The sequence below is a fragment of the Nonomuraea helvata genome (assembly GCF_039535785.1).
In the GTDB taxonomy this organism is placed as follows: Bacteria; Actinomycetota; Actinomycetes; order Streptosporangiales; family Streptosporangiaceae; genus Nonomuraea; species Nonomuraea helvata.
In genome coordinates, this window is record NZ_BAAAXV010000001.1 from 627587 (window position 1) to 683255 (window position 55669).

Below are 55669 nucleotides of genomic sequence, written 5' to 3' on the forward strand. Positions count from 1 at the left end.
TGTTCCCACGGGGTGATTAAGTGCTGTGGTTGGACGGTCTGAAGTGGTGTTCTCGCCCTGGCGTGGCTAGGAGGCGAGCGCCTCTTCCTCCTCGGTCTCGACCCGCCGGTTCCAGTCGCGCTTGATCGCGCGCCACTGCTCGTCGTCGGCCCCGGCCCGCCAGTATCCGGAGATCGACAGCCGGTCCATCCCGATCCCCCGCTCGACCCGCAGGTGGTGGCGGAGCTGCTTCACGAACCCCGCCTCGCCGTGCACGAACGCGCACACCTCGCCCTCGGGGAACTCCAGCGCCCGCACCGCCTCCACGAGCCTCTCGCCCACCGGCCGGTCGCCCCGGTAGACCCAGGTGATCCGCGCGTCGGCGGCCGTCTCGATCTTCTGCTCGTCCTCGGGCGCGTCCACCTCGATCAGCACGTGCGCCGTCGCGCCGTCCGCCAGCTCCTCCAGCGAGGCGGCGATGGCGGGCAGCGCGCTCTCGTCGCCCACCAGGAGGTGCCAGTCGGCCGCCGGGTCGGGCGCGTATCCGCCGCCGGGGCCGAGCATGAGCAGGACGTCGCCGGGAACGGCATTGTCGGCCCACGGTCCGGCGAGCCCCTCGTCGCCGTGGACCACGAAGTCGAGGGTCAGCTCGCGGCTGTCGGGGTCCCAGGCGCGCACGGTGTAGGTCCGCAGCCGCGGCCAGTGCTCGCGCGGCATCGTCTCGCGGCAGGTCTTGACGCTGAACGGCTGGGGATACTCCACTCCTTCGTACGGGAAGACCAGCTTGACGTAGTGGTCCGTCAACCCGGAAGTGGCGAAGTCGGCCAGACCGTCGCCCCCGACGACGACGCGGACCATGTTCCGCGTGAGCCGCTCGGTCCGCAGGACGACGCCTCGGTGATGATCCGTGGGCTTCTCAGCCATCAAACAGGCCCCCTGACTTAAAGTTAGGTATACCTAACCTTACACTTCCCTGAAGGTGCCAGCGTACGCCGATCACCTCAAAAGGGGCAGTGCTCAATTTTGGGTGGTCAATTTTCACGCCACGGCGATGTCCCCCGCGGCCGCGCGCCGGGCGGCCACCGCCCGCAGGAAGTGCGACATGTGCCGGAACGCCAGCCGGGCCTCGGGGAGCACGTCCGCGAGGATCGGGAAGACGTGCGGCATGTGTTTCCACTCCTCGTACCGGACCTGGACCCCGTGCTCGCGCGCCCGCTCGGCCACCCTTCTGGCCTCGTCACGCAGCACCTCGGTCGACCCGGTCACGATCATGAGGGGCGGCAGCCCGGTGAAGTCCCCCAGCACCGGCGAGACGAGCGGATCATTGGGGTCGAGACCGGAGGTCCACCGGCGCGCCAGCCACCGCACCCGGCCGGCCGGGAGCATGGGATCCTGCCAGCGGTTCGCGCGGCGCGGGAAATCCGTCAGGTCGGCCCACGGCGACAGGCAGATCGCCGCCCCCGGCAGCGGGAGCTTCCGGTCGCGCAGCGCCAGCAGCGTCGCCAGCGTGAGGTGGCCGCCCGCCGAGTCGCCCGCCAGGATGACGTCCTCGGGGGCGTAGTCACGTCCCAGCAGGCAGTCGTACGCGTCCAGCGCGTCGGACAGCGAGTCCGCCAGCTGGTGCACGGGCCCCTGCCGGTAGTCGAGCGCCAGCACCGGCCGCTTGGCCGCCGCCGACAGCCGCCACGTGATGGACCGATGGGTACGCGGCGAGCACGAGAAGTAGCCGCCGCCATGGAAATAGAGCACCGCCTTGCGCTCGTCGAGCGCCCGGCCGCCCCGCACCCACTCGCCCTCGCACGCCGAGAATGCCTCGGGCGCGATGGTGACGTGCTCGGGCTGCGGCACCCTGACCAGCCGCCCGAGATCACCGAGCCGGGCGGCGCAGACCAGCGCGAGAGGATGGCGCATGAGCAGCGTCGAAGCCGGCTTCAGGGTGCCGTGCATCAGGCCGATCAGCGCGCGGGCCTGCCAGCTCAAGGGATGCTCCGGCATCACGTCCCTGTCGATCCGCATGTTGACCCTCCGACGGATCTCCTTCCCTCAACGAGATCGTTCTACCGGCCAGTAAGTATCTCGTCGCTTATCTGGATATTTCCCAGCTATCACCCGCTTACCAGCCCGTACGACGTCATATTGGTCTTCTGCCCCGACAGCCCGGCACTTCACCAGGCGCTCCCCGCCGCTGAGGTTTATTGCGTTGCGGGGCATGCAGCCCTCGTCGCATAATTCCGTGCTCCCCATGGCAGGCCCGTGCGCGGGCCCGAACACGGTTGGTAACCGTGTCCTCACCCCCCGGAGGTGCAAAACCATACCGCTCTATGCCCGGCTCGTCCGGTACGGCTTCCGCAAACACGCCACCTACGTCTGGGCCGCGATCGCCGGCGCATTCACCAACAGCGTGTTCGGCATCCTGCGCGCCTACATCCTCATCGCGCTCTGGCAGGCCCGCCCCGGCCTGGCCGGCTACGACATGTCCGACGCCATCACGTTCTGCTTCATCACCCAGGCGTTCATCGGCCCGATGCAGCTGTTCGGCGGCGGGCTCGGCCTCCCCGAGCGCATCCGCAGCGGCGACATCGCGCTCGACCTGGTCCGACCGGCCTCGCTCCAGCTCTGGACGCTGGCCGAGGATCTGGGCAGGGCCGCGTACCTGTTCCTGGTCCGCGGCATCCCGCCCATGCTGGTCGGCGCGGCGCTGTTCGGGATCACGACCCCGGACAGCCTCGGTCAGTGGCTGGCCTTCCTGACCGGCTTCGCCATCGCCGTCGTGGTCAGCTTCGGCTGGCGCTACCTGATGGCGCTGTCCGTCTGCTGGCTCGTCGACGACCGCGGCGTCGCCGTGGCGTCGATGGTCCTGACCACGTTCTTCTCCGGGATGATGGTGCCGCTGCACCTGTTTCCCGGCCGGCTCGATGATCTGGCCATGTCGCTGCCCTGGGCGGCCATGGTCCAGCTCCCCACCGACCTCTACCTCGGCAAGGCCCCGGTCCTGGAGACGTTCGCGTTCCAGGCGCTCTGGGCGGTGGTCCTGCTCGGGCTGGGCGCGCTCGCCACCAGGGCGATCCGCCACAAGGTGGTGATCCAGGGTGGTTAGGACGTACTTCCTGCTGCTGTGGACCTGGACCCGCGCCGCGGCGGCGTACCCGGTGTCGTTCGCGCTGATGGTCCTGTTCGGCGTGGTCACCGCCGGCCTCGACGTCGCCGTGATCCTGATCGTCTTCGCCAACACCACCACCCTCGCCGGCTTCTCCCGCGACGAGGTCCTCTTCCTGTACGGCGCCGCCGGCGTGTCGTTCGCCGTCTGCGACACGTTCGTCAGCAACATCGACCGGATCAGCCAGCACATCAAGGCGGGCACGCTCGACACGATCCTGATCAGGCCCGTGAGCGCGTGGGTCCAGCTCACCACCGACCGCTTCGTCCCCGCCCGGATCGGCCGGGTCCTGCAGGCGGTCATCGTGCTCGGCTACGGCATCGCCGCGCTCGACCTCGACTGGCGGCGTGCCTGGATGATCCCGGTCATGGTGGCCACGGGCGTGGTCATCTTCGGGGCCCTGTGGACGCTGGCCGGGGCGATGCAGTTCCTGCTGACCGACGCCCCCGAGGTGTCCAACGCCCTGACCTACGGCAGCGCCCAGCTCAACCAGTACCCGCTCAGCATCTACGCCCGCGACCTGGTCAGGGCCGTGACGTACGTGTTCCCTCTGGCCTTCGTCAACTGGCAGCCCGGCCTGTACGTGCTGGGCCGGGCCGACCCGTTCGGCACGCCCGAGCTCATGAGATTCGCCGGACCGGTCGCCGCGCTGGTCCTCGCCCTGCTGGCCGGGCTGGCCTGGCGGCAGGGCATCAGGCACTACCGATCCACGGGGAGTTGACCATGATCGAACTTGACGGGGCCGGACGCTCGTTCAAGATCAAACGGAGGGTCGTGCACGCCGTGCGCGATCTGTCGTTCACCGTGTCGGCCGGGGAGTTCGTCGGCTACCTCGGACCCAACGGCGCGGGCAAGTCCACCACGATCAAGATGCTGTGCGGCATCCTGACGCCCACGTCGGGCCAGGTCCGGGTGGCCGGGCTCGACCCATCGCGCAGGCGCACGACCCTGGCCCGGCGGATCGGGGTGGTGTTCGGGCAGCGTACGACGCTCTGGTGGGACCTGCCGCTCGCCGACAGCTTCGAGCTGATCCGCCACCTGTACAAGGTGGACCGCGCCACGTTCAGGTCGCGGCTGGGCGAGCTGACCGAGACGCTCGACCTGGGCGGGTTCATGCGTACGCCGGTGCGCCAGCTCAGCCTGGGCCAGCGCATGCGCGGCGACCTGGCGGCGGCGCTGCTGCACGCGCCCGACGTGCTGGTGCTGGACGAGCCGACGATCGGGCTGGACGTGGTGAGCAAGGCCAGCATCAGGGACTTCCTGCAGCGCGTCAACGCCGAGCAGGGCACGACCGTGCTGCTCACCACGCATGACCTGGGCGACATCGAACGCCTGTGCCGCCGGGTCATGCTGATCGACCATGGGCGGCTGGCCTTCGACGGAACGCTCGACGACCTGATGGCCACGGCGCCCGAGCAGTCGAGCCTCGAGGAGGTGGTCACCCGCCTCTACACGGCCGCGCCTCAGTAGTAGCTGCCCTCCGGCGTGGCCTCGTAGTCCTCGTCCAGGTCGTCGTCCCGCCGCGACCAGCGCGACGGCATCAGCACGGGGATGAACAGCGCCACGCCGAGCAGGGCGTACACGCCCGTCGTGAGCAACGTCTTGGCGCCGGAGCCGGCGTCCCTGATGAGCTGGTTGACCGACGGCTCGCTCGGGATGAGGGAGAGCGCCCGGTTCACGTCGAGGGCGTAGACGACCGTCCAGGCCAGCAGGACCATCGACGGCACGAACGTCGCCAGCGGCGATATCCGGCCCGCCACCACCAACCCGTAGACCAGCCCGATCGCGGCCATCGCGCCCAGCGCGATCCACATCTTCTGGTTGTCCGGCGGGTTCGCCGCCGCATTGCCGACGGCCTGCTGAACGGCCCAGCCGCCGCCTCCCAGCAAGGCCGCCGTCACGACAAGCCCGATGAAGAATCCACCTAAGTGCCGCAACGTTCTCACCTCTATGTCAACGCGGTCGGCACGACCCTAGCGACAAATGCCCATTTCGGACAGTTATTGCTGACTTCGCACTCTGGGTCTCATGAGTGACTGCCCCGTGAGAGCATGAGGCACACCCATGCATGCGCAACTCCCTCTCCGACTCGCGCGGACGGCCGCCTTCTCCGCCGTCTGCGTGGCTCTCGCCGCGTTCGCCCACATGCTGGGCGGCGGCTCGGCGCCCGCGCCGTGGGCCGCCGGTCTGGGGCTCGCGGGCGTGTCCGCGCTGGGGCTGGCGCTGTGCGGCAGGGAACGCTCGACGACGACGGTCACCATCGTGCTGATGGGTGCTCAGCTGGGTCTGCACGAGCTGTTCGCGGGCGACGGCGGGACCTACTTCTCGCTGCGCGGGCTGTTCTCGACGGACGTCGTCGGGCACAGCCATGCTCAGGGCGGCCTGAGCGTGACCACCGGGATGCTGCTCACGCACGTGACGGCCACGCTGATCACGGGCCTGTGGCTGGCGCGCGGCGAGGCCGCGCTCTGGACGCTGCTGCGCCTCGTCGGCCGCCGCCTCATGCTGTTCCCGGCGATCGCCGTGCCTGCCGTACGGGCTGCCGCGCCGATCGTGCTGACCAGGGTCGTCCCGCTCCAGCCGGAGTTCCGGCACTGCGTGGCCAGGCGAGGTCCTCCACTTCCCGCCTGACCATCTGACACCCCTTTTGCTTTCCCATTCACCAAGTGGAGTTCTCCGCATGTCCTTCGTACGTCGTACGGCGACCGTGTTCGCCGCCGCCACCGCCCTCACCGTCGGGCTCGCCATCCCGGCGCTGGCCCACGTCACCATCCAGCCGGGCACCGCCGAGCAGGGCGGGTTCACCAAGGTCGCGTTCCGGGTGCCGAACGAACGCGACGACGCCTCGACCGTCAAGATCGAGGTCGACTTCCCGACCGACCATCCGCTGGCGTTCGTGTCGGTCAAGCCCCTGCCGGGCTGGGACGTCAAGGTCACGCAGGGCAAGCTGCCCAAGCCGGTCAAGACCGAGTACGGCGACCTCAAGGAGGCCGTGACCAAGATCGTGTGGTCGGGCGGCAAGATCAACTCTGGGGAGTTCCAGGAGTTCGAGGTGTCCATGGGGCAGCTGCCCAAGGACACGGAGTCGCTGACGTTCCCGACCAAGCAGACGTACTCGGGGGGTGAGGTCGTGACCTGGGCAGACCCGCCCAAGGCTGACGGCACCGAGGCCGAGCACCCTGCCCCGACGCTCAAGCTGGTTCCTGCCAGTGGGGATGACGATCACCACGGCATGGCCTCCGCCTCTGCCGCTCCGGCCGGCGCCGCCCCTTCGGTGACTCCCGTGGCGGCCTCCTCGGCGTCCACCTCTGACGGGACGGCCCGCCTCCTGGGCGGGGCCGGGCTGGTGGTGGGCGTCATCGGCATCGTGATCGGCGCCCTCGGCCTCCGCCGCCGCCCCACCTCCTGACGCTCCCGGTGCCCCGCCTCCCCGGGCTCCCACCCCATCCGAGGGTCCCGAGCGGGCGGGGTGCTTCCCACCGCCTCCCCAGGGGCTGAGCACCCGGCGAACGCTTCTCACCGCCTCGCCAGAGGGCCAGGCACTGCACACATCGCGCCGGGCGCCGTTTGCATGCGGGGGCGCCGTCACGCAAGCCGAGCGCCGTGGCGCGGGGCGGCCGCATCCACGTGGTCGTGGGGGCGCGCAGGCGTCGTCGCGTGCGGGTAGCGCTCAGGGCAGTCGCCGGACCGGGCGGCAGCCGGGTCGGCGGTGCGGGGTCAGGAGGTGATGTCCTTGCCGGAGAAGCGCGCCCACGCGATCGAGCCGAACAGCACGATGTACGCCCCGAACGTCACCAGCCCGTCTCTCAGCGCCCCCATGTCGATCGGGCTGCGCAGCACCGCGTCGAAGTTCGTGAACCTGGTCGGCAGCAGGTACGGCGTGATCGAGTTCAGCTCCGGGATCGCCCGGAGCACCTGGCAGACGATGACCAGCACCAGGGTGGCCGCGATGGCCCCGATGGAGACCTCGGTGAACGTCGACAGCGCCACCCCGATGGCGGCCAGGGCGGCCATCCCGGCGCCGACGTACCCGACGGCGATGAGGATGCGCAGCAGGCCGTCCGTCATCGAGATCGTGGTGCCCGACAGCAGCGTCACAGGACCGGCGGGGAAGAGGATCAGGCCCGTCAGCAGGGCCGTCAGCGCCACCACCGCGGTCACCGCGTACGCGAAGACGACCGCGTTGAGGTATTTGACGAGCAGCAGCCGGGTGCGTCCCGCCGGAGCGGCCAGCAGGTAGCGGAGCGTCCCCGCCCCGGCCTCGCCCGCGATCGAGTCGCCCGCCACCACGCTGACGGCGACCGGCATCAGCAGCAGCACGAGGAACGAGAACGAGGCGAACGTCAGCATCAGGCTGTTGCCCGCGACGTCCGCGATGATCCCGCCCATGCCCTCCTCGGAGCTGACGATGCGCAGCGCCACGCCGATGACGACCGGCACGACGCCGAGCACGGCCAGCATCACCAGGTTGCGCGGGCGGCGGAACGTCAGGCCCAGCTCCGAGCCGAGCAGGCGCCAGAACGGCCACGTCCTTCCCGTGAGGGCGGGGGCGGCGCCGGGTGGCTCCGGCGGCCGGCGGCGTTCCGTGGTGCGCATGGTCTCCGTGACGGGTACGAGGCCGGGCGTGCGGCGGGCGGTCTGCGTCCCGGTCGCCGACGTTGAAGCCGAGGCCCCCACCGACGTCGCCGCAGCCGACGTGGCCGGTCCCAAGGGTCCCGCCGTTTCAGCCGTCGACATCGAAGCCCTCCCCTGTCAGTCCGACGAACACGTCCTCCAGGCTCGGCCGCAGCACGGCCAGCCCGCGTACGGCCACGCCCTCCTCCACCAGCGCGGCGTTGATCCGCTCCGGCGCGTGCCCGCCCAGTTCAGCCGTCGCTTCCCCGGACGCGGACCGCACGTCGGCGAGGCCGAGCCGGCCGAGCACCCGGGCGGCGTCCGCCACGTCGGGAGTCTCCACCCGGACGCGTGCCACGATCCCGCCGCTGAGGGAGGCGATCGTGCCCTGGGCCACGAGCTTGCCGGTACGCATGATCGCCGCGTGCGTGCACATCTGCTCCACCTCCGCGAGCAGGTGCGAGGAGACGAAGACGGTGGTGCCGTCTGCGGCGATCTCCTTGACCAGCGTGCGGACCTCGCGCGTGCCCTGCGGGTCGAGGCCGTTGGTCGGCTCGTCCAGGATGAGCAGCTCGCGCGGCCCCAGCAGGGCGGCGGCGATGGCCAGGCGCTGGCGCATGCCGAGGGAGTAGTTGCGGTAGCGCTTGCCGGCCGCGGCCGACAGGCCCACGCGCTCGAGCGCCTCGGCGATCCGCCGCCTGGCGGTGCCACGCGGGGCGGTGGGGTCGGCGGCGTCGAAGCGCGTCAGGTTGGCCGAGCCCGACAGGTACGGGTAGAAGGCCGGCCCCTCGACCAGCGCCCCCACCTTGGGCAGGGCCTGGACCTGCGGCAGGCCGAGCACGGAGTACTCCCCCGACGTCGGCGCGACCAGGCCGAGCAGCATGCGGATCGTGGTGGTCTTGCCCGAGCCGTTCGGCCCCAGGAAGCCGAACACCGAGCCGCGCGGGACGGCCAGGTCCAGCGCGTCCACGGCGACCTGGCCGTCGCGGAAGCGCTTGGTCAGCCCCTCCGTGACGATGGCGAACTCCCCGGCCTCCGCCCCCGGGGGCGGGGCCGCCCCGAAGGGCGCCCCCGCTTCCTGCGTGACGGCGGTCACTTGATGCCCGCCGCCTTGGTGATCTCCTCCGGGGTGACCGCGCCGACCAGCAGGCGGCCGTCGTCGGTCAGAAGGGCGGTGACGAGCTTGGTCTTGATCAGCTTGCCGGAGCCCCACGCGCCGCTCACCGGGGTGGCGGACTTCAGCACGCTGTCGACCAGCACGCTCGGGTCGGCGTCGCCGCCGCCGAAGCGCTTGCCGTCACCCGTGTCCGAAGGCGTCCCAGTGGCCGACGGCGTCCCAGTGGCCGCGGACGTCCCGGCCTTCAGGTCCGCCAGCGAGAACGGCACGACCGCCACGGTCGTCCAGCCCTGCCCCACGACCTTCGCCCGGTCCGCGACGTCCTTGGCGTGCTCGGCGCGCTGCTCCGCGCCCTGCTCGATCTCCGTGCCGAGAGTCTGCTCCTTCACCTTGGCGCCCGCGGGCGGGGTGAAGGTGAAGTTCTCGTCCGCCGGCGGCGTGAACGTCACCTGCGTGAACCCGACCTGGAACGCCGGCTCGGCCGACTCCTTGGCGTAGACCTGCACCTGCAGCGGGACGTACGTCTCGCCGTCGAGCGCGATGCGGATCTCCTGCACCAGGGAGCCCGCGTCCTTGGGCGCCAGCACGAGCTGGTAGGCCGACCGGCCCGCCACCTCGGCCGTGTTGATCACGCGGACCGCGGTGTGCTGGTCGACGTTGGCCAGCAGCCGCTCGGCCACCTGCTGCGGGGTCAGGTCGGTCGGCTTGGGCGTGGCCAGGTTGTGCTCCTGCTCCGTGCCCGCCTTGACGGTCACCTTGGTGGCCGTGTTGGTGGCGCTCTCCCAGTACCAGGCCTGGTCGCCGTTGACGATCAGGTTGGTCTCGTTCAGCTGGGTCGGCATGGCCACCCGTAGCTTGTCCTTGGCGCCGTACCAGACCTTCACCTCGTGCGAGCCCGACAGCAGGCTCAGCGGCGACTCCGCGCCGGTCTGCGGCAGCGCCGGCAGGCCGAGCGAGGCCGTCTGCTGCACGGTGCCGGACATCGGCGGGATGCCGCCCTGCTTGCTGGTCGCCGCCACGGCGTCGGCCAGCAGCTGCTGCGCCGAACGCTCCGGCAGCACGGGGTCACCGCTCACCGCGGCTATCACGGGGCCGGCGCCGATCGCGGCTCCGATCACCGCCGCGGCGGCGATCGGGACTCCCCACCTCACGAACGTGCCTCTGCGCATCTCACTCCTTAACGGTATGTCGATGCTCAGAGCCTGCGTGATGCATCCTTAGGCAAACCTGAGACTGTCTGAGACGGCTCTCAGTCTTCTCAGCGTCATCTCAGGGCAGGAACGGGAGAATCGCCACATGAGAGTACTTGTCGTCGAGGACGAACGGCGGATGGCCGCCGCGCTTCAGCGGGGGCTCCAAGCTGAGGGGTTCGCGGTGGACCTCGCCCACGACGGCGAGGAAGGGCTCCACGCGGCCAGGCAGGGCGACTACGACATCGTGGTGCTCGACATCATGCTGCCCAGGCTGTCGGGCTACAACGTGTGCAAGCAGCTGCGCGCCGAGGAGAACTGGGTGCCGATCCTCATGCTCTCCGCCAAGGACGGCGAATACGACATGGCCGACGGGCTGGACCTGGGGGCCGACGACTACCTGACCAAGCCGTTCTCGTACGTGGTGCTGGTGGCGAGGCTGCGGGCGCTGCTGCGGCGCGACTCGGGGCGGCGGCCGTCGGTGCTGGTGGCGGGCGATCTGTCGCTGGACCCGGCGCGGCGCAGGGTCGAGCGGGGCGAGAGCGTGATCGAGCTGACGCCGAGGGAGTTCTCGCTGCTGGAGTACCTGATCCGGCGGCGGGACGAGGTCGTGTCCAAGGCGGAGATCCTCGAGCACGTCTGGGACACCTTCGACACCGACCCGAACGTCGTCGAGGTGTACGTCGGCTACCTGCGTCGCAAGATCGACGCCCCCTTCGGCAGGAACGCGCTCCAGACCGTGCGCGGCGCGGGCTACCGCCTGGCGGGCGACGGTGGCTGACTCCCCGCTCCTGTGGTGGCGGCGGCAGGGGCTGCGGTTCAGGCTCACGGCGGCGGCCGCCGCGGTGCTCGCACTGGCGCTGGCCGTGTCGGCGTCGGTGCTGCTCAGCGTGCTGGAGCGGGCGCTCATGGACACGGTGGACGAGTCCATCAGGCAGCAGGCCCAGTCCGTGCGCGTGGCGGCCGACGCGGGCACGCTGACCAGCCCCATCACCACGCACGACGGCACGATCGTGCAGGTCATCGACGCCCAGGGGCGGATCACACACGTCACGTACGGCACCGACCGGCTCGTTCCGCTACTGGACGCCCAGGCCAGGGCAAAGGTGCTGAAGCACGGGCAGGCCACGCTCCTGGACGGCCGGCCGTACGCGATCCCCGGGCCGCTGTGGGTGATCGTGCTCCGCGCGGACCACGGGCAGACCGTGATCGCGGCCAGGCCCATCAGCGAGATCCAGACCAGCCTGGGCACGGCAGGCAGGGTGCTGCTGGTGGGCACGCCCGCGCTGATCGTGCTGCTCGCGGTGGCGAGCTGGCTCATGATCGGTCGCACGCTGCGCCCGATCGCGGCGCTGCGCAGGGGCGCGGCTGAGATCACGCACACGGCCAGATCGCGCCGGCTGCCGGTGCCGCAGTCACGCGACGAGGTGCACTCGCTGGCCACCACGCTGAACGACATGCTCGCCCGGCTGGAGGAGGCGGAGCAGCGCCAGCGGGCGCTGGTCTCCGACGCCGCGCACGAGCTGCGCAGCCCTCTGGCCAGCATCAGGCTGCAGCTGGAGGTCGCGCTCGGGCATCCCGAGGGTCAGGACTGGCAGGAGACCGCCGAGGGCGTCCTGGAGGACACGATGCGGCTGTCCAGGCTGGCCGAGGACCTGCTGGCGCTGGCCAGGCTGGACGAGCGGGGCGGCGTGCCCGCCAGGCGCGAGCCCGTCGAGCTGGACGAGGTGGTGCGGCAGACCGTCGACAGGTACGCCGAGGCGCGCCTGACGGTGTGCGACCCGGTCGTGGTGCGGGGCGACGCCCTCGACCTGAGCCGGGTGTTGACGAACCTGATGGACAACGCGGTACGTCATACCTCGTCGAAGGTCGAGGTGGCGCTGACCGCGGACGGCGTGCTGACGGTGACCGACGACGGGCCGGGCATTCCCGAGCAGGATCGCGAGCGCGTCTTCAACCGTTTCACCAGGCTGGATTCCGGTCGCAGCCGTGACGAGGGCGGCACCGGGCTGGGGCTGGCCATCGTACGCGAGACCGTGCGGGCGCACGGCGGGACGGTCGTCCTGGAGGACGCCGGGCCCGGGCTGCGGGCTGTGGTGCGGCTGCCCGTCTCCCCCTGACGGGCCTTCGCGTGCGTTCTCTAGTGCGGGTGGTGCGAGGGAGCGCCGCCGCCTGGAGGAGCGGCGGGAGCGTAGCGACCAGAGCGGGGGAAGGCGGCGGTATCAAGAGCGACCGAGCCCGCCTCTGCGGAGCAGAGGCCATAAGCATGGAGCGTTCCTAATCTGGTCAGGCTGCTGTCCCCTTTTCTGCCGTCGCCAGGAAGTCCTGGGCGATCAGCGGGAGGCGGCGGCGGGCGTGCACGACGGCGATGACGCGACGCACGGCGGGCTCGAGCGAGCGCACGATCAAGCCTGCGCGGGCGGCCTGTTCGGCCATGCCGCGGTACCAGAGCAACGACGCCTGGCCGGCGCGTACGGCGTTGAGCCAGCCGTTGCGCTCGTCGGTTTCGAGCACGACCACGGGGCTCACCGCGTACTTGCCGAACATCGCGTCCAGCTCCCTGCGCCGCATGCTGCCGCGGGCCGGGAGTGCCAGGCGCATGCCGTGCAGCTTGCCCATCGGCACCGGATTGGGGAGTTCGAGCCCGGGCGGGGAGATCAGCACGATCTCCTGGCGCTCGAGCGGGTGGGTGATGAGGTCGGTGGGGACGGGCAGATCGGTGAGCCCGAGGTCGGCCCGCTGGTCCCTGATGGCGCTGACCACGGCGTCTCTGCCGTCGCAGCGGACGATGTGCACGCGTACTCCCGGGTGCTCGGCCGCGTAGGCCGGGAGCAGCCGTCCGGCGAGGCCGGGTTCGAGGCTGGGCGTGGAGGCGATGCGGAGCTCGGCGTCCGTGACTCCGCTGGTGTTGGCCAGGCTCTCGATCTCGTGAACGGCATCGAGCGCCTCCCTCGCCAGCTTGACCACCCGACGACCTTGGGCGGTGACGACCACGCCGCGGCCGGAACGAGCGAAGAGCGTCATGCCTAGCTCTCGCTCAAGATCGCGGATCGCGCGTGACAGCGCAGGCTGCGCGATGTAAAGCGATCTGGCCGCGTCGGTCATGGTGCGGTGCTCCGCAGTCGCGACCACATAGCGGAGCTGCTGGAGATTCATGCCAACGAAGCTAGGGCAACGCCCGCCGCGGAGACCGGGAGATAACCGAGATCACCTCGAATGATTTCGGACCGTAACCGAGCACTGCTACATCCGTGACGGGTGATAAATCAGTATGCTTTTGCCCCAAATTTGGCAAGGGTCCGGCAAGTCGCACCCCAGAGCCATCCATTCCAGACAACCGGGTGAACGGGGAGACACGGTGACAGGGAACGGACACTATCCACCCCCGCCACAGGGGCCAGGGCAGCCACAGAGGCCACCGTCATTGCCGTGGCCGCCGCCGAACTACGGCCAGCCGCAGCAGGGCGGCAGGCAACCGTACCCGCCACCGCCACCGCCCCCAGCTCCCCCGCAGGGCCCTGCCCAACCGCAGTGGCCACAGCAGGCGCCTCAGCGGCCGGCGTACCCGCCGCAGGGCAGCCCGCAGTACCCGCCGCCACCGCAGCCGCCGTACGGACAGCAGCCGTACCGGCAGCCGCCGCCACCCCCTCCCCCTCCGCCGCCCTTGCCGCCGGCGCAGTGGGGGCCGCCGCAGCGCAAGAAGTCGGGCATGGGCGTCATCGGCGTGATCGGCACCGTGGTCGGTTCGGTCGCGGCGCTGTTCGTGCTGCTCGTCATCGGGGCGGCGTTGCTCAAGAGCTCGTCGAGGTCGGAGACGACGACGCCGGTCGCCATCCCGACGTACGAGCCGTCGGAGAGCAGCACCGACGAGCCCACCCCCGACTGGACGCCGACGCGGTCGCACTCCGAGGAGCCCACCCAGCAGGAGACCAGCGAGCCGGAGACGACGCCCACCCAGCCGCAGCAGCCCAGGGCCACCCTCAACACGAGCCTGAAGAACAACACCATGTACCGGGCCGGCTCACTGCCCAGGTTGAGCTGCCCCGCCGGCAACGCGAACATCTTCAGCCACAGCCAGCTCAAGGCGCTGATCCTGAAGACCGGCAAGTGCATGGACCAGGCATGGGGCCCGATCCTGGAGAAGCAGGGCATCCAGTTCAGCCCGCCCAGCTACGCCATCGCGGCCAAGCGGGGCAGGGGCGCGTGCGGCGACTACCCGTCGGCCGGCAGCATGGTGCCGTACTACTGCCCGCGCAACAACACGATCTACGCCTCCACCTCGGCCATGGCGAGGGGCAACGGCAACGCCCGCGGGTACGGCCAGATCATCTCCTGGCACGGCGGCATCATCAGCATGCTGGCCCATGAGTACGGGCACCACGTCCAGAACATCACGGGCGTGATGAACTCCTGGTGGCAGGCGACCGTCGACTCCTCCGGCCAGAGCGGCAAGCTGGCGCTCAGCAGGCGGCTGGAGCTGCAGGCCACCTGTCTCGGCGGCATGTGGATGCGGTCGGTGGCGTCGTCGTACCCGGTGACCACCTCCCTGCGCTCCCGCCTGTTCTGGTTCTACGGCCAGGTGGGCGACTATCCGGGCTGGCCGCGCGACCACGGCAGGCCCGCGAACAACAACCTCTGGTTCAGGCAGGGCTGGGAGAAGAGCAAGACGTACCAGTGCAACACCTGGCTCGCGCCCGCCTCGACGGTCTCCTGACCTTCGTGCAGGTGAAAGGTAAAAAATCCCCCACAAGGCACGCAATGTTCATCTCAGCTTGGGCACATGTCTCTGATGTCCAGATATGGCAGCTAGAATCCTGGCAATCTTGCCCTCAAAGGGGGACAAACACCAGTTTTACCTGGTAGGCGTGTAAGGAGCCGGGTGTGAGCAACAGCGACGGGGCAGAGACCGCACCCGGAGACACGAAACGGCGGCCCATCCGCCGCCCGCGTCCCGGCTCCTCCGCCCCTCGCTTCGCCAAGCCCCTCACGACCGCCTCCGTACTCGGGTGGACCGCCCTGTCCGCCATCGCGCCCGGCGCCGCCCATCTGCGCGCCGGGCGCCGCCGTGCCGGGCTGGCGCTCCTCAGCGCGTACGTGGTGCTGCTGCTGGCGGCGCTGGCCTTCTGGCTCACGCATCGCAACGCGGAGGACTACGCCTCGTTCGCCGGGGACGGGAAGATGGTCACCGTGGTCGTCGTGGCCTCGGTCGGCGCGCTGGTGTGGTTCGCGGTGCTGGTGACCTCGTACATCGCCCTCGGCCCCAACCGGCTCAACCAGCCCGGCCAGGTGCTGACCGGCATCATGGTCGGGGTGCTGTGCGTGGCGGTGATGTCGCCGTTCGCGCTGACGGCCAACTACGTCCTGACACTGCGGGACACGATCCAGAAGATCTTCCCCTCGCAGCCCGACGACCCCGAGGTCCCGCCTCCTCCGAAGGAGGGCGAGGACCCGTGGGGCGGCAAGGACCGCGTGAACTTCCTGCTCATCGGCGGCGACGCGGCGGGCAACCGCACCGGCGTGCGGACCGACAGCATGAACGTGGCCAGCGTGGACCTCAAGACAGGCAACACCGTGCTGTTCAGCCTGCCGCGCAACCTGCAGCACGTGCGCTTCCCCCCGAGCTCGCCGCTGCACAAGCAGTTCCCGAACGGCTACATGGCCGAGCTCCCGAACGGCGGGCTGCTCAACGAGGTCTGGCAGTACGCCAACGACAACCCGCAGCTCATGGGCGGCAAGGACAAGGGTCCCCGGGCGCTGATGGACGCCATCGGCTACACGCTGAACCTCAAGATCGACTACTACATGCTGATGAACATGTACGGCTTCGCGGACCTCGTCGACGCCATCGGCGGTCTCAAGATCCGCGTCGAGCAGGACGTCAAGTGGGGCGGCCACTACGGCACGGCGGGCACCATCAAGGCGGGCTACCGGAAGCTCTCGGGCGAGCAGGCCCTCTGGTACGGCCGCTCCCGCGTGGACAGCGACGACTTCTCCCGCATGGCCCGCCAGCGCTGCGTCATCGGCGCCTTCGCCCAGCAGGCCACCCCCGCCAAGATCCTCACCAACTTCTCCAAGATCGCCGGCGCGGCCAAGCGGCTGGCCAGGACCAACATCCCGCAGCACCTGGTGCAGCCGCTGGTGGAGCTGGCCGTCAAGGTCAAGAACGCGCGGATCACCAGCCTGCAGTTCGTCCCGCCGGAGTTCTACTCGGGCCGGCCCGACTGGATGAAGATCCGCCAGGCGGCGAAGAAGGCGCTGAGCGACTCGATGCGGCCCGCCGGGCAGGCGCAGACGGCCAATGTGACCGCGTCCCCCAGCGGGACGTCCTCCTCGGCCTCGCCGACGCGCACGCAGGCCGCGACGCCCACGCAGACGCCGACGAGGAACTCCCAGAAGTCCGGCGCCAAGTCCCTCAGCGAGCTCTGCGGCCTGTCATGACCTTCCGGGCCGCGCCCGTCACACCGCCGCGGACTTCCTCGGCAGCAGCGCCATGGCGCCGAGGTAGAGCACCGCGGCCACGATGAGCAGGCCCTTGTAGCCGATCACCAGCGCCGCGTACTCGAGGCAGCCGCCCACCATGGCGCCCAGCAGGTTCGCGCCGAAGGACGTGGTCGCGTCGGCCGTGTCGGCGAAGCGCTTGGCGAAGACGACGTTCGCCGCGAAGATCGGCAGGAACGCCACGACCACGGCCGCCACGGCCCGCAGCGGCAGCGGGAGCGACAGGAGCCACGCGTTCGGCACCAGCCAGGCCAGCAGCAGGCCCGCGAGGAGCACGCCGTACATGACCGGCAGGGGCGGGACGCGGAAGCGGCGGGTGACCTCGACGGCGGCGAGGACCGCGACCAGGACGCCGGCGAAGACGATCGCGTTCACGACCCACGTGGTGCCGAACAGCAGCGCGAACCCGGTCACGCTCTTGGTCTCCAGCAGCATGAACGCCACGCCCAGCAGGAACAGGTCCGAGTAGGGGCGCATCCGCTCATAGGGCCCCGCCACGACGCGGACGGCGAAGAGGCTGACGAGGAGGATCAGGCCGAGCGTGATGATGTAGATCGGCGGGATCGTGGCGTCCTTGAGGTAGAGGAACGGCCGGTCGTCGTTGGCGGGCTGCGGGGTGCCGGGGGCGGCGCCCGGCCACTCGGCCGCGCAGCGCTGGTCGGACGTGGTCAGGCCGGCCGTGATCACGGCCTGCTGGCCGGCGGTGCTGACGACGTCCACGCACGGCTTGTGGCCGAAGGCGCGCTGCATCGTGGACGCGAGGCGGTCGACGAGCCAGCTCTCGCGGTAGTAGTTGTACATCGAGAACGTGCCGCCCGGCTTGAGGTGGGCGCGGGCGGCCCGCATGGCCTCCTCGGTGAACAGGTAGCTCTCCAGGCGCAGCGAGGAGGCCCCGGAGACGAGGGTGAGCGAGTCGGGCAGGGCGAAGAGGATCAGGTCGTACTTGTCGTCCGTGCGCTCCAGGAAGGCGCGCCCGTCGGTGATGTGGGTGGTGACGCGCGGGTCGTCGTACGGCCGGTCGGGATGGACCGAGCCGCCGAGCTCGCGCAGCTTGGGGTCGATCTCCACGGCGTCCACGCGGCTCGCGCCCTTGGACAGCGCGATGGCCACGTCGGTGCCGCTGCCCGCGCCGACGATGAGCACGTCCCTGGGCTGTTTCATGTTCCGCTCGTACGGCAGCCCGTACTGGGCCTCCCACTGCAGGCGGGCGGCGGCGGGCACGGCCTGCTGGTGCGGGATGCCGTTGACCGCGATGTCGGTGACGAGCACGCCGAGCTGCGTGAGCTGCCTGGTCGTGACCTTGTAGTACGGCGACCAGATCGCCCCTGCGGTGAGTGTCTCGATCAGCAGCAGCCCTACCACGGCCAGCGAGGGCACGGTGACCAGCCCGACGTAGAGCGAGCGCGGCCGGGGCACGAGCAGCAGGCCGTAGCAGATGGCCGCGATCAGGCCCCAGAACACCGGCGGCGCGCTCAGGAACGACAGCGCCGTGAACGCCGCGATCCCGCTGAGGCTGCCGATCAGGTCGTAGCGGTACGCCTCCAGGCGCGGCAGCTCGGGGAAGCAGCGCCCGACGAGCTCGGCGGGCCCCATGAGGACCAGCGCGGCGGCGCAGAAGATCACCGGCAGGATGAGCCAGGCGGGCGGGCCGGTGGTGGACAGGCTGGTCCAGTAGAGGACGCCCTCGGTGTTCCTGTCGACCGTCACGGGGAAGGTCAGGACGACGGCGACCAGCAGGGCGAGCACGACGGGCGAATAGTACGGCTGCCGCCGCGACCGCCCCACGCGCAGGAACCCGAGCCCGATGCCGAGAAATGAGCCGAGCAGCACGAAATTCGTGAAATAGCTGAGATGGACGATGTTCGACCCGGTCCACCGGATGAGTGCCAGCTCGAGGAAGAGCATGAAAGCGCTGGCGAGGATCAGCCTCGGCCGCACCGCCAGCCAATGAGCTCTTTCCCCGTCCCCGACCGGCTTCTGCGCCTGGAGCGTCATGCTGCCTCACCGTAGTGAAGAGAGAGAAAACTAGGAAGTCCGGCGGCCGGCGAGAAATGTCGTCCGCTTCGCACTAATTAAGGCATTTACGCAGGTCAAAGCCCTGAAACTCGCTGGACGCCAAACCATGGAATGGATGAAAGTTGGGGAGTTCGTTTCCCTGCACATCCTCCGGTGGTGACACATGCGGGTTCTGATCCAGCTCCGCCCCTCCCCCGATCTGGTCGCGGCGGTCGCCGACCCCGGCCGGACCGCGACCACGGCCGACGTGGCCGACGGCCTGCCAGGGGTCGAGCTCGACCCCGCCTTCGTTCCCGTGGCCGTCGCGCGGCCCGTCCCCGCAGCGGGCGGCGATCCGCTCTCGCTCAACCAGCCGCTCGCCTTCTCGCTGGCCGCCGAGGACGCCTCGGTGCTGGTACGCGGCACGATCTCGGGCGACGAGCCGGCCTCCAGGATCGCGATGCTGCCCACGCTCAGGCCCGACGTGGTCGGCGTCTTCGCCGATCCGGTGATCGGGACCACCCAGACATGCGGGGGCGACCCGCCGGTCGGCGACTGGCACGACGTCGAGCGGCTGCTGAACGTGCCGGCGCTGCACGCCGAAGGGCTCGACGGCACCGGCGTGGCGCTGGCCGTCCTCGACACCGGGATCAACGTGGCCCACACGGCCAGGCAGCTCGGCAGGAGCGTCACGCTGGACGTCGCGCGGTCATGGAGCCCGCAGGGCGTGTCGGGCACTCCGGGCGAGTTCGAGGTCGACCACGGGACGATGTGCGCGTTCGACACGCTCATCGCCGCCCCGCAGGCGTCGCTGATCGACATCCCGGTGCTGCTGTCCACCCGGCCTGGCAGCACGGCGATGGACGGGCTGCTGTCGGACGCGGTGTCGGCGCTCGCGCACCTGCGTGACGTGCTCGCCGCCCAGCCCGCCGCCACCAAGGCGCTGGTGGTCAGCAACTCCTGGGGGTCGTTCTCCCCCGAATGGGACTTCCCGGTCGGGCATCCCGGCAACTACTCCGACAACGCCGCCCACCCGTTCAACCTGATGGTGTCCGAGCTCGACGCGGCGGGGGCGGACGTGCTGTTCGCGGCGGGCAACTGCGGGCTGCAGTGCCCCGACGGCCGGTGCGCCTTCCCCAGCCGGCCCATCGCGGGCGCCAACTCCCACCCGAAGGTCCTGTCGATCGGCGCCGTCGACGTCAACGGCGAGCGGGTGGGCTACTCCTCGCAGGGTCCCGGCCGGTTGACCGCCCGCAAGCCCGACGTCTGCGCCTACACGCACTTCTCCGGGTCCAAGGCGTTCGGCGAGGGCACGCCCGACTCGGGCACCTCCGCGGCGACGCCGGTCGCCGCGGGGCTCGTCGCCGCCGTACGCACCCGGTGGCCGGCCACCAGGCTGTCGCCCGCCCAGCTGCGGGCGCTGCTGCGGCGCACCGCGGAGGACCGCAGCGAGGTGGGCTTCGACTACGACTACGGCTACGGCAACGTGGACCCGGCCGGCATCCTGGCCGCGCTCCAGCGGCGGCTCAAGAGCGCGGCCTGACGCCTGTCAGGCGTTCTCCCGGTTGAACACCCGGGTCCCCACCGTGAGGCTGACCGCGGCGAACACCACGGTCACCGCCACGCCCAGGCCCACGGTGCCCGTCAGGTAGCGGCCGTTGAACAGGTCGCGCAGTGCCTCCAGCACGTACCTGAACGGGCTGACGTGCGAGATGGCGTCGAGCCAGCCCGGCGCCATCGACATCGGCAGGAACGACCCGGAGAGCAGGACCAGCGGGACCACCGCCGTGGACATCACGGGCGCGAACAGCTGCTCGTGGATCGTCAGCGCGACGGCGTACGACAGGGCGGCCAGGCTGACCCCCAGCACGACCACCAGCACGAGCCCGGCGGCCAGCCCGGGCGCGGGAGCGCGCAGGCCGAAGGCGAAGGCGACGGCGAGGAGCAGCACCAGCTGGATCACCAGCGTCAGCGTGTTGTTGAGTACGCGCCCGAGCAGCAGCGCCAGGCGGCTGGCGGGGGTGACCCGGATCCGCTCCAGCACGCCGGAGCGCTTCTCGAACACCACCCCGAACCCGGCCATGCCCGTGCTCATCAGCCCCAATTGGATGATCAGCCCTGGAACAAGCGTCTCCCACGTGCCGAACGTGGTGAAGATGGGGCCGAACAGCACCAGGAAGAGCAGCGGCTGGATCGCGCCGATGACGATGGCGATCCTCTGCTGGAGCGTGGCGCGCACGCCGTGGCGGAACAGCACCCACGTGTCGCGCAGCATCACACACCCGCCTCTTCGCGCAGCGAGCGGCCGGTGATGTCGAGGAAGACGTCGTCGAGCGTGCGCCCGCCGGTCTTGAGCTCGGCCGGGGCCCCCTCGGCCACGATCCGGCCGTCATCGATGATCAGAATCCGGTCGCAGAGGGCGTCGGCCTCGTCCAGGTAGTGGGTGGTGAGGAAGACCGTCATGTCCTTCTCCTCCCGCAGCGAGCGGATGTGGTCCCACAGGTTGGCCCGGCTCTGCGGGTCGAGCCCGGTCGTGGGCTCGTCGAGGAAGAGCAGGACGGGGCCGTGCAGCAGGGCGAACGCGATGTCGAAGCGGCGGCGCTGACCGCCTGAGAGCGCGGCGCCCGGCTTCTGCTCCAGCCCCGTGAGCCCGAGCCGCTCCACCGCCTCCCGCGTCCTGGCCTCCGCCTCCTGGCGGCTCAGCCCGTACAGCATGGCCTGGAGTTCGAGCTCGCCCCGCAGCGGCGCCACCGGCGAGATCCCGCCGCTCTGCGAGACGTAGCCGATGCGCCTGCGCACCTCCTTCGCGTCGCCGAGCAGGTCGTGGCCGGCCACCGTTGCGGTGCCCGAGGTGGGGCGCAGCAGCGTGGTCAGCATGCGCATGGTCGTGGTCTTGCCGGCGCCGTTCGGGCCGAGGAAGCCCACGATCTCACCGGACCCGACCGAGATGTCCACGTCTTTGACGGCTTCCACGCCGCCGTCGAAGGTCTTGCTCAGACCTGATGTCTTGATCATTTCATCGCCTCCAAAATTAGAGTAGCCACAATTTTGGAGTCGCTGCAAGTTGGATACGATGAGGGCATGGAAGAGGGGCTGCGGGAGCGGAAGAAGCGCGAGACCAGGCAGCGCATCGCGGACATCGCGATGGGGCTGTTCATGATCAAGGGGTTCGACAACGTGACCGTGGCCGAGATCGCGCGGACCGCCGACGTGTCGGTCAACACGGTCTTCAACTACTTCGGCACCAAGGAGGACCTGTTCGCCGACCGGCAGGACGTGGCGATCGACCTGGCGCCGCAGGTGCTGCGCGAGCGCGAGCCCGGGGAGAGCGTGGTGGAGGCGTTCCGCCGCGACTTCTTCGACGCGCTCGACACGCGCCACTGGCGCTACGGGCTCAACCAGGGGGCCGACGTGTTCGACCGGATCGTCAGCGAGGCGCCCTCGCTGGTGGCCAAGCTGCGCGAGATGCAGGAGAAGCGGGAGGACGCGCTGACGCGGGCGCTGGCCGACGAGCTCGGGTCCGAGGCCGACGACCTCACGCCGCGCCTGGTCGCCACCCACATCCTCAGCACGACGCGGATTCTCACCCAATCCGCGGTGCGCAGGCAGGGGGCGGGCGAGCAGTGGGAGAGCGTCGAGCCCGACCTCAAGGTTCAGGCGGCCAAGGCGTTCGACCTGCTGGAGTCGGGCATCGGCGACCTGCTAGCGGGAGAAGGCCCCAGTCAGCAGCATGATCCCGAAGGCGAAGATGACGAAGCCGAGGGTGACGATCATCAGGACTGAGCTGACGATGCCGCAGATGCGCCCGGCCTGGACCATGCCGCGGTTCTCGTAGTAGTAGCCGCTCTCGTCGATCTCGCGCAGCGCCCTGGTGCCCAGAGACCAGGCGAAGGGACCGATGAACGTGCAGACCACCAGGCTCAGGATGCCCAGCACGAGGATGGTGGTGCCCTGCGGGTGACTCTGCGGCGGCGGCCCATAGGGGGAGGGGCCGTAGTTGGGATAGGACATGGTTGCTGCGCCCCCTCTCCGGTCGTGATCCAGGCCCGTTTTTATACCACAGCCTCCCCCTTGATCACGTTGCGACATCATGGTGGAGCACCTGTTCGGACCCTTTAGGAGCCTGTCCCCGTGCGTGAACGCACTGCCGCCTTACTCGCTCATCCGGTCTTCCAGCGCTTCATCGTCGGCGTCATCCTGCTCAACGCCGCCACGCTCGGCCTGGAGACCTTCCCGGCCGTCGTGGCCGTCCACGGCCACCTGCTCACCGCGGTCGACCACGTCGCGCTGTACATCTTCGCCGCCGAGCTGGTGGCCAAGATCTATGTCGAGCGCTCGCGCTTCGTGCGTGACCCGTGGAACATCTTCGACACGTTGATCGTCGGCGTCGCCCTCCTCCCCCACTCGGGCGGCCTGTCGGTGCTGCGCTCGCTGCGCATCCTGCGTGCCCTGCGGCTGCTGTCGGTCGTGCCGAGCCTGCGCCGTGTGGTGTCGGCGCTGCTGCGCGCGATGCCGGGCATGAGCTCGATCGTGCTGCTGCTCGGCCTGGTGCTGTACGTGGCCGCCGTCATGGCCACCAAGCTCTACGGGGACACCGCGCCCCATCGCTTCGGCAGCCTGCCGACCTCGCTGTTCACCCTTTATCAGACGATGACGGGCGACGACTGGGGAAACATCGCCAGGGAGGTCATGACCCGGCATCCGTCGGCCTGGATCTTCTTCACCATCTTCATCCTGATCTGCACGTTCGTGGTGCTGAACCTCTTCATGGCCGTCGTGGTCAGCGCCATGGACGAGGAGAGCGCCGAGGAGCGCGCGGCGCTTGAGGACACCGCCACCGCGCAGACCCAGCGGATCCTGGACGAGCTGGCCGAGCTCCGCAAGGAGGTCGCGGCACTCCGCAAGCAGGACATCATGGACTGAGCCCCTTGGGACGCCGCCCGCGACCACGCGGACGCCGCCCGGGATCACGTGGACGCTGCCGGGACTACGCCGGCTGCATCGCGCCGACGCGTGGCCGGTAGGCCACCCGCCACAGGGTGACGGCCAGCACCAGCGCGACCACGGCCCAGCCCGCGATCAGGCCGGACACCGCGGCCACCGCCAGCGGCGCGACGACCGAGGGCAGCGCCCAGCCCCAGATCCACCGCCGCTCGGCGCCCGTGGCCACGCCGAGCACGGTGGAGGCGGCGAAGTAGACCGCCAGGCCGGCGCCCAGCACCCAGCCGACGCCGCCGTGCAGGTGCTCGGCCGGATGGGCGGCGACCGCGCCGAGCCCGGCCGCCGTCGCGGTGATGCCCACGGTCATCGCGAAGTGCGCGGGCAGCGCGATGTACGCCCTCAGCCCCCGCTCGGCCGCGCCCGGCACCGCGCTCACGCCGTACTGCAGGGTCAGCCACCACAGCGAGACGACCAGCCCGAATCCCGCGACCGCCGCCAGGCCGAGCTCCCAGCCCCAGGACTGCCCGGAGGCGGCCATCACGACCTGCATGACCGCCTCGCCGATCACGATGATCACGAACAGGCCGAGCCGCTCCCCCAGGTGCGCGGGGTCGAGCACGGCGGCCCTGACCGCCTCGATCGGGCGCGGTGTCCGCCCGCTGAGCTGCGCCCGGCGCAGCTCGCGCTCCTCCAGCCGCCTGCCCTGCCGCTGCATCTCGCTGACCAGGCGCTCCGGCCTGCGGCTCTGCAGCACGGAGAAGAGCATGTCGAGGACGACGCCGACGCCCCACAGCCAGTACCGCGCGGACCCCTGGACCCCGATGGAGGCGAACCACGGGACGAGGCCCGCGCCGAGCTGCGCCGCGGGCCAGGCCGTCATGACCATGCCGGAGCGCTGCAGGGTCTGCGAGGCGCCGATCCGGCAGGTGATGTACGCGGCGATGAACCAGCCGTCGTGCGTGTCGCCCGTCGCGGCGATCTCGTGCGCGACGTTGGGCGCCGCGGCGGCCATCACCGCGATGCCGAACATCCCGATCAGCATGCCGCGCGTGCGGGTGCGCTCGGCCTCCGCGTTCGAGTAGAGCGTCAAGGTCGTCCACACGCTCCACACGGCGTAGTAGAGCACCACGAACAGCCCCACGTCCGCCCACGTCGGATGCGCGAGCCGGTGGGCGAGCTGCGCCACCGCGACGACGACAACCAGGTCGAAGAAGAGCTCTAACCAGCTTGCATGGCGCTCTACCGCTTCAGTCACGGCTAACGAGAATAGAACTCCACGACGAGCTGTTCGTCCACGGGGACCGTGATCTGCTCGCGTTCGGGCCGGTGCGTCAGCGTGAAACGCAGGTCGGCGTGGTCCACGGCGAGGTAGGGCGCGATGCGCTCGTCGGCGTGCACGCCTTCCGCGGCCGCCACGAACGGCTGCATCCTGCGGGACCGCTCCCGGACCGTGATGACCTGTCCGGGCTTGACCAGATAGCTGGGGATGTCCACCTTGCGGCCGTCCACTGCGATGTGCCCGTGGTTGATGTACTGCCTGGCCGCGTAGATCGACGGCGCGAACCCGGCCCGCAGCACGAGCGAGGCCAGCCGGCTCTCCAGCAGCGTGACCAGCTCGGTGCCCGACGCGCCCGGCTTGCGGACGGCGAGGTCCCAGTAGCGGCGTAGCTGCCGCTCCGACACGTCGTAGTACCAGCGCAGCTTCTGCTTCTCCATCAGCCGCAGCCCGTAGTCGCCGGTGCTGCGGCGGTTGGTCTTGCGGCCGTGCTCGCCCGGCGGGTAGGGGCGCTGCTCGAAGTAGCGGACGGCTTTCCTGGTCAGCGGGACGCCCGCGCGACGCGACAGTCGCACCTTGGGGCCGGTGTAGCGCACGTTCACCTCAATGTGATTAGGTAACCCTTACTTAGGTGAGGCTAACCTACCATTGGAATGGAGGGCCCATGCTGCCGATCCCCGAACGGGTCCGCACTCTCGCCGCGACCGCGAGCGTCGCCACGCTTTCCGTCGACGGCGCCCCCGCGCCGGCCCGGGGAGGGGTGGACGAGCGCGGCCGGCCGGTGCTGCTGGTGTCGCCCGGCGAGCCCCTGCACCTTCTGCGCGAGGACGCCGTCGTGGCGGTGAACCTGACGGCGATGCGGCAACTGGGGGACGCCACCCATCCCCGCGGGTTGCTGGAGGTGCAGGGGTGGGCGGAGGCCGTACCGGAGAGCGAGGCGCGCGACGCGGCGGTCGCGGTGGCCGCCCACAGCGCCGACGAGAGCCTGTTCGATGCGCTGGAACGGTTCGGGGAGCGCTCCGCGCCCCGGCTGCTGCGACTGGACGTGGGACAGGTCGTGTACCTGACCGGGCAGGAGTCGGGGCTGCTGGACGCCGACGACTACCTGGGCGCGACGCCGGACCCGCTGGCGGAGACGGCCGAGCGGGTGCTCGCGCACGTCAACGCCTCGCACCGGGCGCAGCTCACCGCGGGGGTGTCCCGGCAGCTCGGCGAGGAGGCCGGTGAGGTGTGGCTGTGGGAGCTGGACCGGTTCGGGGCGACCGTACGGGTGGACGAGTCGCTGATCCGCTTCCCGTGGCCGACCCCGGCCCGCTCCGACCTGTGTCTGGAGACGGCGCTGCGCGGGCTGCTGTGCTCCTGTTGATGATCACAATTGGCTCTGCGATTTGTCCGGATCGGTCCTGTCATAGGCGGCACCTCTCTAGCATTTGAGGCGTGACTGGCACGGAGCGATCATCCGAACCCCACCAGTTCGCCGACGAGAGCGGGCGGCGGGGGCGGATACTGATGATCGCCGGCGCGCTGATCGGCACGCTCATGCTGGCCTCGGCGGCGATCCTGGTGGGCGGGGCGTCCGCCGGCAGGCGACTGGACGCGGTCGACTGGCACCGCCCCCGCCCCGGCGCCCGCGACGGCTCCATCCATGTCGCCACCGAATCCCGCCTCCGCATCACGCCTACCGCCCTCGGCCCCAGCATCCCCGGCTCCTCCGCGCACCCGCCGCGCTCCCCCTCCGCGCACCCGACACACCCCGCCTCCGTCGCGCGCCGCCCCACCCCGAAGCAGGCATCCTCCGCGCATTCGACCCCACGGCGGACGATCTCCACGCACCCGACCCCCGGCGGTCCCTCGGTTTCCCGTACGCCCACGCTGATCACGGTCACTCCTGCGGTGCAGCCGACCCGCCCGTCCGTGGCGCCACCCCCCCACCGCCGCCACGACGCCTGGCCGCACTCACGTTCCGCGCGGTCAGACGCGCCACCCCCGAAAGCACTAAACCCCTCCTTTTACGGCTGCGCACGGTGGGCCGCATGCCGATCTTCAGGCCCGCAGCCCCCGTCCCGAACAATCTCGGTCCTATTCGTGGAATGAAGCGTTCCGTTCTGCTATTCTGGAACAGAACAAGCCGTTCCGATCGGGAGGCCCCGAATGACCGTCCTCGACACCCGCCCCGCGCAGACGCCCGCCGCACCCGCGCCCTACAAGTGGCGCTGGCCCGCGCTGGCGGTGGTCCTCGCCGGTTCGGTGATGGAGCTGCTCGACGCGACCGTCACCAACGTCGCGGGCCCGACGATGCGGGCCGACCTCGGCGGCGGCACCGCCCTGATCCAGTGGCTCGGCGCGGCCTACACCCTCGCCATGACCGCCGGCCTGCTGACCGGCGGGCGGCTCGGGGACATCGTGGGGCGCAAGCGCATGTTCCTCATCGGCGTCATCGGATTCACCATCGGGTCGCTGCTGTGCGCCCTGGCCGCTTCCCCCGAGACGATCATCGCGGCCCGGGTCGTGCAGGGGCTGTTCGGGGCGGCGATGATTCCCCAGGGCATGGGGCTGATGAAGGAGATGTTCCCGCCCAAGGAGCTGGCGGTCGCGATGGGGATGTTCGGGCCGGTCATGGGGCTGTCCGCGGTTGGCGGGCCCATCCTGGCGGGCGTGCTGACCGGCGTCGACTGGCGGCTGATCTTCCTGATCAACCTGCCGATCGGCACCGCCGCCGCGCTGGCCGCCCTGCGCTTCCTGCCCGCCTCCCGGCCGGTCAAGGGCGTGCGGCTCGATCTGCCGGGCGCCGCGCTGGCTTCCGCGGGCACCGTTCTCATGGTCTTCCCACTGGTTCAGGGACGCGAGAGCGGCTGGCCGGCGTGGTCCTTCGCGATGATGGCGGCCTCCGCGGCCGTGTTCGCGGTCTTCGCGGCCTACGAGAAGCGCAGGGCCCGGCGCGGCGGCGACCCGCTGGTGGCGCCCAGCCTGTTCGGCAAGCGGGCGTTCGTCTCGGGCATGGCGACCGGCACGATCTACTTCGCCGCCTTCACCGGGTTCTTCCTCGTGATCGGCCTCTACACCCAGCTCGGCCTGGGCTACTCCCCGCTCAAGGCGGCGCTGACCAGCGTACCCTCGTCGCTCGGCATGATCGCGGGCATGGGCGTCGCGCAGGCCGCCCGCAGGCACGGCCGCAAGGTTCTGCTGGCCGGCGCGGTCGTCATGGGGCTCGGCGTGACCGGTGTGATCGCCGTCGCCTCCCCAGGGGTCTCGCCCTGGCAGCTCGCCCCGGCGCTGGTGGTGGCCGGGCTGGGCAGCGGGCTGATCATGAGCCCGTACTTCAGCATCGTGATGGCCGCCGTCGAGCCGCAGGAGACCGGCTCCGCCTCCGGCGCGCTGACCGCGCTCCAGCAGGTGGGCGGGGCGCTGGGTCTGGCCGTGCTGGGCACCCTCTACTTCGGCACCGGGAGCGTCGCGATCACGCTGTGGGTGGCCGCCGGGATGATCGCCACGACGTTCGTGGTCGGCCTGATGCTGCCGAAGCAGGCCCGCCAGAACTGACGATCCCGCGAAGACGGCCGGCTCACCCGAGCCGGCCGTCTTCGCGTCTGCGTGCCTGCTCCATGCCGTCCAGCAGGTAGCCGAAGCCCTCGTCGAACGTGGCGTCCCACGCGTGGTCGAGGCCGTGCTCCGCGAGGGCCGGGTAGCGGCCGGCGCGCTGCCTGAGGAACTCGCCGGTGTCGTCCCGGTCACGGTCCTGCCAGGTCACCTGCATGACGACCGAGCCCATGACGTAGTTGGACAGGCTGTACGCGGCGGGCTTGGGGGCGGCGAAGCCGGCGGCGGCCAGCGTCGTGTAGAGGAACTCGGTGCGCTCCAGCGCGTTCGGGCCCATGAGAGGGCGGTCGAGGATGGTGGCCGACCACGGGTGCCGCAGCAGGGCCGCGCGCCAGCCGCCGATGAGCTCGCGTACGGCCTCCTGCCACCCGGAGCCGCGCACCGGTAGGCGCACCTCCCCGAAGACCGCGTCCAGGGCCAGGTCGAGGACGTCGTCCTTGGTCTTGACGTGCCAGTAGAGGGTGGTCGAGCCGGTGTCGAGCCGCTCGGCCAGGCGGCGCATGGTCAGCCGGCCCACGCCTTCCTCGTCGAGCAGCGCGACCGCCTCGGCCACGATCCGGTCGAGCGTCAGCGTCTGCCTCGGTGCCTTCTGGGGGCGCGACCACACGGTTTCCACCTGGCGATAATACGTTGTTCCAGCGACTGGATCGATGGTCTAGTTAGTCGAACGACGATCGAGTGGGGGCGGCTGTCATGGGGCACATCGAAGTGAGCGGGCTGACGTACCTGCTGCCGGACGGGCGGCCGCTGCTGCTGGAGACGTCCTTCAAAGTGGGCGCCGGTGCCAAGGCGGCGCTCGTCGGGCCGAACGGCGCGGGCAAGACCACGCTGCTGCGGCTGATCGCGGGCGAGCTGGCCCCGTCGGACGGCCGCGTCGTGAGCAGCGGCGGGATCGGCGTGATGCGGCAGTTCCTCGGCGCGGGCACCGTTCGCGACCTGCTGCTGAACGTCGCCCCGGAGCACGTCCGCGCGGCGGCCGCCGCGCTGGAGGCCGCCGAGTCCGCGATCTCCACGCAGGACGACGAGCCCACCCAGCTCGCCTATGCCCAGGCCATCGCCGACTACGCCGACGCGGGCGGCTACGAGCTCGAGGTGGTGTGGGACGTATGCGCGACGGAGGCGCTGGGGCTGCCGTACGAGCAGGTCAAGGCGAGAGGGCTGGGCACGCTGTCGGGCGGGGAGCAGAAGCGGCTCATGCTGGAGGCGCTGCTGCGCGGCCCCGACGAGGTGCTGCTCCTCGACGAGCCCGACAACTACCTGGACGTGCCGGCCAAGCAGTGGCTGGAGCGGGCGATCAGGAGCTCCTCCAAGACGGTGCTGCTCGTCTCGCACGACCGGCAGTTGCTCGCCGAGGCCGCGGACCGCCTCATCACCGTGGAGGGGCGCGGGGTCTGGGTGCACGGCGGCGGCTTCGCGACGTACGCCGAGGCCCGCAGGCAGCGCAGGGAGCGCCTCGAAGAGCGGCGCCGGCGGTGGGAGGACGAGCGGGCCAGGCTGCGCAGGCTGGTCCATACGCTGCGCGGACGCTCGGCCAACAACGACGCCCTGGCGGGGGCGTACCAGTCGGCGGTCACGCGGCTGGAGCGCTTCGAGCGGGCAGGGCCGCCGCAGCGCGCGCCCAGGGAGCAGAACGTCCGGATGCGGCTGCGCGGCGGACGCACCGGCAAGCGCGCGGTGATGTGCGAGGACCTCGAGCTGAGCGGGCTGCTGCGGCCGTTCTCCACCGAGATCTGGTACGGCGAGCGCGTCGGCGTGCTGGGCATGAACGGCACCGGCAAGTCCCACTTCCTGCGGCTGCTGGCCGGCGAGCCGATCGCGCACACAGGCGTGGCCCGGCTGGGCGCCCGGGTGTCACCGGGGCATTTCGCGCAGACCCACGTGCGGCCGGACCTGGCGGGGCGCGCCGCCGCCGACGTGGTGATGCGGGAGCACGCGATGACCCGCAACGAGGCGATGGCGGCGCTGGCCCGTTACGAGCTGGCGCCGGCGGGCGCGCAGCCGTTCGAGACGCTGTCGGGCGGGCAGCAGGCCAGGCTCCAGATCCTGCTGCTGGAGCTGTCGGGTGCGACGCTGCTGCTGCTCGACGAGCCGACGGACAATCTGGACCTGGCCAGTGCGGAGGCGCTCCAGCAGGGGCTCGCCGGATACGAGGGGACGGTGCTGGCGGTCACGCACGACCGCTGGTTCGCCGCCGACCTCGACCGCTGTCTGATCTTCGGCGCCGACGGCCTCGTCCGCGAGAGCGACACTCCCCGCTGGGACGTCTGACCGTCCGGAGCCCGGTTACAACGGCGCGGCCGTGAGGGACGGAGAAGAGGGACGGCCGGGGCGGGACAGGGCCGAGAGGGTCATGGTCTCGTCCACGGCCTCCGGCGAGAGCACGTGGTCGAGCACCATGACCGCGCACCCGCTGATGCCGGCCCCCGCGCCGAGCCGGCTCGGCTCGATGCGCAGCCGCCGGGTGGCCAGGGCCGTGGAGCGGCGGTAGACGACCTCGCGGATGCTCGACACCAGCGGGCCGAACGCCTCGGCCACGTCGCCGCCCAGCACCACCACCGACGGGTTGAGGATGTTCACGGCCATCGCCAGCACCTCGCCGATCCTGCGGCCGGCCCTGCGCACGGTCGCCATGGTCTCGGCGTCGCCCGCCCGCACCAGCGCGGTCACGTCCGCGATCGTCCTGACGTCCTTGCCCTTCGCGCGCAGCTCGCGCAGCAGGGCGGTGCCGCTGGCCACGGAGTCGACGCAGCCGGTGTTGCCGCAGCGGCACAGCACGTCGCCGCCGTCCAGCACCGGGATGTGCCCGATCTCGCCCGCGGCGCCGAGCGCGCCGCGCAGGATGCCGCCGCCGGAGATGACCCCGGCGCCGATCCGGGTCGAGATCTTGACGAACATCAGGTCGTCCAGGTCGGGGTAGGCGCCGCGGTGCTCGCCGATGGCCAGCACGTTCACGTCGTTGTCCACGAGCACGGGGACGGGGAAGCGCTCGCGGATGATCGGCGGGATCACCACGCCGGTCCACGACGCCATCACCCGGGCGCTCTCCGCACGGCCGTGCGCGAACTCGACCGTGGCCGGCACACCCATCCCGACACCCCTGACCATCGAGCGCGGCCGGTCGCCGAGCAGCTCGTCCCAGGTGTCCATGAGCAGCGGCAACACGACGTCGGGGCCTTCCTCCACGTCCATCGCGAACTCGCGCACGTCCAGCTCCTGCCCGGCCAGGTCGCAGAGCGCCACCCGGGTGCGGGTGGCGCCGAGCGCCGCCACCAGCACCACGCCGCCGGCGGCGTTGAACTCCAGCCGAACGGGCGGCCGACCGCCCGTGGAAGGTGCGTCGTCGCGCTCGAGGACCAGGCCGCGTTCCAGCAGCTCACCGACGCGCAGTTGCACCGCGGGGCGCGACAGCCCGGTCACCCGGCCGATGTCGGCCCGCGTCACGGCCTCACCGGTGCGGATGAGGCGGAGCACCTCACCACTGCTGGCGAGGGTCGCGGCGGTACGTCGAGGCATCGGCTAAGTGAATCACACGGGGTTAGGTAATGAAAAGTCCGGACTTTTTTATCTCAAATGCCAAAACTCCGCTTGTGTGCGACCCTAACTCTCGTTAGTGTCCGTTCTGTCCCTGCTTGGTAGATCATCGGAGCTCGTACCGTGTCCCCCCTATCGACCGCCAGCCCCGCCCACACCGCCGACCTCGTCGTCTTCGGCGGGACGGGCGACCTGTCCATGCGCAAGCTGCTCCCGGCGCTGTACCACAGCGACAGGGAGGGCCGGCTCTCCCCCGAGACCCGCGTCATCGCCATGTCCAGGGGCGGGCTGACCGACGCCGACTTCCGCGGCAAGGTGGACGCCGAGGTACGCGACCAGGTCCCGATGGACGATCCGGACCTGTGGCAGCGCTTCCTCGGCCGGCTGCACCACGTGTCGGTCGACGTCGGCGGCGCCGACAAGTCCGGGTGGGGCGCGCTGACCAGGCTCCTGGCCGGGTACGAGCAGCGCGACCGGATCTTCTACCTGGCCAGCCCGCCCAGGACGTTCGGCCCCTTCTGCCGTGAGCTGGACGAGGCCGGGCTGGTGACGCCGCGCTCGCGCGTGGTCCTGGAGAAGCCGCTCGGCCACGACCTGCCGAGCGCGCAGCGGATCAACGACGAGGTCGGCGCGATCTTCGACGAGCGGCAGATCTTCCGCATCGACCACTACCTGGGCAAGGAGACCGTCCAGAACCTGCTGGTCCTGCGCTTCGCCAACGCCTTCCTCGAGCCGATCTGGAACTCCCTGTGGATCGACCACGTCCAGATCACCGCCGCGGAGACCGTGGGCACGCCCGGCAGGCGCGGCTACTACGACCACGCGGGCGCGCTGCGCGACATGGTGCAGAACCACCTGCTCCAGCTCCTCACGCTGACCGCGATGGAGCCGCCGGCCCGCAACGACCGCGAGGCCATCCGCGACGAGAAGGTCAAGGTGCTGCAGGCCCTGCGGCCGATCACCGGCACGGAGGTGGCGCGGTTCACCGTGCGCGGCCAGTACACGGAGGCCGACGAGATGCCGGGCTACCTGGACGAGCCCGGCTCCACGCCGCCCACTGAGGCGTCGCAGCGGGTGGAGACATTCACCGCGATCCGGGCCGAGATCAAGAACTGGCGGTGGGCCGGCGTGCCGTTCTACCTGCGGACCGGCAAGCGCATGCCGTACCGGAGGTCGGAGATCGTGGTGCAGTTCAAGGACGTGCCGCACTCCATCTTCCCCGGCGGCAGCCCGAACCGCCTGGTGCTGCGGCTCCAGCCGGAGGAGGGCATCGAGCTGCACATCATGGCCAAGGAGCCGGGCGCGGGCGAGGTGACGCTGAAGCCGGTGCCGCTGTCGCTGAACTTCGGCAAGACGTTCACGGCGCGGGTGCCCGAGGCGTACGAGCGGCTGCTGATGGACGTGCTGGCCGGCAACCCGACGCTGTTCATGCGGCGTGACGAGGTGGAGGCGGCCTGGCGCTGGATCGACCCGATCCTGTCGGCGTGGGAGGCGTCCGCCGACCTGCCGGAGCCGTACCCCGCCGGAACCACCGGCCCCGCCGGAGCCCACGAACTGCTCGGCCGCAGCGGTCGCGCCTGGCACGAGGAGGAAGCGTGAGCGAGCGCAGCGAGCGAACCAATAGACGCAGCAACCTCGGGTTCATGGACCCGACGAAGGAGGGGCCATGAACCCGATCATTCAGGACGTCACCGACCGGATCATTGAGCGGAGCGCCGCCAGCCGGGCCGCCTACCTGGAGCGCATCCGCCGCGACGGCGAGGCCGCCAGGGCCAAGGGACCGGCCCGCGCCCACCTCGGGTGCGCGAACCTGGCGCACGGCTTCGCGAGCGCGTCCGCCGAGGACAAGCCCGCTCTGATGGGCACGGCCAAGCCGGGCGTGGCGATCGTGACCAGCTACAACGACATGCTGTCGGCGCACCAGCCGTATGAGACGTACCCGCCGGAGCTGAAGGCGGCCGTGCGCAAGGCGGGCGGCGTGGCGCAGGTGGCGGGCGGCGTGCCCGCGATGTGCGACGGCATCACCCAGGGGCGGCCCGGCATGGAGCTGTCCCTCTACAGCCGTGACGTGATCGCCATGGCGGCCGCGATCGCGCTGTCGCACGACATGTTCGACGCGACGCTGCTGCTGGGCGTGTGCGACAAGATCGTGCCTGGCCTGTTCATCGGCGCACTGCACTTCGGGCACCTGCCCGCGATCTTCGTGCCCGCCGGGCCGATGACCTCCGGGCTGCCGAACAAGGTCAAGGCGCGCACCCGCCAGCTCTTCGCCGAGGGCAAGGTGGGGCGCGTGGAGCTGCTCGACGCCGAGGCCAAGTCGTACCACTCCCCCGGCACCTGCACCTTCTACGGCACCGCGAACTCCAACCAGGCGCTGATGGAGGTCATGGGCCTGCACCTGCCGGGCTCGACGTTCGTCAACCCGCACACCGAGCTGCGCCACGCGCTCACCCAGGCGGCCGGGCGCCGGGCGGTGGAGATCACCGCGCACGGCTCCGAGTACACGCCGATCGGCGAGCTGGTCGACGAGAAGGCCATCGTGAACGCCTGCGTCGCCCTGCTGGCCACCGGCGGGTCCACGAACCACACGATCCACCTGGTGGCCATGGCCGCCGCCGCGGGGATCGTACTGACCTGGGATGACTTCGCCCGCCTGTCGGGGGCCGTGCCGTCGCTCACCAAGATCTACCCGAACGGCCAGGCGGACGTGAACCACTTCCGCGACGCCGGCGGCATGCAGGTGCTCATCGGCGACCTGCTCGACGAGGGCCTGCTGCACGAGGACGTCATGACCGTGGCGGGGCGCGGCCTCGACCGCTATCGCGAGGCCCCCGAGCTGGTGGACGGCGAGCTGGTGTGGTCGCCGGTCACGGGCGGCAGCTCGGACCTGGACGTGCTGCGACCGGTCAAGGCGCCGTTCTCGCCGGACGGCGGCATCCACATGCTCTCCGGCAACCTGGGCCGGGCCGTCTCCAAGGTGTCCGCGGTCAAGCCGGAGCACCTGGTGATCGAGGCGCCGGCCAAGGTGTTCGACGACCAGCTGGACCTGCTGAAGGCGTTCGAGGCGGGCGAGCTGGACGGGCAGGACTTCGTGGCGGTCATCCGCTACCAGGGGCCGAGCGCGAACGGCATGCCCGAGCTGCACAAGCTCACGCCGCCGCTGGCCGTGCTGCTCGACAGGGGACAGCGGGTGGCGATCGTCACGGACGGGCGCATGTCCGGGGCGTCCGGCAAGGTGCCCGCGGCCATCCACCTGTCGCCCGAGGCCGCCGACGGCGGGCCGATCGCGCTCGTCCGCGACGGCGACGTGATCAGGCTCGACTCGGCCGCCGGGACGCTGGAGCTGCTGGTGCCCGCCGAGGAGCTGGCCCGGCGCACGCCCGAGGGCCGTCCGCTGAGCGACGCGCAGTGGGTGGGCACGGGCCGCGAGCTGTTCGCGGCGTTCCGCCGGATGGCGGGGCACGCCGAGCAGGGCGCCGGGATCTTCGGCCTGAGCGGCGCCGAGTCGCCCGACCACGGCCCGGGGCTCGGCTTCCCCGCCGAGGCCGGCGCCTCCCACCTGGAGAGCGGCGCCCCGGTGGGCGCCCAGCACGCCGGACTGGCGCGGTGATCGATCACTACCTGAGGGTTCATCACCCCGCCTGGGGCCGCGTGAGCGCTCGTGGCATCCTTCGGAGTACGGCGTGCGATCATGTCGCCGCCCTGGATGCCGGAGGTATGCGGTGAGTGCCTTTGACCTTCCGTGGCTGGTCGCCGACATCGGCGGGACCAACGCCAGGTTCGCCCTGGTCACCTCGCCGGGAGCGCGGCCGTCGAACGTCGCGGTCCTGGCCGGGGCCGACTACGAGACCCTCCCCGAAGCCGTGGCCGCCTATCTCGCGGAACACGCGGGCGGGGTGCGACCGGGGGCGGTGTGCCTGGCCGTGGCCGGGCCGATCGACGGCGACCGCTACCGGCTCACGAACTCCACGTGGGCGGGCTCCGTACGGGACCTCGGCGTGCCGTACGCGGTGCTGCTCAACGACTTCGAGGCGCTGGCCGTTTCGCTCCCGCACCTGGAGGGCGGCGACCTGGTCTCCCTGGGCGGCCCCGAGCCGGGCCACGGGGTCAAGGCCGTGCTGGGGCCGGGGACCGGGCTCGGCGTGGGCGGCCTGGTGCCGGCGGAGCACGGCTGGACGCCGATCCCGGGCGAGGGCGGGCACGTCACGGTGCCGGTGGTGGACCAGCGGGAGCTGGAGATCGTCCAGGCGCTGCAGTCCCAGGGGCTGCCGCACGTGGTGGCCGAGCACGTGCTGTCCGGGCCGGGGCTGGTCCGGCTGCACCGGGCGCTCGCCCAGGTGAACGGCGTCGCCGCGCCGGAGCTGACCGCCTCGGACATCGTGGCCCGCCTGGACGACTCACTGTGCGCGGAGACCGTCGAGGTGTTCTGCGGGATGCTGGGCAGCTTCGCCGGGAACGTGGCCCTGACCCTCGGGGCGCGGGGCGGGGTGTATCTGGGCGGCGGGGTGCTGCCCCGTATCGTGGAACGGGTGCGCACCAGCACCTTCCGCACCAGGTTCGTCGCCAATCCCGACATGGCCGACTACCTGGCGGCCATCGGCACCGCACTGATCGTCGCCCCTCAGCCGGCCCTGACGGGCGCCGCGGCCTGGCTGGCCCAGCGTGCCCGCACGGAGCTGGTGGGCTGACCTCCGGGGCGGGTGGCCTGCCCGGTTGGGCCGTCCGCCTTGGGGAAGGGCCACTGTTGCGGCCGCGGGGTGGTGTGGGGACCTGTACGTGACTAGACGGCCGGAACGGGCCGACGAGGAGAAGAACTCATGAGCTTGCTCGATCTCGCCCCAGTGATTCCCGTTGTGGTGATCGAGGACGTCGAGAGCGCCGTACCGCTGGCCAGGGCGCTGGTCGCCGGCGGGTTGCCGGTCATCGAGGTGACCCTGCGCACCCCGGTCGCGCGTGAGGCCATCGCCAGGATCGCCGCCGAGGTGCCCGAGGCGACGGTGGGAGCGGGAACCATCCGCAGTTCGGAGGACATCTCCGCTTCTGTCGCCGCGGGGGCCAAATTCCTGGTGTCGCCCGGCACGACCCTGTCGCTGGTCGAGGCGATGGATTCGAGCGGCGTCCCGTACCTGCCGGGGGCGGCGACCGTGTCCGAGGTGATGGCGCTGGTCGAGCGGGGGATCAAGGAGCTGAAGTTCTTCCCCGCAGAGGCCGCCGGGGGCGTTCCGTACCTCAAGGCGCTGGGCGGTCCGCTGCCCGACGTGCGGTTCTGCCCGACGGGCGGCATCCGGGTGAACACCGCGCCCGACTATCTCGCGCTGCCGAACGTGGGCTGTGTCGGCGGCACCTGGCTGACCCCGGCCGACGCGCTGGCGGCCGGCGACTGGGGCCGCATCGAGAAGCTCGCCTCGGAGGCCGCGGCTCTCCGCTGACAAGGACAAGCCGGGGCGTCCGGCTGAGCATGGGCCCTGGTGACAGGACTGAACATCACCGTCTGATTACCTTCAGTCGCAGCCGATCGGCCCAGAAACCAAGCACAATTCTTCGGGCAGCCACTGGTTCGCAAAACAAGCACCGGCGACGTGGCCGGACTAAGGGTTGGCAGCGCAGGGGGGCTTCCCACGGCTGGGGCGAAATTCCTTCGCCTCGAGGTGACGGTGGCGGCTAGGGTGCGCTCGTGTCGACGCTGTTCATCACCTGTGGCCTGCCCGGATCCGGCAAGACGACCTTGGCTAGACGATTGGAGCAAGAGCACTCGGCGCTTCGGCTGACCGCTGATGAGTGGCTCCATGAGCTTCACCCGAACCTCAGTGGGGATGCGCTGGATGCAATGCGAGGTCCGGTGGAACGGGTCCAATGGAGCGTTGCTGAACGTGTCCTCCGTCTCGGTCAGAACGTGATGCTCGACTGGGGTCTCTGGTCGCGCGAGGAGCGTGATCATTACCGATCTCGGGCGCGGTTGCTGGGTGCCCGTGTAGTGCTGTGTGTCCTTGATCCGCCGCTGGACGAACTTCGGCGTCGTCTGGCAGATCGCAATGCCGAGTCGCCTACGGGGACTTTTCACATCACGGACGCCAGACTCGATGAGGTGCTCAAATACTTCCAGCGACCGACGCCTGCAGAACTGGCCATGTACGACGACGCGTACTGACTCGTTGGCGATCATGAGGTTGCCGTCTTCAGCACGCGAGGCAGATGGACGTGGAGGTGTTCGATCTCGGCATCGCAGCCCCGGCCGCGAAGGCGTTGGGCACGAGATGGGGTCGTTCGCCTCCAAGTGGCTGACCTCATCGAGGTAGAGGCGGCACCAGACAAAGCCTCCGCGCTGCCGGGCAGCCACTGCTCGGCGGTCGCGGTCGGAACGCAGGGCACCGAACAGGGCGTCCCACTGCCGATCCGGCACAGCTCGGGGCCTACGCTTGGGGACGGGAGGATTGACCGTGGCCGCGTGGCCTGCTGGCGCGCCACGACATCTCGCGGGCGTGTCGCACTCCGTAGTCCGGTCAACGGGTCAGTTCATACCCTGCGTTGAACGCGCGGCGGCCGGGTACAGCTCAGGGAAACCGCAGCCCCCGGGAAGCCCCTTCCGCTCCTCGGAGAGCGAAAGGGAGATGAATGCCGACGGAAACGGCCAGCCAAGTAGTGACGGACGGCCGCCCCGTGGCGCAGCCCGGCAGCCTGGAGCGGGGCATCGACATCCTGCTCGCCCTGAGTGCCGCCGCCCACCCGGTCAGCCTGTCGCAGCTGTGCCGCGCCACGGGCCTGCCCAAATCGACCGCGCACCGCATCCTGGGCGTGCTGTGCTCCCGTGAGCTGGCCAGGCGGGTGGGCAACGGCTACCTGCCGGGCGAGCTGCTGGAGACGATGACCGGCATCACCCGCCTGCACGTGCCGGGCACCCGCAAGGTGGTGCTGCCCTATCTGCTCTACCTGTACGAGACCACCAGGCAGACGGTGAACCTGGCCGTCCCCTCCGGCCTGGAGGCCCGCTACGTCGAGCGCCTGTACGGCCACAACCGGGTCGACTCCCGATCCGACGGCATGGACCGCGCGCCGCTCCACTGCACGGCGACCGGCAAGGCGCTGCTGGCCTTCGACCCGGCGCTGCGCCGCGAGCTGTTCGCGCGCGGCTCGTTCGAGCGGATGACGCGCCGCACGATCACCACCCTGACCGGGCTCGACCGCGAACTGGCCCAGGTCCGCAGCCAGGGCGTGGCGTACGCGCAGGAGGAGTTCACCGAGGGCGTGTCGTGCGTGGCCGCGCCGGTGTTCGGCCCGGGCGGCCGGATCTGCATGTCGCTCGGGGTGGCGGCCCCGGCCGGCGCGGCGCCGCTGGCCAGGCTCGGCATCTCCGTACGCGGCGCCGCCCAGGCCATCTCGGCCGCGCTCCTCAGCGCGTAGGCGTTCCGGTCATCGGAACACCTCATCGGCGCGCGACCGGAAGTGTTCCGTTGGCCGAAACCGCTCATTGCGGCGCGGCGGTCCCGGCGTTCACATCGGCATATGGACTTCCATCCCGCTCCGGCCACCCAGGAGGCGCCCGCGGTCCGGGAGGTCCGCACCCGCATGGCCCCGGACCGGCGGGCGCCGGTCGGAACGCGGGCGGTCGCGCGTGCCTAGAGGCCTCCCCCGGGCCACTGTGCTGGAGAGTCTGCGCCTGGCTGCCACCGTCGTCCCGCCCGGCGCGCCGCACGCGATGCCCGGACGCGACCTGCTGCGCTCCCGCGCGCTCCTGGCCGAGCTGGAGGCCCGGTACGGCGGCCGCCCCGTCCTGGTACGCGGGCTGCGCGGCCCGGCGCTGCTGGTCATGTCCAAGCGCGACGCCCTGCGCGTACTGTCAGAGGGGGGCGAGTACGCGCAGGGCGTCGAACAACGCCCTTTCGGCCTGCCGACGGACGTCCTGCGCCCGGCGTTCATCGAGATCGCCAGGGAGGAGGCCAAGGAGCTGACCTCGGGGGTGGTGGACCACGGCCGCCTCGACGCCCGCTGGCAGCGCGTGGCCAGACGCTGCGTCTATGGCGACGGCGCGGCCGACGACGAGGAGCTCACCAGGCTGCTGGCGCGCCTCACGTGGGCCGGCAGGTGGCGCGCCAGACGGCGCCAGGAGATCCTCTCGGGCCGGTACGACGCCCGCATCCTCGACCACCTGCGCCGCGCCGAGCCCGGCAGCCTGGCCGGCCTGATCGCGGAGAACTCCGGCGAGGCGGAGTCGCGCGGGCTCATGCAGGCGGCGTTCTGGCTGATGGGGTTGGGCGCGATCTCCGCCGGGCTGACGCAGACGCTGGCGCTGCTCGCCGCCCACCCCGCCCAGCGCAAGTCGGCCCGCACCGACCCCGACTACCTGCGGGCCTGCCTGCGCGAAGGGCTGCGCCTGTGGCCGCCGGTGCCCGCGCTCTCCCGCGTCACGACCACGCCGACCGACTGGTACGGCACCACCCTGCCCGCGGGCAGCACCGTGCTCGTGCCGATCGCAGCGCACCAGCGCAGCCCGCGCCTGCCGTACGCGAACACGTTCGCGCCCGAGATCTGGCTGGACGGCACCGCGGCGAACGAGTGGTGGGCCCGGCCGGGCTGCGACGGCGTGCACCTGACGCTCGCGGTCGGCACTGCCTTCCTCGCCGGCATCGTCCGCGCGGCCCGGCCCAAGCCGGTCGGCCGGCTGCTGTCATCCCACCGGCCGCTCCCCTACGCGCTCAACGTCTCCCGCCTGCGCGTCGCGATGCGCCCCCTGCGCATTCACCGCCTCACCCAGTGATGGCGCTGCCCCCGATCGCATGGGCGGGGCCGGGCGTGCTGATGCGCATGCCCGCTCAGAACCAGTGGCCAACGAGTGGCCCCTTCCTCCGTTAGAGTCTTGGGTACAAAAGGCGTGCCGGGCGGAGGAACGGTTCGGGTTGAGACGGGATGACGACGGCGAGAGGACGGCGACGTTGGGGCGCTCCGCAGGCACTCCGCTGGAGCCGGAAGATCCGCCGGCGATCGGCCCCTACGAGCTGATCAGCCGTCTCGGCTCCGGCGGCATGGGTGTGGTCTACCTCGCCAAGGCGGCCGACGGGTCGCGGGTGGCGCTCAAGGCGATCCGGCGCGACTACACGGCCGACCCGGTCTACCGGGCGCGTTTCCACGAAGAGGTGTCCAACGCGCGCAAGGTGGCCTCGTTCTGCACGGCGCGCGTGCTCGACCACGGCGAGGACCGCGGCGTCCTCTACCTCGTCACCGAGTACATCGACGGCATCTCGCTCGAAGACCACCTGATCGAGCACGGCGCCCTCTCGCCGTCCGTGCTGCACTCCGCCGCCGTCGGCGTGGCCGCCGCACTGACCGCCATCCACGCGGCGGGGCTGGTGCACCGCGATCTCAAGCCGGCCAACGTGATGCTGACGCTGGCCGGGCCCCGGGTGATCGACTTCGGGCTGGCGCGATCGACGCACGTGGACTCCCGGCACACGAACGCCGGCATGGTGATGGGTACGCCCGGCTGGATCGCTCCGGAGCAGGTCTTCGAGGGGCGTACGAGCCCGGCGGGCGACGTGTTCGCGTGGGGGTCGCTCATCGCGTACGCGGGGCTGGGCGGGCATCCGTTCGGCGAGGGCGACGCTTACGTGATGGCGGCCCGGGCCCGTACGGCGCCGCCCGACCTGCGCGGGCTGCCCGCGCCGCTGGACCGGCTGGTGGCCGCGGCCATCCACCCCGACCCGGCGCGCCGGCCCGCGGCCAAGCAGTTGCTGCTGGAGCTGGTAGGGGCGGCCGACGAGCCTGCGGCGCAGCTGGCCGCCACCAAGCACCTGACCAACACGTGGGACCCGTCGGACTTCCCGCTGATGCCGCAGCCGCCGCACCGGATGCCGCCCGACCGCACGGGCGCGGTGCCGGGCACCGTCCGGCCACGCCCGTCCCACGGTCCGTCCCAGAGCCCGTCCCACGGTCCGTCCCACGGCCCCTCGCGCAGTTCTTCGCAGCAGGGCCGCGGCGCGCACCCCGAGGCGCCCGCGCGCAGCCCGCAGCCTCCGCCACCCGCGGAGCGCACCGGGCCCACGCCCGGAGCGGGCCCGGTCCCGCCTGCCGAGCGCACCGGCCCCACACCGCGGACGGCCCGCGGGCCGCAGCAACCGCCACCCGCCGAACGCACCGGTCCCACGCCTGGAATGGGTCGCGGGCCGCAGCAGCCGCCGCCCGCCGAGCGGACCGGGCCCGTACTCCCTGCTCCCCATCCGGAGCGCACCGGCCCCGTGCCGGGCACCGGCCGGGGGCCGCTGGGGCCGATCCCCCACCAGCAGGGGCCGCTGCCCCACCACTCGACCACCGGTCAGGGGCCGCTGCCGGGCTACCCGCCCGCCAAGCGCAAGCGGGGCGTGCTGACGGGCTGCCTGACCGCCCTGGTCATCGCGGTCGTGCTGCTGGTGGCGCTGATCGCGCTGATGGCGTGGGTGTTCCGCTCCCCGGCGGTCGGCGAGGACGGGCCGGTGCAGGACGGCAAGCTGCGCTTCGCCGTGACGAGCACGAAGTGCCCCAAACCGGCGAGATCGGCGGCCAAGCGCACGTGCCAGGTCGGGGTGACGGTCAGCAACGTCGGGCAGGAGGCCAGGGTGCTCTACCCGGGCCAGCAGAAGCTGATCGACGAGAACGACGACCTGCACGGCGGCACCAAGCTGCTCGACCAGGACGGCAAGGAGATCACGCCGATCCGCATCGAGGCCGGTCGGTCGTTCACCGGCGCGCTGGTGTTCGACCTGCCGAAGGGCCTCGACCCGGCCGGGCTCGAGGTGCATGACTCGGGGCTGAGCAACGGAGCCCGGCTCAACCTGGGCTGACCCGCGCGGGGTGCCCCACGGACCCCGCACTCAGCCGAGAGCGGCGCGGCTGCACCGTGGCCCTGTCGGCCGGGCGGGCGCGCCTCAGAAGCCCCGGGACGGCGAGACCACGCCCTCCAGCGGAGCCCCGTCCTGGAAGCGCCGCACGTTGGAGGTGACGCGCTCGGCCAGGCCGCGCCAGTAGGAGGAGCGCGGGTTCGCGCAGTGCGGCGTGATGAGCACGTTGTCCAGGCTCCACAGCGGATGGCCGTCGGGCAGGGGCTCGGGGTCGGTCACGTCGATGGCCGCGCCGCCGATGCGGCCCCCGCGCAGCGCGTCCACCAGCTCGTCGGTGTCGACGAGCGAGCCCCTGGCGACGTTCACCAGCCAGGCGTCCTCGCGCATGAGCTCGAACTCCCGCTTGCCGAACATCCCTCTCGTCTCCGGCGTGGCCGGCGCCGAGACGACGACGTAATCGGCCTCGGGCAGCGTCTCGCGGTAGCGGGCGCGCGGGAGGACGAGGTCGGCGCCGGGCGCCTCGCCGCTGTCGGTGACCGCCAGGACGCGGCAGCCGAACGGCTCCAGCATCCGGATGAGCGCCCGCCCGATGCCGCCGAAGCCGACGATCGCCACCGTGGAGCCGGCGAACTCCCTGGACTCGTTGCGTCCCCACTTCGTGGCCCTGGCCGCCCGGTGCAGGCCGCGCGCGGCCGCCAGCATCAGGCCCAGCGCGTGCTCGGCCACCGGCACGCCGTAGGACCCGGTGGCGGCGGTGAAGACGGGGTGCTCGGAGACGACCCCCGCGTCCGCGAACCGCTCGATGCCGGCGCTGGGCAGCTGCACCCAGCGGATGCCGTCGTGGAGCATCGACCGCAGCTCCTCGGGGCCGCCGCTGCCGTAGTAGACGATCGCCTCCGCGTCCTCCAGCGGCACGACCTCACCGCCCGCCCGGCGTACGGCATCGATGAGCACAGGCACCGGCTCAGGTCCGACGTGGACGGCGACGGTCATGCTGCGTCTCCTTCTCGCATGGGGCCACCAGCGTACCGATGGCGTATGAGCACGGCGTTTCCGGGTGCCAGCATCTCTTCAGGGTGCGTGGGTATGTTGTGCCGGGTGTCCGCCGCCATCGCCCTGCCCGACTCCTCCGGGCCCGACTCCTCCAGGTTCGCGTGGCTGGACGCGCTGCGCGGGATCGGCGCGGTGGCCGTGGTGGCCGAGCACCTCCTGCCGTGGTTCCTTCCCCAGCTCAGGCCGTACTGGTTCAACCTCGGCGTTTACGGCATCCTGGTGTTCTTCCTGGTCAGCGGCTATATCATCCCCACTTCGCTGGAGCGCCACGGTGACGTGCGCGCGTTCTGGGTCAGCCGGTTCTTCCGCCTCTACCCGCTCTACCTCGGCGTGATCGTCGTCATGCTGGCTCTGGCCTGGTGGGTGCCGCTGCGCGCGGAGGTGCCGCGGGACGGGAGCGCGGTGGCGGCGCACGCGACCATGCTGCTCGACGTCGTGAGCGTGGGCGGCGTGGCCGACACGATGTGGACGCTTTCGTACGAGATGGTGTTCTACCTCCTGGTCACGGCGCTGTTCCTGGTCAGAGGACATGGCCGCAGCGGGCTGCTGTCGATGTTGTTCGCGGCGGGCGCCGTGGCGGTCGGGCTCGTGGTGTCGGGGGCGGTGGTGGCAGGCGGATGGCCCGCCTACGTCTCCGTCGCGGTGTTCGTGGTGGGGCTGGCGTGCGTGGTGTCGGGGTGCCTGCGCACGGCCTCGGCCTGCGTGCTCGGCCTGATGGCGCTGGCGCTGCTGCTGCTGAGCAGCCGGGTGCCGTGGCTGGGGACGGCGGTGCTCGCGGTGATGTTCGCGGGCACGGCCATCCACCGGTGGGAGCGGGGCGGCGGGCGGCTGTGGCCGGTGGCCGTCACGGCGGCCCTGGTGGCGGTCGCGCCCCTGTGGGCGATCGAGGGCGGATGGTGGTGGGTGCAGGCGGACGTGTGGCTGATGACGATCGCGCTCGCCGGTGCCACCTTCGCGGCGGGGATGGCGCTGCGCGGGCGGCGGCTGCCCAGGGTGCTCACCTGGCTCGGCCTGATCAGCTACTCGCTCTACCTGGTGCATCATCCGTTGCTGAAGTACTTCGTGGAGATCACCGGCGACCTGCGGCGGGCGGAGCTGCCGTACCAGCTCATGATGACGGCGCTGGCCGTGGCCGCCGTGCTGGCCGTGAGCGCGCTGTCCTTCAGATACGTCGAACGGCCCATGCAGGCGCTGGGCCGCCGCCTGTCACGCAGGAGCGCCCGCCGGCTCCAGCGCGCGGGCGATCTCCGGATGCCCGGACAGGGCGCGCGCCACGACGGGGTCCTCGGCCATGAGGAACGCCAGGTGCCTGACCGCGTGCGCGACCACGTTGGCCAGGGCGACGCGGTCGGGTGACGGCGTCGCGGGAGCCTCGCCCCTGGCGATCTCCAGTGCGGGCACCTCGACCGCGGGCAGCCACGGCGCCGGATCCGGGCAGACCGCATATGTCAGTACGATCCCGCCGTCCGGCTCATGGCGCCAGCTCGTGGAGTGCACGACGGTGCGGGGATCTCCCGCCGCGACCCCGCTGAGCCGGCGCGCGCACTCGTCCGGACTCTCCCCGCGCGCAGGCTGGGTGCTGGCATGGCGGTAGGACCAGCGACTGTCGGTGCCCATCCGTAGCATGAGCGTTTCAACCGAGACCACGTGTCTTCCCGTCACCGTCCACAACTTACTGCCAATGATATGCAAGTACGTCCCCAACGCATTATGTTCTCGCTCTTGAACACGGCGGCGGGCCCGGCTGTAGTCGATGGCGTGCGAGAGAGAGGCCCACAGCGATGCCCGGTTTGCTGGTGCTGATGGGGTCGGGCGAGACGAGCCCGACCATGGTCGAGATCCACCGCGCGGCGGCGCGGGCGCTGCGCCCGGGCGCGCGGGCCGTGCTGCTCGACACCCCCTACGCTTTCCAGGAGAACGCCGCCGACATCTCCGCCCGCGCCCGCCGCTATTTCGCGCAGAGCGTCGGCCTGCAGGTCGAGGCGGCGTCCGGGATCACGGGCGCCGACTGGGTCTTCTCCGGTCCGGGCAGCCCCACCTACGCGCTCGACCGGTGGACCGGCTCGGGCATCGCCGGCGACCTGCGTGCCCGGATCCGCGCGCGCGAGGGGGTGACGGTGCTGGCCTCGGCGGCCGCCTGCACGGCGGGCCTGGCCACGGTGCCGGTCTACGAGATCTACAAGGTGGGCGCGGAGCCCCATTGGCGCGAGGGCATCGACCTGCTGGAGCCGCTGGGCCTGCAGGCCGTGCTGATCCCCCACTTCGACAACGCCGAGGGCGGCACCCACGACACGCGCTACTGCTACCTCGGCGAGCGCCGGCTGTCGCGCATGGAGCGCGAGCTGCCGCCCGGCACCGCCGTCCTCGGCCTCGACGAGCACACGGCGCTGGTGATCGATCTGCAGGCCGAGTCCGTACGGGTGGCGGGCCGCGGCGGCCTCACCGTCCGCCGCCCCGGCTCCCAGACCGTCCTGCCCACCGGCACCCACATCGACCTCGCCGAGCTCCGCCGCCTGGCCGAGGGCGCCACCGCCTCGGCCACGATTCCGCCGCCCGCCGCTGAGCCCGCTCCGGCGGAGGTCACGCTGGAGGAGGTCGTCCACACGTGCGAGGAGCTGTTCAAGGCGGCGGTGGGCAAGCCCGACATGGTGGCGGCGGCCCAGACCGTCCTCGACCTCGAGGCGGAGATCGTCAAATGGGCCGCCGACACGGAGGAGGACTCCGGCGGGGTCGAGCAGGCCAGGGAGCTGATGCGGCTGCTGATCGCCCGCCTCGGCGAGCTCGCCTCGGCCGCCGGCCTCCGCTCGCGCGGCCTGCGCTCCCTGGTCAAGTCCCTGCTCGCGCTCCGGGCTCGGTTGCGCGAGGAGGGGCGGTACGACGCGGCGGACGCGGTGCGCGCGGCGATGCTGGAGGGCGGCGTCACGGTGGAGGACACACCTGACGGGCCCCGCTGGACCTACACCTCGTGAGAGTTCTGTCGGAAGCCTGACGAGATCGGTAAAGGCACGGTAACGCGGCCTCGTCACTCGACGTGATCACACGGATACACTTGGCTCTGTGTCGCCATGCGTGCAAGACTCGATCCATGGAAGGCGATGAGGCGATGACTGCTCTGCCGGATGAGGGCTGGCTTGTTGCGCATCCGCCACCCCGGCGGGTAAGGCTTTTCGCCCTGCCGCCGACTACGGATGGCTACACCGTCGAGGACTGGCTCAAGCTCCCCGAGACCGGGGAGCGGATCGAGTTGATCGACGGGAGTTTCGTAGTGAGTCCCATGCCCGCCTATGATCATGCGCTTGCGGCGAAACGGCTGGTCCGCATCCTGGATGACGCGTGCCCCAAGGACTACGAGATAGTCGAGACGGGCAATCTCGAAGTCGGCGAGGACGGGCTGATTCCCGACATCGTGGTTGGGCATGCCGAGGCCATACTTGAGGGCCCCGTCACGCTCTCCGCCTCCGACGTCGTATGCGTGGTCGAGGTCGTGAGCCCCGGGAAGGTCAATCGAGATCGCGACTACACGATCAAGCCGCCCAAATACGCCGCAGCGGGCATCCCGGTCTTCGTTCGGGTCGAACTTCAGGACGGACCTCGCGTCGAAGTCTTCAACCTGGGCGAGAAGGGCTACGAGCTCGTCGCGGAGGCGAAGGCGGGCACCATGCTGACACTTGAGCACCCCTTCCCCGTCTCCTTCGATCCAGCGGTGTTGACCGGGCCACGATCTCAATGAGGCGTCGTTAGAACGTCCTGGCGATCTGGCGGGCGCGTTCGTCGGCCTGCTTGCGTTCGTCATCGTACGAGCCCGTGAGCGTCGGATGATGGCGGATCTCCTGGATGTCGCTGATGCCGGTCCAGCGCAGCCAGCCGTTGAAGAACGTCGACTGGAAGTCGCTCCCGAACGCCGGCCCCAGCTCCGGCCCCCAGACCGCGCTGGTGTAGACGACGGCGGCGCGCTTGCCGGTCAGGAGCGGGCGATAGCCGGTCTCCGGGTGCACGTCGAAGATCATCGCAGGCTGGCTGACGACGTCGACGAACTGCTTCAGCTTGTACGGCACGCCCGCGTTCCACATCGGCACGCTGAAGAGGTAACGGTCGTAGGAGTCGAAGCGCTCGAACGTGCGCACGGCGGCCGCCCACGCCTCGGCCTGCTCGCCCTCGGGAGTGCCGCCCCCGAACACGGTCATCTTCGCCCCCGCCGCAGCAGGCCCGAACTCGGGCAGCGTCCCGTCCCACAGGTCGAAGTGGTCGACCGTCGCGCCCGGACGGGCTGCCAGGTACTCCTCGACGAAGGTCTGCGCGATCCCCAGCGAGATCGACTCCCCGCCCCGAGGGGAGGCGGAAATGTGCAGCAGTCTGCTCATGTGCTCATGTCCTTTCCGGACTTCGGTCCGTTTACTACACATGAAGATAGGGACTGCGGTCCGCTTAGTCAACCTGCGCACAGAAGGTGCGTTCAGCACGCGGGGAAACTACCGGCGGGGAGGGTCGATCCGGGCGCCGTCCAGGGTGAAGATCATCAACCGGGAGAGGTCCACGGCCACCTTGGCCGCGTCGCCGGCGCGCCAGACGGGGCGGTTGCCCAGGCGGACGATCAGGTCGGAGCGGCGGTGGATGCCGCTGTTCGGGTGCTGGCCCACCCTCTCCTGCTCCTGGTGCTCCTCCTCGCGTGACGACGAGGAGAAGATCCGCCGGACCAGCCCCGACAGCTTCCCGGACCCGTTCTTCTCGCCGTTGAGCCGCTGGCGCGGGTCCGGCGGCTCGGGCACCGGCATGGCGGGCATCCCGCACTCGATGTAGGCCAGCCACTCGTGCCCGTGGTACTCCAGCGCCCGCACCCGCCCGAAGAAGGACGGCCCCTCGTACGACTCCGGCACCGGGGCCAGCCCGTCGGGCCGCAGGCCCACGAGCACCTGCCCGCCCGTGTGCTGCGAGATCGCGTACGCCCTCGGATCGCTCCACGGCAGCGTGAGCCGGTGCGGGCCGAAGTCGAGCATGACGTACTGATTCTGCGGCGTCCTGACACCCGCCGCCAACAGGTTCAGCTGCTGGGAATTGAGGAACGCGGCGACGAAGGCGGTGGCTGGATCGTTGTAAATCTGGGCCGGCGTGCCGACGTCCTGGAGGACTCCCCTGTTCAGTATGGCGATCCTGTCGGCCAGCGTCAGGGCCTCCACCTGGTCGTGCGTGACGTAGATCGTGGTCACGCCGAGCGACCTGACCAGCGCCGAGATCTCCATGCGGAGCTCGGTACGCATGCCGGCGTCGAGGTTCGACAGCGGCTCGTCCATCAGGAACAGCTTGGGCTGCCGGACGATCGCCCGGCCCATCGCCACGCGCTGCCGCTGGCCGCCCGAGAGCGTGCCGGGGCGGCGGTCCAGGGTCTCGTCGATGTGCAAGGCCTTCGACAGCTCCGTCACGCGCTCCCGCACCATCGCCGGGTCCGACTTGGCGATCTCCAGCGGAAAGGCGATGTTCCCCCGCACGGTCCTGTGCGGATAGAGGGCGCCGTTCTGGAACACCATGGCCACGTCCCGATCGCGCGGGGCCAGGTGGTTGGCGATCTGCCCGTCCAGCCAGAGGTCGCCCTCGGTGATCTCCTCCAGTCCCGCGATCATGCGGAGCAGCGTGGACTTACCGCATCCGGAGGGACCGAGGAGGACGAGGAACTCGCCGGCCTCCGCCCTAAGGCTCAGCCGGTCGACTGCGAGGTAGTCGCCCGGATACACCTTGGTCACTTTGTCGAGAACGACCGAGCTCATGGGCCTACACCTTGCGCGCGTGTCACCTGTGACGAGGCTGATTGAAGAGGTAGTACATCGCGCCTTAACGGTACATGTCCACCCTTGACATAAAGAATCTCCTTCAAAGGGGTTTCGGTCGCGCGTTTTGGGGAGCCATAAGCCCGAATTTCCGTATTTCAGTGGTATGTAAGGGCTTGCGTAAACTTGCGGCAAGGGATTTCATGGTCGGGACCTTCAGGGGGGACTATGACGGCATGGTGGCGGGACGCCGCGATCTACCAGGTGTACGTGCGCAGCTTCGCGGACGGCGACGGCGACGGGATCGGCGACCTGATCGGCGTTCGCGATCGCCTCCCCTACCTGGCGGGTCTGGGCGTGGACGCCGTCTGGCTGACGCCGTTCTACCCCTCCCCCATGGCCGATTTCGGGTACGACGTCGCCGACCACAGGGACGTGGACCCGCTCTTCGGAACGCTCGCCGACGCCAAGGCCCTCATCGACGACGCGCACGCCCTCGGGCTGCGGGTGATCGTGGACATCGTCCCCAACCACACCTCCTCGGCCCACCCCTGGTTCCAGCAGGCGTTACGCGGCGAGCAGCGCGATCGCTACATCTTCCGCGACCGGCCGAACGACTGGGAGTCGATCTTCGGCGGGCCGGCGTGGACTCAGGTCGAGGACGGGCAGTGGTACCTGCACCTGTTCGACCCCGCACAGCCCGACCTCAACTGGGACAACGACGAGGTGCGCGGCGAGTTCGAGTCGATCCTGCGGTTCTGGCTCGACCTGGGCGTCGACGGCTTCCGCGTGGACGTGGCGCACGGCATGGTCAAGCCGCGCGACCTGCCGGACATCGGCCGCCCGGACCAGGCCAGGCTGGTCGGCAAGGAGCCGGTGCCGTACTTCGACAACGACGGCGTGCACGACATCCACCGCTCGTGGCGGCGCCTGCTCGACTCCTACCCCGGCGAGCGCATCGGCGTGGCCGAGGCGTGGGCGCCCACGGCCGAGCGGCTGGCGATGTACGTCCGCCCGGACGAGTTGCACCAGGCGTTCAACTTCCACTACCTGTTCGCCCCGTGGGACGCGGCCGAGCTGAGGACGGCGATCGACTCCTCGCTCGCCACCGCCGCCTCGGTGGGCGCCCCGAGCACGTGGGTGCTGTCGAACCACGACGTCAAGCGGCACGTCACCCGCTACGGCAGCCTGGCCAGGGCCCGCGCCGCCGCGCTGCTGACGCTCGCGCTGCCCGGCTCGGTCTACGTCTACCAGGGTGAGGAGCTGGGCCTGCCGGAGGTGCTGGACCTGCCGCCCGAGGTGTGCCAGGACCCGCAGCGCCTGCGCGACGCCGACAGCGGCCGCGACGGCTGCCGCGTGCCGCTGCCCTGGACCCGTGAGCACGGCTGGCGGAACCCGTGGCTGCCGATCCCGGCGGACTGGGCCGAGCTGAGCGTCGAGGCCCAGGAAGGGGTGACCGGCTCGACGCTGGAGCTGTATCGGGCGGCGCTGCGGCTGCGGAGCGCGTTCGGCGGAGACCTGACCTGGCACGAGTCGCCGGGGGGCACGCTCGTGTTCTCCAGGGGCAGCCTGGTCTGTGCCGTCAACCTCACCGGGACGCCCGTGGACTTCGGGGTCGACGGGGAGCTCCTGCTGGCCTCGGATGTCCCTGGAGCAGGGGATTCGGCGGCGTGGTGGAAAGTAAAGTGTCAGGCATGAACGGTCACGCTCGCCTAGCCGACATCGCCGCCCAGGCCGGGGTGAGTGAGGCCACGGTCAGCAGGGTGCTCAACGGCAAGCCCGGTGTCTCGGCCGCCACCCGCCAGTCGGTGATGGCCGCGCTCGACCTCATGGGCTACGAGCGCCCGCCCCGGCTGCGGCAGCGCAGCAACGGGCTGGTCGGTCTGGTGACGCCGGAGCTGGACAACCCGATCTTCCCCGCGTTCGCGCAGGCCATCGAGAAGGCGCTGACCCAGCACGGCTACACACCCGTGCTCTGCACCCAGCTGCCCGGCGGCGCGCCGGAGGACGAGTTCACCGAGCTGCTGGTCGATCGCGGCGTGAGCGGCATCGTGTTCGTCTCGGGCCTGCACGCCGACACGACCGCGCGCATGGACCGCTACACCCGGCTGACCGACCGCGGGCTGCCGATCGTGCTCGTCGACGGCTACAGCGAGCACATCGACGCGCCCTTCATCTCGCCCGACGACCGCCTGGCCGCCCGGCTGTCCGTGCAGCACCTGGTCGACCTCGGCCACGAGCGCATCGGGCTCGCGCAGGGACCGCGCAGGTTCGTGCCGGTGATCAGGAAGATCGAGGGCTACAAGCAGGCCATGGCGCAGCTGCTCGGCGCCACCGACGTCGACGAGCTGATCGCCCACTCGCTGTTCTCCGTCGAGGGCGGGCAGGCGGCCGCCGCGCAGCTGCTGTCGCGCGGCTGCACCGGCATCGTGTGCGCGAGCGACCTGATGGCGCTGGGCGCGATCCGCGCCTGCAGGGAGAGGGGGCTGTCCGTGCCGGGAGACGTGTCCGTGGTCGGGTTCGACGACTCGCCGCTGATCGCGTTCACCGACCCGCCGCTGACCACCGTACGCAAGCCGATCGGCGCGATGGCCTCGGCGGCCGTGCAGACGCTGCTCGAAGAGGTGAACGGCGCCCCCGCCAAGCACGTCGAGCTGATCTTCCAGCCGGAGCTGGTCGTCCGCGGCTCCACCGGCTCAGGCCCCCTGGTCAACCGGTGAGGGAGCGCCGTTGCCTGGACTGAGGAGCGGCGGGAGCGCAGCGACCAGAGCGACGAGGGAAGGCAACGGCTCAGCAGCGACCGAGCCCGCCTCTGCGGAGCAGAGGCCATGAACACGATGAGGCGCGACATTCTGATCCTCGGCGGTTCCGGCGTGGACACGACGGTGTACGTGCCGGAGCTGCCGCTGCCGTACCAGGACACCTACCACGTGCCGCCGGTCGTCGACCGGATCGGCAACACCGGCGCGGGCGTCGCGCTGGGCTGCCACGCCCTCGGGCTGGGCGTCGCCTTCGCCGACCTGATCGGCGACGACCCGCAGGGCGCGCTCGTCCGCCACGCACTGCGCGAGATCGACTGCTCCTGGGGGCCGGCCGCGGCGGGCACCCGGCGCAGCGTCCTGCTCGTCGGCCCCGACGGCCGCCGCACCTCGCTCCACGACCCGAAGCACACGTCCGGCGAGCGCATGCCGCGCGAGCTGTACGCGAACGTGCGCGCCAGGAACGTCCACGTGTCGATCATGGATTTCTGCCGCCACGTCTACCCCGACCTCGACGGCACCCACATCTCCACCGACCTGCACGACTGGGACGGCCTCAACGACTACCACAAGGACTTCGCCTACCGGTCGGACCTGGTGTTCCTGTCGGCCGCCGCCCTCGCGGACCCCGAGGCGACGATGCGTGACATCCTCGCGCGCGGCCGGGCCCACACGGTCGTGTGCATGCGCGGGGCCGACGGCTGTATCGTCCTGACGCGCGACTCCGAGCCGCGCGCGTTCCCGGCCGTGCCGCTGCCCGGCCCGGTGGCCGACAGCAACGGCGCGGGCGACGCGTTCGTCTCCGGCTTCCTGTACGGCACGGTGCGGGCGCGGTCGCTGGAGGAGTGCGTACGGCTGGGGTCCATCGCGGGCGCGCACGCCTGCACGGTCTCCGGCACCCACGAGTCCCCGATCACCGAGTCCCTGCTGCTGGCTAGGTTTTCGCGGTAGACGGCTGGTCCAGCTCCCGCCAGGCCCGGCAGACGAACGGCGGGATGGACGCGATCAGGTAGACGCTGGTGAAGGCGTACAGGGTGTTCGTGAGTCCGGTCAGTTCGGTGAGCGAGCCGGCCAGCAGGCCGCCGAGCGGCATGGCCGCGTAGGCGGCGGCCGTCATGGCGCTGAGCGCCCGCGCTCTCAGCCGGGCGGGGATGCGGTCGAACTGGATCACGCCGAGAATGGGGTTGATCGCGCCGGCCGCGAATCCGGAGAGGGCGGCCACGCCGAGCGCCACCGGGAACGGCGCGCCGAGGGCCAGCACCAGCACGCGCGGGACGCCGGCGATGAGGAAGCACCAGCCGTAGGTCAGCCGCGTGGGTAATCGGCCGCCGGCCGCGCCGTAGACGATGGTCCCGGCCACCGCCCCCGCCCCGAGCCCGCCGGTGAGCAGGCCGAACGCGCGGGGGTCGCCAGCCACGTCGCGGGCGTACAGCGCCAGCAGCACCTGCGTCACGCCCGTGTCGAGCATGTTGACGACCACGATCATCCCGGTGGCGCTCACCTGCAGCCGGTCGCGCCAGAGGAATGTCAGCCCGTCGCGCAGGTCGCGCAGGTAGCCGCCGGATTCGCGTTCTCCCGTGTCGATGTGCGGGACCCCGGCGGAGATGAGCAGCGCGGACAGCAGGAAGGTGACGCCGTCGACGATGAGGAGCGTGCTGGGCCCCGCCCAGAGGATGAGGATCCCGGCGAGCGGGGCGCCCACCATCGTCGCGCCGCGGTTGACGCCGTCGTACGCCGCCGTCGCCCGGCTGATGCGCACGCGCCCGAGCGCCGACAGGTCGGGCAGCATGGCCTTGCGCGCCGTCTCTCCCGGGGTGGCCGCCAGCCACCGTACGAACAGGAGCAGCAGCAGGATCGGATAGGAGAGCCCGGTCGTCAGCGACAGCGCGGGAATGGCGAGCACGACGAGGCCGCTCGTCAGGTCGGACAGCACGCTCGCCCAGCGGAACCCCAGCAGGTCCACCAGCGTGCCGCCGAACGCGGCCGATATGACGATCGGGAAGGTGGTGGCGAAGGCGGCCAGCCCCGTGAGGCCGGCGCTTCCCGTGCTCTCCAGGACGAACCACGGGACGGCGAGCATGGAGAGCACGTTTCCGGTGACGGAAAGGGCGTTGGCGGCCAGCAAGGTGATGAATGGACGCCTCACGCGCAATAGCCCCCGCAACGTCTCCCGCTTCAGCGTTCCTCACGCTCGGCCCGCGGTCAAGGGAGAAGGGTGGCGCTTCTCTCGCGGCGCGGCGGTCGGGTTCAGCGGGTGCGGTGGGCGGACAGGGTGGCGTGGTGGTCGGCGCCGTCCGGGCCGTACGGGTCGGTGTGGACGGTGGCGGCCTTCAGCCGTGGCAGGTCGTGGATAAGGCGGTGCTCGGCCTCCACCGCCACCGCGTGCGCGTCCACCACCGACATGCCGTGGTCCACAAGGATCTCCACCTCGGCGTGCAGGGCGTGGCCGATCCAGCGCAGTCGTACGGAGCCGACCCGCCGCACCCCGTCCACCGCGGCCAGGATGCGTTCAGCGGTGTCCACGAGGGCGGGGTCCACGGCGTCCATGAGCCGGTGGTAGATCTCGCGGGCGGCGTCGCGCAGCACGAAGCAGATGGCGAACGTGATCAGCAGTCCCACGACCGGGTCGGCGAGAGGGAAGCCGAGCGCGGCGCCGCCCGCGCCCAGGAGGACGGCCAGGGAGGTGAAGCCGTCGGTCCTGGCGTGCAGGCCGTCGGCCACCAGCGCGGCCGAGCCGATCTCCCTGCCCACCTTGATCCGGTATCGAGCCACCCACTCGTTGCCCGCGAACCCGACCAGGGCCGCCCCCGCCACCCAGCCCACGGCCCTGACGTCCTGGGGGTTCAGCAGCCGGATGACGGCCTCGTACCCGGCGAAGGCCGCCGAGGCGGCGATCAGCAGGACGATGGCGATGCCCGCGAGGTCCTCGGCCCTGCCGTACCCGTAGGTGAAGCGGCGGGTGGCGGCGCGGCGGCCGAGGGAGAACGCGATCGCCAGCGGGACGGCAGTGAGGGCGTCGGCCAGGTTGTGCAGGGTGTCGCCGAGCAGTGCGACCGAGCCGGAGGCCACGACGATCACCGCCTGGACGGCGGCGGTGGCCATCAGGACGGCGAACGAGACGGCCAGCACGCGCATGCCACGGCTGCTGGACTCCAGCGCGGCGTCGGTCTTGTCGGCGCTGTCGTGGCTGTGCGTCCGGAACAGGCCGTGGACCATGCGCCCGAATCTCCCCGCCGACCCCGGATGCCCGTGCCCGTGCCCGTGCCCATGTCCGTGCCCGTGCCCTCGAAGGTCCCGCTGGTCAGCCATGGCATCCCTCGCTTGCGCTCTTCGTCCGTTCTGACCATGATATGTAGTCATGTACGCACGCGACAACGTCTCAGGTGCCAACCGGTCGC

52 protein-coding genes (1 of these 52 only partly in view) are annotated in these 55669 nt (G+C 71.0%); 31 read left to right on the forward strand and 21 right to left on the reverse strand.

All coding sequences use genetic code 11. The features are described from left to right. Positions 1 to 66: 66 nt before the first annotated feature. Positions 67 to 903 (reverse strand): siderophore-interacting protein, encoded by an 837-nt coding sequence (locus ABD830_RS02725; protein ID WP_344984667.1) that lies wholly within the window; start codon positions 901 to 903, stop codon positions 67 to 69. Positions 904 to 1017: 114 nt separating this feature from the next. Beyond that, positions 1018 to 1995, reverse strand: a complete 978-nt coding sequence (locus tag ABD830_RS02730) for an alpha/beta hydrolase (RefSeq protein WP_344984668.1) — start codon at positions 1993 to 1995, stop codon at positions 1018 to 1020. Positions 1996 to 2221: 226 nt separating this feature from the next. On the opposite strand from ABD830_RS02730, the gene ABD830_RS02735 reads away from it, so the two are divergent. The 3 genes from ABD830_RS02735 to ABD830_RS02745 are packed head-to-tail and all read left to right on the forward strand — an operon-like array spanning position 2222 to position 4606. Continuing rightward, positions 2222 to 3076 (forward strand): ABC transporter permease, encoded by an 855-nt coding sequence (locus tag ABD830_RS02735; protein ID WP_344987607.1) that lies wholly within the window; start codon positions 2222 to 2224, stop codon positions 3074 to 3076. After that, positions 3069 to 3857, forward strand: coding sequence for an ABC transporter permease (locus ABD830_RS02740; RefSeq protein WP_344984670.1), 789 nt, complete (start codon positions 3069 to 3071; stop codon positions 3855 to 3857). The genes ABD830_RS02735 and ABD830_RS02740 overlap by 8 nt, the downstream gene beginning before the upstream one ends. A gap of 2 nt (positions 3858 to 3859) precedes the next feature. Then, the gene (locus tag ABD830_RS02745) at positions 3860 to 4606 is read left to right on the forward strand and encodes an ABC transporter ATP-binding protein (RefSeq protein ID WP_344984671.1); all 747 of its coding nucleotides are present in this window, start codon (positions 3860 to 3862) and stop codon (positions 4604 to 4606) included. On the opposite strand, the gene ABD830_RS02750 is transcribed toward ABD830_RS02745, so the two are convergent. Continuing rightward, positions 4600 to 5073 (reverse strand): hypothetical protein, encoded by a 474-nt coding sequence (locus tag ABD830_RS02750; protein ID WP_344984672.1) that lies wholly within the window; start codon positions 5071 to 5073, stop codon positions 4600 to 4602. The two genes, ABD830_RS02745 and ABD830_RS02750, sit on opposite strands and share 7 nt — an antisense overlap. A gap of 127 nt (positions 5074 to 5200) precedes the next feature. Between ABD830_RS02750 and ABD830_RS02755 the strand changes: the two genes are divergently transcribed. Beyond that, positions 5201 to 5767, forward strand: coding sequence for an MFS transporter (locus ABD830_RS02755; protein ID WP_344984673.1), 567 nt, complete (start codon positions 5201 to 5203; stop codon positions 5765 to 5767). A 49-nt stretch (positions 5768 to 5816) separates the two neighbouring features. After that, the gene (locus tag ABD830_RS02760) at positions 5817 to 6545 is read left to right on the forward strand and encodes a YcnI family copper-binding membrane protein (RefSeq protein ID WP_344984674.1); all 729 of its coding nucleotides are present in this window, start codon (positions 5817 to 5819) and stop codon (positions 6543 to 6545) included. A gap of 308 nt (positions 6546 to 6853) precedes the next feature. Here ABD830_RS02760 and ABD830_RS02765 read toward each other — a convergent pair whose 3' ends face one another. The 3 genes from ABD830_RS02765 to ABD830_RS02775 are packed head-to-tail and all read right to left on the reverse strand — an operon-like array spanning position 6854 to position 10036. Continuing rightward, positions 6854 to 7873, reverse strand: coding sequence for an ABC transporter permease (locus ABD830_RS02765; protein WP_344984675.1), 1020 nt, complete (start codon positions 7871 to 7873; stop codon positions 6854 to 6856). Continuing rightward, a complete protein-coding gene (locus ABD830_RS02770) occupies positions 7860 to 8846 on the reverse strand; it encodes an ABC transporter ATP-binding protein (protein WP_344984676.1) in 987 nt (328 codons plus the stop codon). The genes ABD830_RS02765 and ABD830_RS02770 overlap by 14 nt, the downstream gene beginning before the upstream one ends. Continuing rightward, positions 8843 to 10036: a LolA family protein gene (locus ABD830_RS02775; RefSeq protein ID WP_344984677.1), complete on the reverse strand. Its 1194-nt coding sequence runs from the start codon at positions 10034 to 10036 to the stop codon at positions 8843 to 8845. Before ABD830_RS02775 ends, ABD830_RS02770 begins: the two co-directional genes overlap by 4 nt. Positions 10037 to 10163: 127 nt before the next feature. Here ABD830_RS02775 and ABD830_RS02780 point away from each other — a divergent pair, with 127 nt between their 5' ends. Beyond that, positions 10164 to 10838 carry a response regulator transcription factor gene (locus ABD830_RS02780; protein ID WP_344984678.1) on the forward strand — a complete coding sequence of 225 codons (675 nt, stop codon included), beginning with the start codon at positions 10164 to 10166 and terminating at the stop codon, positions 10836 to 10838. Further along, positions 10831 to 12177, forward strand: a complete 1347-nt coding sequence (locus tag ABD830_RS02785) for a sensor histidine kinase (RefSeq protein WP_344984679.1) — start codon at positions 10831 to 10833, stop codon at positions 12175 to 12177. The genes ABD830_RS02780 and ABD830_RS02785 overlap by 8 nt, the downstream gene beginning before the upstream one ends. A 166-nt stretch (positions 12178 to 12343) precedes the next feature. Here the strand turns inward: ABD830_RS02785 and ABD830_RS02790 are convergent, their stop codons facing one another. Together ABD830_RS02790 and ABD830_RS02795 are read right to left on the reverse strand one after the other, a co-directional pair. Further along, positions 12344 to 13213: a LysR family transcriptional regulator gene (locus ABD830_RS02790; RefSeq protein WP_344984680.1), complete on the reverse strand. Its 870-nt coding sequence runs from the start codon at positions 13211 to 13213 to the stop codon at positions 12344 to 12346. Positions 13214 to 13606: 393 nt separating this feature from the next. Further along, entirely contained in the window at positions 13607 to 13768 is a 162-nt protein-coding gene (locus ABD830_RS02795) for a hypothetical protein (RefSeq protein WP_344984681.1), read from the reverse strand. Between ABD830_RS02795 and ABD830_RS02800 the strand changes: the two genes are divergently transcribed. Together ABD830_RS02800 and ABD830_RS02805 are read left to right on the forward strand one after the other, a co-directional pair. Continuing rightward, positions 13767 to 14771 carry a neutral zinc metallopeptidase gene (locus tag ABD830_RS02800; protein WP_344984682.1) on the forward strand — a complete coding sequence of 335 codons (1005 nt, stop codon included), beginning with the start codon at positions 13767 to 13769 and terminating at the stop codon, positions 14769 to 14771. The two genes, ABD830_RS02795 and ABD830_RS02800, sit on opposite strands and share 2 nt — an antisense overlap. 167 nt (positions 14772 to 14938) lie before the next feature. After that, positions 14939 to 16495 carry an LCP family protein gene (locus tag ABD830_RS02805; RefSeq protein ID WP_344984683.1) on the forward strand — a complete coding sequence of 519 codons (1557 nt, stop codon included), beginning with the start codon at positions 14939 to 14941 and terminating at the stop codon, positions 16493 to 16495. An 18-nt stretch (positions 16496 to 16513) separates the two neighbouring features. Here the strand turns inward: ABD830_RS02805 and ABD830_RS02810 are convergent, their stop codons facing one another. Next, complete coding sequence (locus tag ABD830_RS02810) at positions 16514 to 18550, reverse strand: spermidine synthase (RefSeq protein ID WP_344984684.1); 2037 nt, start codon at positions 18548 to 18550, stop codon at positions 16514 to 16516. Positions 18551 to 18734: 184 nt separating this feature from the next. On the opposite strand from ABD830_RS02810, the gene ABD830_RS02815 reads away from it, so the two are divergent. Next, positions 18735 to 20093, forward strand: a complete 1359-nt coding sequence (locus ABD830_RS02815) for a S8 family serine peptidase (protein ID WP_344984685.1) — start codon at positions 18735 to 18737, stop codon at positions 20091 to 20093. A gap of 6 nt (positions 20094 to 20099) precedes the next feature. Here the strand turns inward: ABD830_RS02815 and ABD830_RS02820 are convergent, their stop codons facing one another. After that, positions 20100 to 20825: an ABC transporter permease gene (locus tag ABD830_RS02820; RefSeq protein ID WP_344984686.1), complete on the reverse strand. Its 726-nt coding sequence runs from the start codon at positions 20823 to 20825 to the stop codon at positions 20100 to 20102. Continuing rightward, complete coding sequence (locus ABD830_RS02825; protein ID WP_344984687.1) at positions 20825 to 21565, reverse strand: ABC transporter ATP-binding protein; 741 nt, start codon at positions 21563 to 21565, stop codon at positions 20825 to 20827. Before ABD830_RS02825 ends, ABD830_RS02820 begins: the two co-directional genes overlap by 1 nt. A 66-nt stretch (positions 21566 to 21631) precedes the next feature. On the opposite strand from ABD830_RS02825, the gene ABD830_RS02830 reads away from it, so the two are divergent. Beyond that, positions 21632 to 22333 (forward strand): TetR/AcrR family transcriptional regulator, encoded by a 702-nt coding sequence (locus tag ABD830_RS02830; protein ID WP_344984688.1) that lies wholly within the window; start codon positions 21632 to 21634, stop codon positions 22331 to 22333. On the opposite strand, the gene ABD830_RS02835 is transcribed toward ABD830_RS02830, so the two are convergent. Continuing rightward, entirely contained in the window at positions 22253 to 22561 is a 309-nt protein-coding gene (locus ABD830_RS02835) for a DUF4190 domain-containing protein (protein ID WP_344984690.1), read from the reverse strand. The genes ABD830_RS02830 and ABD830_RS02835 overlap by 81 nt on opposite strands. A gap of 120 nt (positions 22562 to 22681) precedes the next feature. On the opposite strand from ABD830_RS02835, the gene ABD830_RS02840 reads away from it, so the two are divergent. After that, entirely contained in the window at positions 22682 to 23473 is a 792-nt protein-coding gene (locus ABD830_RS02840) for an ion transporter (protein ID WP_344984691.1), read from the forward strand. A 64-nt stretch (positions 23474 to 23537) separates the two neighbouring features. Here ABD830_RS02840 and ABD830_RS02845 read toward each other — a convergent pair whose 3' ends face one another. Together ABD830_RS02845 and rpsD are read right to left on the reverse strand one after the other, a co-directional pair. Beyond that, on the reverse strand, positions 23538 to 24746 hold the full coding sequence (locus ABD830_RS02845; protein WP_344984692.1) for a low temperature requirement protein A: 1209 nt from the start codon (positions 24744 to 24746) through the stop codon (positions 23538 to 23540). Positions 24747 to 24748: 2 nt separating this feature from the next. Beyond that, positions 24749 to 25363, reverse strand: coding sequence for a 30S ribosomal protein S4 (gene rpsD, locus ABD830_RS02850; protein ID WP_344987608.1), 615 nt, complete (start codon positions 25361 to 25363; stop codon positions 24749 to 24751). A gap of 68 nt (positions 25364 to 25431) precedes the next feature. On the opposite strand from rpsD, the gene ABD830_RS02855 reads away from it, so the two are divergent. The 3 genes from ABD830_RS02855 (at position 25432) to ABD830_RS02865 (ending at position 28307) form a co-directional block, all read left to right on the forward strand. Continuing rightward, positions 25432 to 26133: a DUF2470 domain-containing protein gene (locus ABD830_RS02855; protein ID WP_344984694.1), complete on the forward strand. Its 702-nt coding sequence runs from the start codon at positions 25432 to 25434 to the stop codon at positions 26131 to 26133. Positions 26134 to 26204: 71 nt separating this feature from the next. Continuing rightward, positions 26205 to 26861, forward strand: a complete 657-nt coding sequence (locus tag ABD830_RS02860; RefSeq protein ID WP_344984695.1) for a hypothetical protein — start codon at positions 26205 to 26207, stop codon at positions 26859 to 26861. 57 nt (positions 26862 to 26918) lie between these two features. After that, complete coding sequence (locus tag ABD830_RS02865) at positions 26919 to 28307, forward strand: MFS transporter (protein WP_344984696.1); 1389 nt, start codon at positions 26919 to 26921, stop codon at positions 28305 to 28307. Positions 28308 to 28329: 22 nt separating this feature from the next. Here the strand turns inward: ABD830_RS02865 and ABD830_RS02870 are convergent, their stop codons facing one another. Continuing rightward, a complete protein-coding gene (locus ABD830_RS02870; RefSeq protein ID WP_344984697.1) occupies positions 28330 to 28980 on the reverse strand; it encodes a TetR/AcrR family transcriptional regulator in 651 nt (216 codons plus the stop codon). Positions 28981 to 29057: 77 nt separating this feature from the next. On the opposite strand from ABD830_RS02870, the gene ABD830_RS02875 reads away from it, so the two are divergent. Continuing rightward, positions 29058 to 30632 (forward strand): ATP-binding cassette domain-containing protein, encoded by a 1575-nt coding sequence (locus ABD830_RS02875; RefSeq protein WP_344984698.1) that lies wholly within the window; start codon positions 29058 to 29060, stop codon positions 30630 to 30632. A 15-nt stretch (positions 30633 to 30647) separates the two neighbouring features. Here the strand turns inward: ABD830_RS02875 and ABD830_RS02880 are convergent, their stop codons facing one another. After that, positions 30648 to 31877 (reverse strand): ROK family transcriptional regulator, encoded by a 1230-nt coding sequence (locus ABD830_RS02880; RefSeq protein WP_344984699.1) that lies wholly within the window; start codon positions 31875 to 31877, stop codon positions 30648 to 30650. 216 nt (positions 31878 to 32093) lie between these two features. Here ABD830_RS02880 and zwf point away from each other — a divergent pair, with 216 nt between their 5' ends. The 8 genes from zwf to ABD830_RS02920 all read left to right on the forward strand — a co-directional run bounded on the left by zwf (position 32094) and on the right by ABD830_RS02920 (position 42703). After that, the gene (zwf, locus tag ABD830_RS02885; RefSeq protein ID WP_378521062.1) at positions 32094 to 33494 is read left to right on the forward strand and encodes a glucose-6-phosphate dehydrogenase; all 1401 of its coding nucleotides are present in this window, start codon (positions 32094 to 32096) and stop codon (positions 33492 to 33494) included. Between the two features lie 67 nt (positions 33495 to 33561). Next, positions 33562 to 35505 (forward strand): phosphogluconate dehydratase, encoded by a 1944-nt coding sequence (gene edd, locus ABD830_RS02890; RefSeq protein WP_344984702.1) that lies wholly within the window; start codon positions 33562 to 33564, stop codon positions 35503 to 35505. Positions 35506 to 35617: 112 nt separating this feature from the next. After that, positions 35618 to 36583 carry a glucokinase gene (glk, locus tag ABD830_RS02895; RefSeq protein ID WP_344984703.1) on the forward strand — a complete coding sequence of 322 codons (966 nt, stop codon included), beginning with the start codon at positions 35618 to 35620 and terminating at the stop codon, positions 36581 to 36583. Positions 36584 to 36712: 129 nt separating this feature from the next. Further along, complete coding sequence (eda, locus tag ABD830_RS02900) at positions 36713 to 37324, forward strand: bifunctional 4-hydroxy-2-oxoglutarate aldolase/2-dehydro-3-deoxy-phosphogluconate aldolase (protein WP_344984704.1); 612 nt, start codon at positions 36713 to 36715, stop codon at positions 37322 to 37324. A gap of 245 nt (positions 37325 to 37569) precedes the next feature. After that, a complete protein-coding gene (locus ABD830_RS02905) occupies positions 37570 to 38043 on the forward strand; it encodes a P-loop nucleotide/nucleoside kinase family protein (protein ID WP_344984705.1) in 474 nt (157 codons plus the stop codon). Positions 38044 to 38507: 464 nt separating this feature from the next. Further along, complete coding sequence (locus tag ABD830_RS02910) at positions 38508 to 39293, forward strand: IclR family transcriptional regulator (RefSeq protein ID WP_344984706.1); 786 nt, start codon at positions 38508 to 38510, stop codon at positions 39291 to 39293. A 211-nt stretch (positions 39294 to 39504) separates the two neighbouring features. Continuing rightward, the gene (locus ABD830_RS02915; protein ID WP_344984707.1) at positions 39505 to 40647 is read left to right on the forward strand and encodes a cytochrome P450; all 1143 of its coding nucleotides are present in this window, start codon (positions 39505 to 39507) and stop codon (positions 40645 to 40647) included. Between the two features lie 175 nt (positions 40648 to 40822). After that, positions 40823 to 42703: a protein kinase domain-containing protein gene (locus ABD830_RS02920; RefSeq protein ID WP_344984708.1), complete on the forward strand. Its 1881-nt coding sequence runs from the start codon at positions 40823 to 40825 to the stop codon at positions 42701 to 42703. 84 nt (positions 42704 to 42787) lie between these two features. Here ABD830_RS02920 and ABD830_RS02925 read toward each other — a convergent pair whose 3' ends face one another. Continuing rightward, positions 42788 to 43693 (reverse strand): D-isomer specific 2-hydroxyacid dehydrogenase family protein, encoded by a 906-nt coding sequence (locus ABD830_RS02925; RefSeq protein WP_344984709.1) that lies wholly within the window; start codon positions 43691 to 43693, stop codon positions 42788 to 42790. Positions 43694 to 43798: 105 nt separating this feature from the next. Between ABD830_RS02925 and ABD830_RS02930 the strand changes: the two genes are divergently transcribed. The 3 genes from ABD830_RS02930 to ABD830_RS02940 all read left to right on the forward strand — a co-directional run bounded on the left by ABD830_RS02930 (position 43799) and on the right by ABD830_RS02940 (position 47483). Continuing rightward, the gene (locus ABD830_RS02930) at positions 43799 to 45109 is read left to right on the forward strand and encodes an acyltransferase family protein (protein ID WP_344984711.1); all 1311 of its coding nucleotides are present in this window, start codon (positions 43799 to 43801) and stop codon (positions 45107 to 45109) included. A 425-nt stretch (positions 45110 to 45534) separates the two neighbouring features. Beyond that, positions 45535 to 46722 carry a hypothetical protein gene (locus ABD830_RS02935; RefSeq protein WP_344984712.1) on the forward strand — a complete coding sequence of 396 codons (1188 nt, stop codon included), beginning with the start codon at positions 45535 to 45537 and terminating at the stop codon, positions 46720 to 46722. Positions 46723 to 46838: 116 nt separating this feature from the next. Next, a complete protein-coding gene (locus tag ABD830_RS02940) occupies positions 46839 to 47483 on the forward strand; it encodes a Uma2 family endonuclease (RefSeq protein WP_344984713.1) in 645 nt (214 codons plus the stop codon). A gap of 7 nt (positions 47484 to 47490) precedes the next feature. On the opposite strand, the gene ABD830_RS02945 is transcribed toward ABD830_RS02940, so the two are convergent. Both ABD830_RS02945 and ABD830_RS02950 read right to left on the reverse strand, forming a co-directional pair. Further along, complete coding sequence (locus ABD830_RS02945) at positions 47491 to 48114, reverse strand: FMN-dependent NADH-azoreductase (RefSeq protein WP_344984714.1); 624 nt, start codon at positions 48112 to 48114, stop codon at positions 47491 to 47493. A gap of 108 nt (positions 48115 to 48222) precedes the next feature. Further along, positions 48223 to 49512 (reverse strand): ABC transporter ATP-binding protein, encoded by a 1290-nt coding sequence (locus tag ABD830_RS02950; protein ID WP_344984715.1) that lies wholly within the window; start codon positions 49510 to 49512, stop codon positions 48223 to 48225. Positions 49513 to 49740: 228 nt separating this feature from the next. Between ABD830_RS02950 and ABD830_RS02955 the strand changes: the two genes are divergently transcribed. The 3 genes from ABD830_RS02955 (at position 49741) to ABD830_RS02965 (ending at position 53222) form a co-directional block, all read left to right on the forward strand. Continuing rightward, positions 49741 to 51210, forward strand: a complete 1470-nt coding sequence (locus ABD830_RS02955) for an alpha-amylase family glycosyl hydrolase (RefSeq protein ID WP_344984716.1) — start codon at positions 49741 to 49743, stop codon at positions 51208 to 51210. After that, entirely contained in the window at positions 51207 to 52232 is a 1026-nt protein-coding gene (locus ABD830_RS02960) for a LacI family DNA-binding transcriptional regulator (RefSeq protein ID WP_344984717.1), read from the forward strand. The genes ABD830_RS02955 and ABD830_RS02960 overlap by 4 nt, the downstream gene beginning before the upstream one ends. 108 nt (positions 52233 to 52340) lie before the next feature. Continuing rightward, positions 52341 to 53222: a PfkB family carbohydrate kinase gene (locus tag ABD830_RS02965; RefSeq protein WP_344984718.1), complete on the forward strand. Its 882-nt coding sequence runs from the start codon at positions 52341 to 52343 to the stop codon at positions 53220 to 53222. Here the strand turns inward: ABD830_RS02965 and ABD830_RS02970 are convergent. Continuing rightward, positions 53206 to 54417: an MFS transporter gene (locus tag ABD830_RS02970; RefSeq protein ID WP_344984719.1), complete on the reverse strand. Its 1212-nt coding sequence runs from the start codon at positions 54415 to 54417 to the stop codon at positions 53206 to 53208. The genes ABD830_RS02965 and ABD830_RS02970 overlap by 17 nt on opposite strands. 101 nt (positions 54418 to 54518) lie before the next feature. Then, positions 54519 to 55487: a cation diffusion facilitator family transporter gene (locus tag ABD830_RS02975; RefSeq protein ID WP_344984720.1), complete on the reverse strand. Its 969-nt coding sequence runs from the start codon at positions 55485 to 55487 to the stop codon at positions 54519 to 54521. A gap of 142 nt (positions 55488 to 55629) precedes the next feature. Here ABD830_RS02975 and ABD830_RS02980 point away from each other — a divergent pair, with 142 nt between their 5' ends. After that, positions 55630 to 55669, forward strand: partial view of an ArsR/SmtB family transcription factor gene (locus ABD830_RS02980; RefSeq protein ID WP_344984721.1) — the beginning only. The gene runs 317 nt beyond the window's last position; 40 of the gene's 357 nt are visible here — the first part of the coding sequence; its start codon is at positions 55630 to 55632; its stop codon lies beyond the right edge, outside the window.

Excerpts from the sequence above, each read along its gene's own strand:
- ABD830_RS02935 (WP_344984712.1), top strand. The coding sequence starts at position 45,535 with ATGCCCGGTTTGCTGGTGCTGATGGGGTCGGGCGAGACGAGCCCGACC.
- ABD830_RS02875 (WP_344984698.1), top strand. The coding sequence starts at position 29,058 with ATGGGGCACATCGAAGTGAGCGGGCTGACGTACCTGCTGCCGGACGGG.
- ABD830_RS02825 (WP_344984687.1), bottom strand. The coding sequence starts at position 21,565 with ATGATCAAGACATCAGGTCTGAGCAAGACCTTCGACGGCGGCGTGGAA.
- ABD830_RS02830 (WP_344984688.1), top strand. The coding sequence starts at position 21,632 with ATGGAAGAGGGGCTGCGGGAGCGGAAGAAGCGCGAGACCAGGCAGCGC.
- ABD830_RS02765 (WP_344984675.1), bottom strand. The coding sequence starts at position 7,873 with ATGTCGACGGCTGAAACGGCGGGACCCTTGGGACCGGCCACGTCGGCT.
- ABD830_RS02965 (WP_344984718.1), top strand. The coding sequence starts at position 52,341 with ATGAACACGATGAGGCGCGACATTCTGATCCTCGGCGGTTCCGGCGTG.
- ABD830_RS02810 (WP_344984684.1), bottom strand. The coding sequence starts at position 18,550 with ATGACGCTCCAGGCGCAGAAGCCGGTCGGGGACGGGGAAAGAGCTCAT.
- ABD830_RS02950 (WP_344984715.1), bottom strand. The coding sequence starts at position 49,512 with ATGAGCTCGGTCGTTCTCGACAAAGTGACCAAGGTGTATCCGGGCGAC.
- eda (WP_344984704.1), top strand. The coding sequence starts at position 36,713 with ATGAGCTTGCTCGATCTCGCCCCAGTGATTCCCGTTGTGGTGATCGAG.
- ABD830_RS02725 (WP_344984667.1), bottom strand. The coding sequence starts at position 903 with ATGGCTGAGAAGCCCACGGATCATCACCGAGGCGTCGTCCTGCGGACC.
- ABD830_RS02815 (WP_344984685.1), top strand. The coding sequence starts at position 18,735 with ATGCGGGTTCTGATCCAGCTCCGCCCCTCCCCCGATCTGGTCGCGGCG.
- ABD830_RS02795 (WP_344984681.1), bottom strand. The coding sequence starts at position 13,768 with ATGCCCGACTTCTTGCGCTGCGGCGGCCCCCACTGCGCCGGCGGCAAG.
- ABD830_RS02955 (WP_344984716.1), top strand. The coding sequence starts at position 49,741 with ATGACGGCATGGTGGCGGGACGCCGCGATCTACCAGGTGTACGTGCGC.
- ABD830_RS02975 (WP_344984720.1), bottom strand. The coding sequence starts at position 55,487 with ATGGTCCACGGCCTGTTCCGGACGCACAGCCACGACAGCGCCGACAAG.
- ABD830_RS02800 (WP_344984682.1), top strand. The coding sequence starts at position 13,767 with ATGGGCGTCATCGGCGTGATCGGCACCGTGGTCGGTTCGGTCGCGGCG.
- ABD830_RS02745 (WP_344984671.1), top strand. The coding sequence starts at position 3,860 with ATGATCGAACTTGACGGGGCCGGACGCTCGTTCAAGATCAAACGGAGG.
- zwf (WP_378521062.1), top strand. The coding sequence starts at position 32,094 with ATGCGCAAGCTGCTCCCGGCGCTGTACCACAGCGACAGGGAGGGCCGG.
- ABD830_RS02760 (WP_344984674.1), top strand. The coding sequence starts at position 5,817 with ATGTCCTTCGTACGTCGTACGGCGACCGTGTTCGCCGCCGCCACCGCC.
- ABD830_RS02945 (WP_344984714.1), bottom strand. The coding sequence starts at position 48,114 with ATGAGCAGACTGCTGCACATTTCCGCCTCCCCTCGGGGCGGGGAGTCG.
- ABD830_RS02775 (WP_344984677.1), bottom strand. The coding sequence starts at position 10,036 with ATGCGCAGAGGCACGTTCGTGAGGTGGGGAGTCCCGATCGCCGCCGCG.
- ABD830_RS02865 (WP_344984696.1), top strand. The coding sequence starts at position 26,919 with ATGACCGTCCTCGACACCCGCCCCGCGCAGACGCCCGCCGCACCCGCG.
- ABD830_RS02910 (WP_344984706.1), top strand. The coding sequence starts at position 38,508 with ATGCCGACGGAAACGGCCAGCCAAGTAGTGACGGACGGCCGCCCCGTG.
- ABD830_RS02855 (WP_344984694.1), top strand. The coding sequence starts at position 25,432 with ATGCTGCCGATCCCCGAACGGGTCCGCACTCTCGCCGCGACCGCGAGC.
- ABD830_RS02960 (WP_344984717.1), top strand. The coding sequence starts at position 51,207 with ATGAACGGTCACGCTCGCCTAGCCGACATCGCCGCCCAGGCCGGGGTG.
- ABD830_RS02880 (WP_344984699.1), bottom strand. The coding sequence starts at position 31,877 with ATGCCTCGACGTACCGCCGCGACCCTCGCCAGCAGTGGTGAGGTGCTC.
- ABD830_RS02735 (WP_344987607.1), top strand. The coding sequence starts at position 2,222 with ATGGCAGGCCCGTGCGCGGGCCCGAACACGGTTGGTAACCGTGTCCTC.
- ABD830_RS02835 (WP_344984690.1), bottom strand. The coding sequence starts at position 22,561 with ATGTCCTATCCCAACTACGGCCCCTCCCCCTATGGGCCGCCGCCGCAG.
- ABD830_RS02780 (WP_344984678.1), top strand. The coding sequence starts at position 10,164 with ATGAGAGTACTTGTCGTCGAGGACGAACGGCGGATGGCCGCCGCGCTT.
- ABD830_RS02925 (WP_344984709.1), bottom strand. The coding sequence starts at position 43,693 with ATGACCGTCGCCGTCCACGTCGGACCTGAGCCGGTGCCTGTGCTCATC.
- ABD830_RS02820 (WP_344984686.1), bottom strand. The coding sequence starts at position 20,825 with ATGCTGCGCGACACGTGGGTGCTGTTCCGCCACGGCGTGCGCGCCACG.
- ABD830_RS02790 (WP_344984680.1), bottom strand. The coding sequence starts at position 13,213 with ATGAATCTCCAGCAGCTCCGCTATGTGGTCGCGACTGCGGAGCACCGC.
- ABD830_RS02730 (WP_344984668.1), bottom strand. The coding sequence starts at position 1,995 with ATGCGGATCGACAGGGACGTGATGCCGGAGCATCCCTTGAGCTGGCAG.
- ABD830_RS02940 (WP_344984713.1), top strand. The coding sequence starts at position 46,839 with ATGGAAGGCGATGAGGCGATGACTGCTCTGCCGGATGAGGGCTGGCTT.
- ABD830_RS02755 (WP_344984673.1), top strand. The coding sequence starts at position 5,201 with ATGCATGCGCAACTCCCTCTCCGACTCGCGCGGACGGCCGCCTTCTCC.
- edd (WP_344984702.1), top strand. The coding sequence starts at position 33,562 with ATGAACCCGATCATTCAGGACGTCACCGACCGGATCATTGAGCGGAGC.